Below are 57,671 nucleotides of genomic sequence, written 5' to 3'. Positions count from 1 at the left end.
GGCCCTGGCCGCCGAAGTTGTTGGCGCGGCCGACACCGCCGGCATAGTCGAGGGCATCCTGCAGGCGCGTCGCGCCGATGTCCTCGACCACGTCCTTGGAGACAACGCTGATGGATTGCGGGGTTTCATGAATGGAGGTGTCGGTACGCGTCGCACTGGCTGATCGTGTGGCGTGGTAACCCTGCACCGGCCCCTGGGCCGACTCGAGGTCTGCGGTGGCAGTCACGTTGGTGGCCTGCAGCTCGATACTGGCTGTTTCAGCGGGGGCATCCTCTGCCCACGAAAAAGGGGAAAACGCCTGAAGCACGCAGAGGGAAATCAGGGTACGACGCATGGGTGTTGAACCTAGTGAAAGAGCCAGATGGGACGGCAAACCTGCCAAGAATTCGCGAGCATCATAGCCCAGTCGATTCTCATTTGGCATCCATTCTCATTTGTTATTTTTCGCTCAAGCCTTTGGCCTCCGTAGTGCATAAACACCAGGCGAAAAAAAGCCACTCACTTGAGTGGCTCTTGTGTATGCCTGGCCCGCTTCAGCGATAGCGTTCCAACCAATGCGCGTAAGGCGCCGGCAAGGTCCAGGAGGATTTTTCCACGCCCAATTCCTTGGCGGCAAAGTACGCCCAATGCGGATCGGCCAAGTGCGCACGCCCTACCGACACCAGGTCCAGGTGCCCGGCCTGCAACGCGCCTTCGGCCAGTTGCGGGGTACCGAAGCCCCAGGCGGATGTCACCGGGATACCCGCTTCACGACGCACGCGTTCGGCAATCGGCCCCATGAAGGCCGGGCCCCACGGGATGTTGGTGTCGGGAATGGTGAAACCGACGCTGACGCTCAGCAGGTCGAGGCCACGGTCCTTGAAGCGGCGCGCCAGCTCGATGGACTCGGTGAGGGTCTGCTCATCACGGCCGTCGTATTCGATCACGCCGAACCGGGCAGTGAGCGGCAGGTTTTCCGGCCAGACTTCACGCACGGCGGCCAGGGTTTCCAGGAGGAAGCGGCTGCGGTTATCGAAGCTGCCACCGTAGGCATCGGTGCGCTGGTTGGAATGCTCGGAGAAAAAGCTCTGGCCCAGGTAGCCGTGGGCGAAGTGCAGCTCGATCCATTCAAAACCGGCGTCACGGGCGCGGCGGGCGGCGTCGACGAAGTCCTGCTGGACGCGGGCGATATCGTCCAGGGTCATGGCACGCGGTACGTTGGGCAGGTTGGCCCCGAACGCGATGGCCGAGGGGGCGATGGTTTCCCAGCTGCGTGCATCGGAGGCAGGAATGTGGTCATCGCCTTCCCACGGGCGGTTGGCGCTGGCCTTGCGACCGGCGTGGGCGATCTGGATGCCCGGCACCGAACCTGCGGCCTTGATGGCCTTGACCATGGGCACGAACGCCTGGGCATGGGCATCGCTCCAGATACCGGCACAGCCTGGGGTGATACGCCCTTCGGGAGCGACTGCGGTGGCCTCGACCACCAGCAGGCCGGCCCCGCCACGGGCCATGCCGGCCAGGTGTACGTGGTGCCAATCGTTGACCATGCCGTCATCGGCCATGTATTGGCACATCGGCGGGATGGCAATGCGATTGCGCAAGGTAACGTCTTTAAGTTTGAACGGTTCGAACAAGGCGGACATCAGATACTCCGGGGAAGGGTGTGTGATTCGATAGTTCGATGGTAATCGAACTATGGTATTGAACGCTACCCCCCTGTTATGATCCGCTCATGCGAGCCTTCAAACACCCTACACCGCAAGAATTGACCCTAGAGCGCGTGCTTTACGCCTTGAGCGACCCCGTACGCCTGGACATCGTGCGCTGCCTGGCCGGCGTGCCCGAAGCCAGCTGTGGTGAACTGGATGGCGGGAGGCCTAAATCCAGCATGTCCCACCACTTCCGGGTACTGCGCGATGCCGGCCTGGTGCACACCCGCAACGTGGGCACCACCCATATGAATTCATTGCGTCGCGACGAGCTGGAGAGCCGCTTTCCCGGGTTGTTGGCGAGTATTCTGTCGCAGCTGTAGATGACGCCTGCGCGTCAGGATAAAACCGGCTGCAGCAGCGCACCGTCCAGATGCACGCAGTCCTTGCCGTTGCGCTTGGCGCCATACAGGTTCTTGTCCGCCATCTTGAGCACCGTCGACAGGTCGTCGCCCGCCGAAAAGCGCGCCATGCCCGCACTGCACGTGTAGTTATGCGGTGCAGCGACACTGCTGCGGATCGACTGCAACAACGCCAGGGCAAAATCGCAGGCCAGTTCCGGGTCGTCACCCTGCAACAACACACCGAACTCTTCCCCGCCGATCCGTCCAAAGCTGTGACTGCCCTTGGCGTTTTTCAGGCACACGGCCATGGCACGCAGGATCTTGTCGCCCACATCGTGACCATACAGGTCATTTTTTTCCTTGAAACTGTCGATATCCAACATGATGAAGTAGCCGCTCTGGCCACCACTGAGCAACTTTTCGAAACTTTGCATAAAGGCGCGCCGGTTGAGGATCGAGGTCAGATAATCAGTCTCGGCCAATGCGCGAAACTCACTTTCCACCAACAATACCGAGCGCAGGTTCTTCAAGTAGGAGTAACTCAAGATAAAACCAATGGACACCGAAGAAGCACAAAACATCAGCAGATAGACCTCGGTGCCCGCATATATATCGGCCTGCATCGGCGGCCACAGAATAAGCCAGACCAATAGCGCGTCGGCCAGATAATCCTGGACACTGATAAACAAGATGGCGCTGCCCACCACCAGGGTGACGGCCAATGGCAGGCCATAAATGCGCAACTCTTCATTCAAGCGAATGATGTAGGCGAAGCCGACCGACAACAGCACCATATAGGTCACCCCCAGCACCCGCCAAAGCAGAAAGTTGGCGGTCCTGGTATGCACGCGGCAAACCACCAACAGGCCAAGAGTGACGCCCATCGTATAAATATCCAACTGCAGGGCCGGATGAATCAACAACATGCCGACCCAGGCAATAATCCCTATCCATTCGGCTTGCGTCACCGCAGGCGACAGCAAACTGCGCATCCGGGGCCGCAACTTCAAGTTAGCAGGCATCCCCTACGCTCCCATCTCAATAGCATGCAGGCCCACCGCAAATGAAAAGGCCATGAAGCGCTTTACCAGACTGGCGAAAGGTGGCAGGACTTCCAGCCGGGTCTTGGAGTGGGCCTTGAAATAGCCCTTCTCCACACCTTCCTGCACCATGCGGATAATGTGGGTCTTGGACACGGAAAGTTGCTTGGCCAATGCCAGGTAGGACGACGACCTGAAGGTAGTGCGGTCATTGTCCGGCGCAAAGGCATCGTTATAGATAGCCAGCATCAACAGATGCCCGGCATCGCGTTTCACCAGCCAATAACACTCGGGCAGTAACACATCCACCGTCAGTTCAGACGCGAGGATTACGGCAAAACCCTTGAAATAGAGGGCCAGAAACCCGCGATCATCGAGGTCGCGCATCTGCCGGAAAATCTCCCGCTCCGGGTACAGCAGCGCCAACGACTCAGTCAGGGCGGTCAGCATCAAGCGTGCTTCACGGCAAGCTTCATCCGAGGGTGAATACACCCGGAAGCGACTGTCTTCTGGGTGCGGTGCAACCTCCATGAAACCCAGGGCACGAAACAACAGGAAGATTGATTCCAGGCTGTTTTTCGAACAATACCTGCGCGTCACGCACAGGGCCTTAACTTCCGCCAACAATGGCAGCGGGGTGGAAAAGTACTGGCTCAATAACGCAAACGACACCATCAAGCGGCTGTATTTAAGTGCACTCTTATAGAAAAACGGTCGTCTTGAATAGGGCACGAGCAGCACGTGGTAATGCGCTCTCATGCACGCTTCAAAATCCCTATGACGTTCGAGTGCTTGCGCGGTATTACACATAGCTGACTTCAACGAACTGACACGCATGAAAGAGCCCTGATCAACCAATTATTCCACTGATCTCGGCTACGAAATCCCTGCAGCCAGGCCCCAAAACAAATCACGTCAAAAACCCTGCCATTAATGGCTTTTTGCCTCGAACGCAATGTACAGCGATTGCCGCACCAGACGTCATCAGTACCAAAGTTGTTCCACATTCAAATCATCTGTGGCCCGCAGTTGCGCGACACCTCTCGTTACATTCTCCCGGGATAGCGACTTATCAACTAATCGATTCAGCACCCTGCGAACCTTCCCTCTCTGGCGACGTCGTAACAGGGCATTGTTGCCAACCACCCACTGCGAGGTGCTCGTTTGAAAGCTGCTGTCCTGAAGAAATATCGCCTGATCATCAAGACCATGGGCTATGTGGGCTGGGCGCTGTTCTGGCTGTTGCTATGGGATGTGGCCGTGACGGTGGACTTCATGCTGTTTCTCACCGCCAAGATCAACTTGCCGCTGATGCCCCTGACCTTGCTGGGTTCGGCGCTGGTGGTGCTGATCAGCTTTCGCAACAGCAGTGCCTACAACCGCTGGTGGGAAGCACGCACGCTATGGGGAGCGATGGTAAACAACTCGCGCAGCTTTGCCCGGCAAGTATTGACCCTGCTGGATGACGCTCCCGGTGAGGTGAACCCGGTCAAGTCGACGCTGTTGCGCCGGCACGTGGCCTATGTCAATTGCCTGGCCGCGCACCTCAAGGGCCAGCCGTGCCCGGAAGAAGTGCGGGCATTTATCCCCGCCGACGAATTTGCGCGCAACGGCGCCACAAATAATTTTGCCAATGACATCCTCACCGGCTCCGCTACGTTGCTGGCCCGCGAATACCAGGCCGGGCGCCTGGACAGCATTCGCCTGGCACGGCTGGAGTCGACCCTGGTGGACCTGTCCAATGCCCAGGGCGGCATGGAACGTATCGCCAACACGCCACTGCCCTACCCCTACGTGTATTTCCCGCGGCTGTTCATTTCGTTGTTCTGCCTGATCGTGCCGGTGGGCCTGGTGGAATCCCTGGGCTGGTTCACGCCGCTGGCCTCCACGGTGGTGGGCTTCATGCTGTTGGCCATCGAACGCATCGGCACCGACCTGCAAAGCCCGTTCAACTCCAGCGAACACCAGATCCAGATGGAGAGCATCTGCGAAACCATCGAAAAGAACCTGCAGTCGATGCAGCGTGATGCCCTGGGTGCCGAGCACATCGGTTAAACCTTGCCCCTGCCCTCAAGTGCTTGCCCTTGCAGTCGATATACAAGGGTAAGCATGGGCCGCTCAGACTGCAAAACAACACATGCGACGCTCACCGCTACCGTTTTCCCCCTTGCCAAAATTATAAATACCCGCGGGAGAAGTCATGAATATCAAGCAAAAGCTGACCTGGGCGTTTGCCGCCATCGCGTGCCTGCCAGTCATTCTGGTGGCCGTACTGGTGGTGCTGAACCTGCGCGAGGGGGCCCTGGCGAATTTTCTCGATAGCAGTGGCCGCGAAATCCGCCAGATCGACAATGGCATGAAGCAGTTCTTCGACGGCATCAGCCAGAACGTCGAGTACGTGGCCAAGGACCCGCGCGTTGTCGCGGCCAAAGGCCTCAAAAGCTATGCCGGCGCCGACGCTGCACAAATCCCGCTGACACCGACCAATCAAGAACTGCTGGCGATTTTCGACCAGTTCGCCAAGAGCCATCCGAGCACCGCCTACCTGTCCCTGGGCTTGAAGGACGGCGGCTATGCCAGTTGGCCTGACGACACCAAGCTCACTAATTACGATCCGCGCGTACGCCCCTGGTACCAGGCCGCCATCGCCGCACCAGGCACCACCGTGCGCACTGGCGCCTATTACTGGGCGCCGGACGACGTCTCCCTGATCGGCACCGTGCACACCGTCGCCGACGCCAGCGGCAATATCCTCGGCGTGGTCGGCCTGGATGTGTCGCTCAAGCAGCTGACCGAGCTGGTCCGCAACATCAAGCTGGGCGACAGTGGCTACCTGATGCTGGTGGAAGCCAACGGCAACGTGCTGGTCGACCCCAGCGATGCCAAGCACAACTTCAAGCCGCTGGCAGACTTGGGCGCCAACTACGCCGAATTGGCCAAGCGCGGCGACGGCGTGAGCCAGATCGACATCGACGGCGTGCCGTACATGGCCAACGTGGTCAGCTCCCAAGGGCTGGGCTGGCGCTTTATCGGCTTGATCAAGCGCGACGAAGTCATGGCCGGGGCGACTCGCCTGACGTGGTTGATCGCCGGCATCGCGGCGATCCTCGCCCTGGTGTTCGCGATCGTCGGCGCCAGCTTTGCCCGAGTGATCGTGCGACCGATTCGCGGCGTGGCCGACGGCCTGCAAGAGATCGCCGAAGGCGAAGGCGACCTCACCCGCCAACTCAAGGTCCAGGGCAAGGATGAAACCGCCAGCCTGGCGGGTTGGTTCAACCAGTTCCTGGGCGTGATCGCACAACTGGTGCAGCGCATCGGCAATGCCTCCTCCGACCTGCAAACCGCTGCTGCCGACACCAGCGAAGTGGCGCGCAACATGAACCAGGCCGCCGGGCGCCAACGTGAAGCCGTGGAACTGGTCAGCACCGCGTTCAACGAAATGGTGGCCACCGCCAACGAAGTGGCGCGCTCATGCAGCGCGGCAGCGACGAGCGCCGATGAAGGCTACCGCGATGTCCACAACGGCCAGCAACATATCGGCGAAGCCACCACCAGCGTGCACAAACTGAGCGCGGACCTGCAGAAGTCGACCCAGACCATGGAGTTGCTCGAACAGGACAGCAAGAACATCAACACTATTCTCGACACGATCCGTTCCATCGCCGAACAGACCAACCTGCTGGCCCTCAACGCCGCCATCGAAGCTGCGCGGGCCGGCGACCAGGGCCGCGGCTTTGCCGTGGTGGCCGATGAGGTTCGCGCCCTGGCCCGTCGCACTGCCGACTCCACCGGCGAAATCGACAGCCTGCTCGGCAACCTTGCCCGCCGCACCCAGGAAGTCACCCAGCAGATGCAGGGCAGCCTGCTGGTGTCCCACGCCAGCGTCGAGCGCATCCAACAGGCCCGCGACAGCTTCGACAAGATCCGTGGCTCGGTGGACTCCATTCGCGACCAGAACACTCAGATCGCCACCGCCGCCGAGGAGCAGCACCAAGTGGCCGAGGAGATCAACCGCCACATCGCGCAGATCCATGCCGATGCGCAACTGGTCGAAGAGTTTGCCCACTCGGCGCAGACCGGATCTGGCCGATTGACGGATATCTCCGGGCAACTCAAGGGTCTGGTCGGTCGCTTCAAGTTCTGACCCAGGTACTGGCCCACTCAAGCCGCTTGCGCCTTTTGGCGCAAGCGGCTTTTTGCTGTCTGGGATAATCGCAGGATTTGTAAGAGTGCATTACCGAGCCAAATGTACTAACTGGTTACTTATCTTGCTAAAATCAGGCCCCTGCCTTTCCTCACTCGAGTCCTGATCGACATGAAACGAGCATCGCGCGCCGCTGGCGCCTCTAGATTCTTACTGCTGGGCCTGGGCGTCATCATCGCCCTGCTCGGCCTCGCGCTGGCCATCGGCGGCGTCAAACTGGTGAGCCTGGGAGGTTCCTGGTACTTCCTGATCGGCGGCGCGGCCATGGCGATTGCAGGGCTGTTGCTCGCTTGTCGCAAACCGGCCGGCGCCTGGCTGTTCGCGGCCTTCCTGGTCGGTACGGCCATCTGGGCCATAGCGGATGTAGGGCTGGTGTTCTGGCCGCTGTTCTCGCGACTGTTCATGTTCGCGGTCATCGGTATGGTGGTAGCGCTGGTGTACCCGCTGCTCGTCAACCAACGTGCGCGGGGTGCCTATGGCGTCGCCGCCGTGTTGGCCGTGGGCGTAGCGGTAGCGGCAGGCAATATGTTTGTCGCCCACCCGAGCGTGGCGCCCACCGGCGCTGGCCCGGGCATCACCCCGGTAGCTGCGGCCGATGCGCAGAAAGACTGGGCGCACTACGGCAATACCGAAGGTGGCAGCCGTTTCGCCGCGCTGGACCAGATCAATCGCGACAACATCGACAAGCTCAAGGTCGCCTGGACCTATCACACCGGCGACGTGGCCCTCAGCGATGGCAACGGTGCCGAAGACCAGCTGACGCCATTGCAGATCGGCAACAAAGTGTTTATCTGCACCCCGCACAACAACTTGATCGCCCTGGATGCCGACACCGGTAAAGAGCTGTGGAAGAACGAGGTCAACGCTAAATCGGCGGTCTGGCAGCGTTGCCGGGGCATGGCGTATTTCGACGCCACTGCACCCATTGCCCAACCTACCCAACCCAACAGTTCGCCGATCATTGGCGCCAGCGTGCCGGCCGGCGCGCAGTGCCAGCGTCGCTTGCTGACCAACACCATCGATGCACGCCTGATTGCCGTAGATGCCGACACCGGCAAGTTCTGCGAAGACTTTGGCACCCATGGCCAGGTTGACCTGAAAGCCGGCCTGGGCAATGTGCCGGACAGCTACTACCAGCTGTCCTCGGCGCCGCTGATTGCCGGCACCACCGTGGTGGTCGGTGGCCGCGTCGCCGATAACGTCCAGACCGACATGCCCGGCGGCGTGATCCGTGGTTTCGACGTAATCAGCGGCCAGATGCGCTGGGCGTTCGACCCGGGCAACCCTGAGGACAAGCAAGCTCCGACGGGCGACAGCACCTACGTGCGCAGCACCCCGAACAGCTGGGCACCGATGTCCTACGACCCGCAGATGAACACGGTCTTCCTGCCGATAGGCAGCTCGTCCACCGATATATACGGCGTCGAGCGCACCGCTCTCAACCACAAATATGGCGCTTCAGTACTGGCGCTCGACGCCTCCACCGGTGCTGAAAAATGGGTGTACCAGACCGTCCACAATGACCTCTGGGACTTCGACCTGCCGATGCAACCCAGCCTGATCGACTTCACTCCGCCAGGCAGCGACAAGGCAGTACCGGCCGTGGTGATCGGCACCAAGGCCGGGCAGATCTACGTGCTCGACCGTGCCACCGGCAAGCCGTTGACCGACGTACAGGAAGTGCCGGTCAAGGCCGCCAACATTCCCAACGAGCCTTATTCCCCGACCCAGCCCAAATCCGTGGGCATGCCGCAGATCGGCGCGCAGACCCTGACCGAATCGGACATGTGGGGCGCCACCCCGTATGACCAGTTGTTGTGCCGCATCGACTTCAAGGGCATGCGCTACGATGGCCTGTACACAGCACCAGGCACCGATAAATCCCTGAGCTTCCCGGGCTCCCTGGGTGGCATGAACTGGGGCAGCATCTCCACCGACCCGGTGCACGGTTTTATCTTCGTCAATGACATGCGCCTGGGCCTGTGGATCCAGATGGTACCGTCGCAGAACAAGGCGCAGGCCTCCTCCGGTGGCGAAGCACTGAACACCGGCATGGGCGCCGTGCCGCTCAAGGGCACGCCATATGCGGTGAACAAGAACCGCTTCCTGTCGGTGGCCGGCATCCCTTGCCAGGCACCGCCGTTCGGCACCTTGACCGCTATCGACATGAAGACGCAAAAGGTCGCCTGGCAAGTACCGGTGGGCACCGTTGAAGACACAGGGCCCCTGGGCATCCGCATGCACCTGCCGATCAAGGTGGGCCTGCCGACCCTGGGCGGTACGCTGTCGACACAAGGTGGCCTGATCTTCATCGCCGGTACCCAGGATTTCTACCTGCGCGCCTTCAACAGCGGCAACGGCGATGAAATCTGGAAAGCCCGCCTGCCGGTCGGCAGCCAGGGTGGGCCGATGACCTATGTGTCGCCGAAAACCGGCAAGCAGTACATCGTGGTCACCGCCGGTGGCGCACGCCAGTCCACCGACCGTGGCGACTACGTGATCGCCTACGCCCTGCCGTAACCCCTCTGTTCGCGCGGTGCTCCGGCACCGCGCTCTGTGCCTGGAACCCTGCGCATGACCCCTACTTCTCATACCTCCTTTGGCCGCCTGGTGCTGGGCCTGGCCCTGGCTGCCGCCCTGCCCGCTCAAGCCGACGACACTACCCTGACCGGCGACTGGGGCGGCCTGCGTCGCGAACTCGACGCACAAGGTGTGCGATTCACTGGCGACTACAGCGGCGAGACCGCCTACAACGCCCACGGCGGCCAGCATCGCTCGGCGCGCTACTCGCAAAACCTCAAGCTCGGCGTGCAGTTCGACCTGGGCAAGCTCTACGGTTTCAACAATGGCGACCGTATCCGGCTGACCATCAATGACCGCCGCGGCAACAGTGTTTCCGAGGATCTGGTCGGCAACCGCCTGCCGATCCAGGAAAACTACGGCGGCCTCTACACCCGCCTCACCGAGCTGAGCTACGAGCGCACGCTGTTCACCCCCGCGCTGAATGTGAAGCTCGGCTATATGGCCATGGGCAACGACCTGGGCGGCCTGGACAGCGGCATCCTGTGCAACTTCATGAACGCCGGTTTCTGCGGGCATCCGCTGAACATGTCCGGCGGCAGCGGTTGGGCCAACTACCCTAATGCGCACCTGGGCGCGCGGGTGAAATATGATTTTTCGCCCAACTGGCAGCTGCGGGTGGCGGCGTTCAATGTCGACCCGTCCAGTAACGGCAACGCCAGCCGCGCCTGGCATGTGGGGCCCAAGCACACCACCGGTACCGTGGTGCCCATCGAGCTGATCTACAAGCACGCAGGCGCCCTGCCGGGTGAATACAAGCTGGGCTATTACTACGACAGCTCCGATGTGAAGCGCATCGGCAGCGATAAGAAAGTCAGCGGCCGTGGTGGCCACTACCTGCTGATCGATCAGGCCGTGTGGGCTTCCGAGTCATCCGAGGGGCGCAGCCTGCACGCCTTTGGCCAATACTCTGCCGCCAGCGAAGCGGCGTCGCCATTTACCAAGTGGTACGGCGCAGGCGTGGTGTTGTACAAGCCGTTCGAAGGTCGCCCGCGGGATACCGTGGCCCTGGGTTATGGCCGTGCGGTGCCCAACCCCCGCAGCAGCGATGTGCAGGAGCTGGCCGCGTTCAATGCCGGCACGGCCTATCCCGACCTGGACACTGCCGAACAGTTGATCGAACTCAGTTATGGTTACCAGGCCACGCCGTGGCTGACCCTGCGCCCGGATGTGCAATACATCATCGAGCCGGGGGCGTTTTCCGGTGACAACATCGACAATGCGATGGTGCTGGGCTTGCAGGTCAAAGCGGTGTTCTGACCGGCGGCGTCAGCCGGCACCCAAGGATTTGCCACGGCCGCCGTTCTTGAGCATCGACGGGTTGATCCCGAACTGCTTGCGAAACGCCGTGGCGAAATGACTGGCGTTGGCATAGCCCAGGTCCGAGGCGATGCGCATCACCGATTCCTCGCCGCTCATCAAGCGGCTGCGCGCCTGGATCATGCGCATCTGCTGGAACACGCCGTAGACGCTGTTGGAAAACAGTTGGCGAAACCCGCGGGTAAGCTTGGGCTGGCTCAAGCCGGATTCGCGGGCCAACTCCGACAGGCTCGGCGCCTTGCCCAGATCCTCCAACAAACGATCGCGAGCCCGCACCAGGCGCTGGCGGTCGGTGTGGCTGACGCGGCAGGTGCACTCGGCGTCCTGGCGCGCCTGCAGGAACAGGCTCACCAGCGTGACACTTTGCCCGTACAACCACAGGCTGCTGCGTGGCTGGGCCGGTGGCAGGCTGGTGCCTTGATCCATGGCCAGGGCAAGCATGTGCGCAGTGGCGCTCATTTCACCGCTGCGATGGCCGTACAAAAAGCAATGCTCGCAGGCCAGTGCCTTGTTCAGCAGCGGGTCGAGTTTCAGCTCCCACTGGGCCAGCAGCTCGGGGCGAATCATGACGGTGATGTTGTCGATCTCGCCGTGCTGGTGATAAAGGCCATGGCGGCAGCGGCCATAGCTGATGCTGCCCGCGCCCTCGTCAATCGCGTAGCGCCGTTGCCGACGTCCATCGCGAAAGCTGCACGCGGCCTTGCCTTTGAGCAGGTTGGTGAAGCTGAAGTGAATGCACTCGCTGTCGTCCTGCAACGGCAGTTCCACCGGCTGCTCGAAGCGGCTCTGCCAGCGCACGATATCCAGGCCTTCCTGCAGTGTCATGCGGGTGACCCGGCAATGGGCACCTGGCCCAAGATCGCTTCCATAGCCTCCCGTAATGATTCGCGAGACCGGCATCGGCTCCCCTGCGCCTCCTTGAACGGCTGACATCGTAAATCTCCTGGCTGACCGGATACGGCTCGAATCAGATCACATCGGGGTAGATGTGCGCAATTGATAATTATTAGCATTTGGCGCGCCGCAAACGCTGCGCCAAACCGCCGCTGCCCCTGTGCACCGCGCGCCGATCAGAATTCTCAGTCAAGGTCCCATCATGTCTGCACGATGCAACACGACGGCTACCCGCCAATCTTGCTACAAATGTAATACTATAACAATAGCGATTGCACTGACACTCTCTCCATCAGCCTTCGCCGCCGCCAACGAGCCCCTGCAATTGCCCGCCTCGACAGTAACCGCGCGGATGGCCAAGGAAGACCCCAAGGAAGTGCCGATCAGTGTCAGTGTGACCAGCGGCGAAGAGCTGCGCAGCCAACGCCTCGACACCCTGGAAAGCGCCCTGCGCAACACCTCCGGGGTCAGCGTCAATTCCTCAGGCGGACCGAATGATTTCAACGTGCTGATCCGCGGCGTGGGTTCGCTGTACCAGATGTCCATGGATGACAGCTCGGTGGCGTTCAACATCGACGGCGTGCCGGTATCGTCGCGCAGCCTGGGTTTCGGCACCCTCGATGTCGACCGCATCGAAGTGCTCAAGGGTCCCCAGGGCACTATGTCCGGTGCGATTGGCCAGGCCGGCGCGGTGAATATCACCACCCGCCAACCCACCCGTACACTGGAAGGCTATGTACGTGGCGAAGTCGGCCAAAAAGGCCAGTTCCTCACCGAAGGCGCCATCGGCGGCCCGCTCAGTAACAGCTTGAGCGGTCGCCTGGCGGTGCGCCGTGCCGGCTACGACAGTTGGATCGACAACGACCAGACCAACCACCCCATCACCAAACCGCGCAATGAAGCCTATCGCGGCAGCCTGCTGTGGGACCTCAACGATGACACCCACATACTGTTCAGCGCCGAACGCCAGCAGACCGAACGCGCCACCAACTCCCTGGTGCTGCGCCCCTACGGCAGCCACCCGAGCCTGGACCTGACCCCTGGCTTGTTCGACGACAATGACAAGACCACCGAGCGCTACACGATCAAGGTCGATCACGACTTCGCCAACAGCCGCCTGACCTCCACCACCGCCACCGGCACCGCCGACTTCACCGGCTTGATCGCCTACGACAGCAAGTTGATGGGCGCGCTTTATGGCACGCCCGGCGAGTTCTGGGTGGTGGACAAATCCTTCGAGCGCAGCTGGAGCCAGGACCTGCACCTGGGCTCACTGCCCGACGCTGACGTGTTCTGGGTCGCAGGGGTCGCCGCCAGCCGCAACGAGCGCAGCTACGACACCCCGCGCAACACCTACGGTACCTCCGGCGCCAAGTTCCGCGACTTCACGACCACCACCTATGCAGGCTACGGCGAAGTGACATTCCCGCTCACCGAACGCCTGAAACTCACCACCGGCTACCGCCATTCCTGGGACCGCAAGACCTACGACGGCCAATACTTCGCAGGTTCGAGCGCCGTGGATGACTCACGCAAACTTACCGACCATTACGGCACCGGCCGCGCCGCCCTGAGTTACGCGCTCACCGCGCAGACCAACGTCTACGTGCAATTGGCGCGGGGGTATAAATCCGGGGGGTTCAATGACTATGCCTCCCAGGTCAGCGACAGCGCGCCCTACAAGGCCGCCGTCAGCAAGGCCGCAGAACTGGGCTTCAAGAGCGAGACAGAGGACCGTCGCGGCAGCCTCAACGGCGCGCTGTTCTACACCCGTGTGCATGACGATCACTTGCTCGGCTACGACGCCGCGACCTTCGCCACCAACGCCTTCAACGCCGACACCCGCACCCGCGGCGCCGAACTGGAAGGCAGCTGGCGCTTCGACTACGGCCTGACCCTGGCCGCCAGCGCCACTTACCTCGACGCCAAGATCACCAGCGGTGTGCAAGGCATCCAGGCTGGCGACGTCGCCGCCGGCAACCGTACCCCGGATGTGCCACGTTGGAGCGGCAACTTCAACGCCAGCTGGAAACATCCTTTGGGCAGCCTCGCCAGCCTCGGCGAAACCACCCTCAACACCAGCCTCAACTACCATCTGGTGGGCGAACGCGCGGCCGATCCGCAGAATCACTTCAATCTGGATAACTATGAAAAGCTTGACCTGAGGGCGGGGCTGGAGAGCAAGTTTGGCGAGGTGTATGCGTTTGCCGACAACCTGTTGAACCAGACGTATGACACCTATGGTTTCTACAGTGACCCGGTGGCCTATGGCGGGCCATCGCGTCGGCGTACGTTGGGCGTGGGCTATACCTATCAATTCTGAACCGACGCGATTCGGCCGGCTGTCCTGAGTTCAAATGTTGGAGAGGACTTGATTTCGCGGCGGTCTGATTGACTGCACTCGGTAAAAATGTGGGAGGGGGCTTGCTCCCGATGGCGGTGTGTCAGCCTCGGATATGTTCACTGACACTCCCTCATCGGGACATGGGTATCTACACAACTCTTACGTAGCCACCGTCAGTAACCACGATGCGCAGCGAGCCGCTCTTGATCTTGATCTGCTTTTGATCTCAGGCGCCCCGTCAAACCATGCTGGCCGGAATTCGACAGGGATTTGGGGGGTAAACCGGCAGGGATGCCGGTTTAGCCGCCCCGCGCCATGGATGGCGCGTGGCGGCGGCCCCCCAAATCCATGTCGGATTACGGGCACACCGAGCCTAAGCGAGGTGCCGAGTGGTGGGGCAAGAGCGTATGGTTACTTTGCGCTTTTCAAAGTGACCCGCTGTAAAAGCGGAACCAATAGTGGCCATTACCTAAATAATGGATATGTACTCGGTCTGATCCAACATCCTGGTCAACTGTCAGGTAGCCATCGGGAGCAAGCCCCCTCCCACATTTAGATCTTGGGGCATCAGTCAGTTGTCAGGTCGCCAGCCGGAGCAAGCTCCCCCCACATTGCACCCAGTGACCGCCTCAGAACTGATAGCTATACCCCACCCCCGCCGAACGCCCGCGCCCCGGCATCCCGGTCAGCACCGTGTCGGTGGAGTACGCGCCATACAGGTCATACCGCGCATCCAGCAAATTATCGCCCCACAAATAAACCTCCGACCCCCCACTCTCCAGCCCAAGGTGCAAGTCCAACTTGGCGTAACCCTTGAGGTCATAGTGGTTCTGCGGATCAGCCGGGCGGTTTTTCTGCACGCGGTAGTTGAGCAAGGTGTTCAAGCGCGGCGCAGGCAAGCCCAGCAGTTCACCCAGGGGTTTGTTCCAGGCCACACTGAAGTTGCCACTCCACAACGGCACATCCGGCACGCGGCTGCCCTTGGCCACATCACCACCGGAAACACCTGGCGCATCGGAGGTGACCACCGCGTTGGTGTAGCTGATGGCGCTGCCCAGAGTCAGCTCATCGGTGACGTGCCAGGTGCTCGACAACTCGGCGCCTTTGCTGCGGGTGTCGGCATTCACGGCGCTGACGGCCATGCTCTTGAAGTCATACCCCAGCAGGTGGTCATCCTGCACACGAGTGATAAACAACGCGCCTTCCAGGCTCAACGCACCGCCTTGGCTTTCATGCTTGAAGCCGACTTCGGCGGAGTTCACCTTGGCCGCCTTGTAGGGCTCGCTGTCCTTGACCGAGGTGGCGTAATCGTTGAACCCGGCCGATTTGTAGCCCCGCGACAACACCGCATACAGGTTGGTCTGCGGCGTCCACGCATAGCTCAGGGCCACGCGACCGGTGTTGTAGTCGTCCTGCAAGCGACGGCTGTCGCTGACCAGGTTGCCGCCACTGCTGTAGTCGGCGCCGTAGGTCTTGCGATCCCAGGTGTGACGCAGGCCGGTGGTGAGTTTCCAGTCCTCGGCAATCGGGAAGGTTACTTCGCCGTAGGCGGCATAGCTGTTGGTGGTGAAATCGCGCATTTGCCGGGCGCCGTTGGTGAAGTTGGTGGAATCGAAGCTGCGCTCGGAACGGGACAGGTTCACCCCGGTCACCCAGAACACCTCGGCATCCGCCAGCGAGCCCAGGCGCAGGTCCTGGCTCCAGACCCGCTCATGGGCCGCGTCTTCGACCAGGTACTCGAAGGGTTGGCCGTACAACGCCTGGGTGATGTTGCGATCATAGCCCTTGATCGCCTTGAAGTCGGTGCTGGTGTAGGCGCTGATCGAGGTGATCCGGGCCTGGGCCAGGTCGTGGTTGAGCTCGAAGGAATAACGCTCGTTGGTCTTCTTGTTGCTATCGAAGGTGCCGGGGGTGTAGTCGAGGCTGGGACGATTGCCGAATGGCCGCAGGATCTCCGAGCCGGCATAGTGGTCGGCGCGCTGGCGCTCGACGGTCAGCAGGCCGGTAGTGTCTTCGTCGTTGTCCCACAGCAGGCTGCCGCGCAGGGCCAGGTCACGTGGCTTGGTCAGGGGGTCGCCGTCCTGTTGGTCGTCGACCCAGTTATCAAAGCCGCTGCGCCGCACCGCAATACGCCCGGCCAGGGACTCGGTCAGCGGCCCGCCCACTGCGCCTTCGGTCATGAACTGGCCCTGGTTGCCCGCTTCGCCGCGCACATACCCTTCCAGCTCGTGGGTGGGCTTACGGGTGGTGACATTGATCGCCCCCGCTTCGCTGTTACGCCCGAACAGCGTGCCTTGGGGGCCCTTGAGCACTTCCACTTGCTGCACGTCGAGGGTGGCCATGGCCGCGTTGCGCACCGACATCGGCACCCCGTCCACGTTCAGCACCACCGAGCCGTCGTCCATGCTCATCTGGTTCAGCGAGCCGACCCCACGGATACGCACGTTGGCGTCGTTGGCGCCGCCCCAGGAGTTCACATCCACCCCCGGCGTGGTGCGCAGGGCATCTTCCAGGGTGCGCAGGCGGCGGGTCTCCAGGGTTTGCCCATCGAGCACCGAAAGGCCGAACGGAATGTCCTTGGCACTCTCCTGATTCAACCGCGCACTCACCGTCACCGGTGCCAGCTCGATGGTCTCGGCGCTGGCGGCCGGTTGATGGTCAGCGGCATAGGCCGTACACATCTGGCTGGACAAGGTCAGCGCCATGGCTTGGGTCAATACGTTGGCCCGCCAACCGAGAGGACGACGCAGCGGCTGGATAGACAGTTCAGATGACATGGCAAAACTCCAAAAGACAGGGATGATTCAACTTCATTGCGCAGGCCCCCAGCGCTTGAGCGCGGCGGCAATCGCCGGATCGGAGGGCGCGCCCAGCAGGCCCTGGATCGCGGTTGGCCATCCCTGGCCGTGACGGACATCGGCGGTCATCGCCGTGAGATGTTCGGGGGTTTGCGCGGCGACCCAGTCGAGGCTGACCAGCGCGGCATAGCTGGCGGCCCAGCCTTGTTCGCGGGCATCGGCCAGGGTGCCGACGGGCTCGCCGTCGCTGGCCAGGGCGCGGGTCAGGTCGTCGGCCATCAGCTTGACCAGCGTGGCCCGGGCGTCAGCGCCATCGGCATCCTCCACACACAGCAGGCCCAGCGCCCCCGCCACACCCTGGCTCAGCCACAGGTAACCGGGGGCCTGGCGCAGGTCGCTGGCGTCGGTCAACATGCGGCGGGCGAGCAGTTCGGCAATATGGGCGCGGCGTGTCCAGCGTCCGACGCCTGTTGGCCCCACGTCCCAATTGGGCGACTGGCTGAGCAGCAGATGGCCGTGGCTCAAGCGGCTGGCGCCCATGCTTGCAGGCCATTGGCTCAGGTGTTCGACGCTGGAGCGGCCGCCCAGGCGTCGCGCCACACAGGCGCTCATCAGGTCCAGGTCTTCCTGCACTTCACGGGCGGTGTGCTCACGGCTGGCATCCTTGCGAAGCGGCGTGGCGTAGGCGAAGTCCAGTGGGCCCAGGCTGCTGCCGGTCAAGACCTGGCCATCGACCTCAAGCTGCCATTGCCAGTGTCCGGCTGGTGCGACCGCATCCACCGCCACCTCAGCCCCCCTTGGCAACCGGGGCACCGCGACCGGCAAGCCAGCTTCGCTGCGCAGGGCCGGCGCACGCAACAGTCGCTCGCTGTCCAGCCCCAGGCGCGGCACCACGCGGCGCGCTTCCAGCCACACACCCTGCGGCCCAAGCCAGAACGCTTCGCCTTCGGCAGGCCAGCCGTCAGCACTCAGCGTCCAGTTCAACATCACTTGGCAACCACTCGCCGCGCAACCCTGCAAAGGCACACGCAGATGCGCGGTGGCTTGTTCAAACGCGACCGGTCGCCCCATCACGCTGACTGCCGTCAACTGCAGGCCCGGCGGTAACTCAGCGTCCAGGTGGGCAGCGACCACCCCATCCAACGTCCACTGGCCCAAGACCTGCCGCGCCGCCGAATCAACCTGCATCTGCAACTGCCCACCGGCCACCTGCCAGGCGTTCGCCCCGGGCAGCCAGCGCTGTTCCCAGTTGGCACGTTCGGCACGTTGCTCGGCGACGGACTGGTAATCGCCCTGCTCCACCAGATGCCGCTGCAAGAGCACGCCGCTGGCGAGCAAGCCGACGATGCCCAAGGCCAGCAACGCACCGGGCAAACCGAGCAAACCGCGGCGCACATCGCCCAACCGACGACGCTCCGGCCCACGGGGCAAGGCCAGTGCCGCCACCGCAAGCAACACCAGGCAACCGGCGAGTTTCCAGCTGGCCAAGGTGGCCAGAAACCCCAGCCATGGCGCCCATCCTGTCAGCAACGACACCCCCACATGCGCAGGGATCGCCATGGCATAGGGCGGGTAACTCACCAGCCCCAACTCATGGTTGAGCACCAGGAAAAACGTCAGCAGCATCGAAGTGGCGTAAGCCAGCCCGGAGCGGCGAACCAGCGCATGCACCAGCACCGTGAGCATCGCCAGTTCCACCAGCGGCGGCGCGAATACCAGCGCCTGATAGACCAGCACAAAACCCGGCGCCAGGCTGTCGGGCGCGGCGATAGCACTGATCAGCAAGCTGGCCAGGCCCGGCACCAACGCCAGGGCCAGTGTCGCCATCAACACACATGCCACCCGCCCCAACAGGCGCAGCCACACCGGGGCCGGGGTCGCCTGCAACATGGCGCCAAAGCCTTCGACGTCATCGCGCCGGCACACCAGCCCGACCAGCGCCGCGACGATAAAGGCGATCACCAGGAACAACGCGCTCGACAGCAATGGCAGGGTCAGATCCGCCCGAGGCACCATCGGCCCACGGGCATGCCACACCCCGTGGACAAAACCACTGAGCACGCCCATCACCAACAGTAATCCGAGGGCCACCCACCAGATGCGCCGGGCAAACAGCTGGCGTACCTGCCAACGCGCCTCGCACCACAGGGCTCGCGGCCACCGGCTGCGCACCAGCGGGCCAGGCAAGGTCACGCCGCTCGCCAGCAGCATCGGCGGCTCGGCCAACACGGCGCCGCTACGCCTGCCCATCAAACCCTGGCGCGTGGTGCGGGCCAATACGGCGGCCAGCAACAGCAGCGGCACTGCGCACCACAACACACGGTTAAGCCAGAACCCCGGGGTCAGGGTCAGCAGCGATTGGGACTTTTGCGCGGCGCTCCAGGTCTCCACCTGGGCCTGGGCAAAGGTGAACAATGACGGGTCCAGGCTGGCGGCCAGCAGCGGGTTGATATGCCCGCCCTTGAGCACCACTACGGCAAACATCCACAACAGCATCAACACCGTCGCCAACCCGAACGGCGCCGCCAGGCCACGGCTGCGCAGCGCCAGCAGGTAATACAACGCACCGATGCCGGTGCTCACTGGCAACAGCAAGGCGACCCAGGCAAACCCCAGGGCCGACCACATCGGCGCACCGATACTGGCGGCCGGCACCCAGCCGAGCCAGCCCAGTACCGGGCTGACCAGGAAGCCGACGATCAGCGAACTGGCGAGCAAGCCGCCCACCAGCGCCGCGCCGATAAAACGTCCCCACAGCAGCGCGGGCAGCGACAGCGGTAAAGCCAGCAACACCTCTTCCAACTGCGCCTTGCGGTCGCGCAAGGCCGGTTGCGCGAACACCCAGGCCCAGGCGAAAAACAGAAAGAACATGCACCCGCAGGACATCAGATAGATCAGGCTCGGCGCGTTGCGCGCAATGTCGCTGGCGCCCATTTTCTGCACGTAGTCGGCATTCGCCAGGGACATCAGCAAATAACCGGTCAGGCCCAGGAACACCAGTAACGGAATACCGCTACGCAGCCCGGCGCGGACTTCCACCCAGGCCTCGCGCATCAACAGAGCAAAGGTATTCATGCCTCGAGCGCCTCACCGGCCTGGGCCAGCGCCAGGTAATAGATGTCTTCCAGGCGCGGCGCGTGAGGGGTGAAGCGCGGATCGGCCGGGCGTTCGCCGTGCACGATCACGCGGCTACCGGCGGGGCTGGCGGCTACGTGCAAGGCGGCGGGCAGTGGCTCGCCACGGCCGAACGACGCCTCCCACAGGCGACCCTGCTCAGCGCCAAGCAAATCCGCCGGGCGGCCTTCGACAATAATTCGCCCACCGGCCAGCACCGCCAGGCGGCTGCACAGGTTCTCGACGTCTTCGACAATATGGGTCGACAGCAACACGATGGACTCGGCCGCCACATCCGCCAGTACCCGGTGAAAGCGGTTGCGCTCGGCCGGATCAAGGCCCGCGGTGGGCTCATCGACAATCAGCAAACGCGGCGAGCCGATCAGGGCCATGGCGATGCCGAAGCGGCGCAACATGCCCCCCGAATACGTGGCGAGCGCCCGATGCGCGGCGTCTTGCAGGTTGACCTTGGCCAGCAGGCCCTCCACTTCTTCACGACGCTGGCGGGTGTCGGTACGCCCCTTGAGCCAGGCAAACCGATCAAGCAGATCCCGCGCACTCACCCCAGGGTACGCCCCCAGTTGCTGTGGCAGGTAACCCAGGCGACGGCGCAGATGCTCGGCATCGGCCAACACATCCACGCCATCCAGGTGAATGCTGCCGGCGTCCGGTTGCTGCAAGGTCGCCAGGGTGCGCATCAGGCTGCTCTTGCCTGCGCCATTGGGGCCAAGCAAGCCATACATGCCCGGCCCTACGCTCAGGTCCACACCGCGCAGCGCCTCGACACCATTGTTGTAGCGCTTGCACAAGCCGCGCACCTGTAAACCCGAATCGACTGACATCCACAACTCCATCAAGGACGAGCCCTGCAAAAGGGCGGCGAGCGACGGTAGTCAAGGCCGGCAACGCGGTTCTACCCGATTCAAGTCATTTTCCAACCGTATCCCGCTCGGTGACCGGCGTTGTCTCCCACCACCGCCGCAGCCTGATCCGCATCGGGCAAACGGATACGGGGCAAAAACGATTCGATTGGGGTAGTCGCCACAATGAGAATGACTAGCATCTGCTTCCACACAATGACCTGCCCCCAGCGCCTGGGCCAACCCCGGTCCGGGCCCTAGCGATGAGAAGACGTTGAGCCATGGCCACTCCCAGCACCTCAACCGCAACCCTGCTGCGCCGTTCCCTGTCCGAAGCCCTGGGGCAGCCCGCCGAACAGATTCCCCTGGAGGCCAACCTGATTGAATGGGGGCTGGATTCAGTCACCCTGATCCGTCTCGCCGGCCAATGGCGGCGCCAGGGTCTGGCCGCGCGTTTCGCCGAGCTGGTAGCCGACCCACGCCTGTGCACGTGGCTGACGCTGCTTGATACCGCTCCCGTCGCCGCGCCCCCCGCCAACCACAGTGCGGACGACGGCCTGCCCTTCGAACTGGCGCCCATGCAACACGCCTACTGGATCGGGCGCGCCCCTGGCCAAGCCCTGGGCGGTGTGGCAGCACACTTCTATAACGAATTCGACGGCCACGGCGTTGACCCAAGCCGCCTGGAAGCCGCGGTGCAGGCCTTGCTGGCCCGCCATCCGATGTTGCGGGCGCAGTTCCTCGACGATGGCCGCCAACAGATCCTGCCCCAAAGCCCATGGCCGGGCCTGAAAGTGCATGACCTGCGCCAAGCCGATGCCGAACAGCTGCAACAGCAACTGCAGGCCTTGCGTGCCGAGTTGTCCCATCGCCAGTTGGCGGTGGAACACGGTCAGGTGCTGGACATCCAGCTATCGCTGTTGCCCCGGGGCACACGCCTGCACCTGAACCTCGACATGCTCGCCGCCGACGCCCTGAGCCTGCGCACCCTGCTCGGTGATCTGGTGCAGTTGTACCGCCAACAGCCCCTGCCTGCGCTGGGCTACAGCTTCCCGCGCTACCTGGCCGAACTGCGCGAGGAGCAGGCCAGTCCTGAGCACCGTGAGCGCCATCGCCAAGCCCGCGATTACTGGTTGCAGCGCCTGGACGCATTGCCGGGTGCCCCACGCCTGCCGATCAAGCCCCAGGGTGATGAAGGCCAGGTGCGCCGCCGTCACCACTGGCTGTCGCCTTCCCAGCGCCAGGCGTTTGAACGCCATGCCCGCGAGCACGCCCTCACCCCGGCCATGGCCCTGGCGGCGGTGTTTTGCGAGGCCCTTGGCGCCTGGTGCGAGGCGCCCGAACTGCTGCTCAACCTGCCGTTGTTCAACCGCACGCCGTTGCATGCCGATGTCGAGCGCCTGGTCGGCGACTTCACCTCGTCGATCCTGCTGGCCTGGGATGGCCGGGTGGCCGGCAGCTTTGCCGCCCGAGCCACGGCGTTGCAACGTCGCTTCCATGGTGACGCGGCCCACAGCGCGTTTTCCGGGCTCGAGGTGTTGCGCGAACTGTCCCGCCATCGCGGTGAGCAAGTACTGGCGCCGGTGGTGTACACCAGCGCCCTGGGCCTGGGGGAGTTGTTCGCCGAGGGTGTGCAGGAGAGTTTCGGCCAGCCGGCGTGGATCATTTCCCAGGGCCCACAGGTGTGGCTGGACGCCCAGGTCACCGAACTGGACGGCGGCATCCTGGTCAACCTCGATGCCCGTGAAGGGCTGTTTGCCGAGGGTGTACTGGACGGGCTGTTCGACGCCTACACCGGCCTGTTGCAGCGCCTGTGCCATGACACCGCAGCCTGGGATCAGCCGGTACCGGCGCTGATTCCCGCCAGTCAGCTTGGCGTACGCAGCGCCGCCCAGGGCCAGCACGCCGCGTTGCCGGTCGAGCGCCTGCACGAAGGCTTCTTTACCCAAGCGCAATTGGCCCCGACCCTGCCGGCATTGCTGTACGGCAATCAGGCCATCACCTATGGCGAGTTGGCCGAGCGAGCCTTGGGCGTCGCGGCCTATCTCGAAGGCCAAGGCGTGAAGCGCGGTGACGTGGTGGCGCTGCAATTACCCAAAGGCCCCGAGCAGGTGATCGCTGTGCTGGGCATCCTGGCGTGCAGCGCCACCTACCTGCCCATCGGCGTCGACCAGCCTGCCGCACGTTGCCGCAAGATCTGCGAGGGCGCCGGTGCGCGCTTGCTGCTCACCCATTTGCCGGACGTTGCTAGACCATTGCAAGCACCCCGCCGCGGTGCAATCAGCGACCTGGCCTACATCCTTTACACCTCCGGCTCCACCGGTGAGCCCAAGGGCGTGGAAATCAGCCATCTCGCCGCCGCCAACACCCTGGAGGACCTGCAACGACGCTTGCAGCTCAACCGCGATGATCGGGTCTTGGCACTCTCGGCGCTGGAATTCGACCTGTCGGTGTTCGACCTGTTTGCCCCCCTGGCCTGCGGTGCGGCGGTGATCCTGATCGAGCCCGACGCCCAGCGCGACGCGCCACGCTGGCGCGAACTGGCGGTGCAGCACCGCGCCAGCGTGCTCAATTGCGTGCCGGCGCTGCTCGACATGCTGCTCGGCTGCGCCGACGCGCCGCTGCCCTTGCGCGCCGTCTTGCTCGGCGGTGACAAGGTCGCGCCGCAATTGGCGCCGCGCCTGTGGGCCCAAGCCCCCGGTTGCCGCTTCATGGCCCTGGGCGGTGCAACGGAAGCGGCGATTCACTCGACGCTGTTCGAAGTCGTGCCCGGCCAGGCGCTGCACTGGCATTGCCTGCCCTACGGCAAGCCACTGGATAACGTCAGCCTGCGCATCGTCGACCCGCACGGCCATGACTGCCCGGACTGGGTGGCTGGTGAACTGTGGATCGGCGGTACCGGGGTGGCCGAGGGCTACCGGGGCGATGCGCTGCGCAGTGCCGAACGCTTTGTGCACTACCAGGGCCTGCGCTGGTACCGCACCGGCGACAGTGCGCGCTACCACCCCGACGGCACGGTGGAGTTCCTTGGGCGGACCGACTTCCAACTCAAGCTGCACGGCTACCGTATCGAAGCCGGTGAAGTGGAACACGCGCTGCTGGCCTGCCCCGGCGTCGAGCAGGCAGTGGCGCTGCTGGCCGGCCAGCACCTGGGAGCGGTGGTGCGCCTGGCGAATGGCCCAGCGCAGCCCACCCCACTGGCGTTCCCGAGCCTGGCCGAGCATCTGCCGGCCTATATGATTCCCAGCCTGATCCTGGGCTGCGCGCAATGGCCTCTGACGACCAATGGCAAAGTGGATCGCAAGGTCCTCAACGGCTGGCTGGCGGAACACAGCGGCGCCGCCCCGGGCCAGCTGTCACCGCCCTGTGGCCCCATCGAACAACTGGTTGCCCACGCCTGGCAGCAGTTGCTCGGCTGTGGTGAAGTCTGTCGTGAGCACAGCTTCTTTGCCCTGGGCGGCGACTCGCTGAGCGCCACGCGCCTGGTGCGCCTGCTAACCGAGCAAGGCCTGGGCGGCGCACGCATCGCCCGGGTGTTTGCCCAGCCGGTGCTGGCGCAGTTTTGCGAAGGCCTGCATCAACAGGCCCATATCCAGCCACCACGCACCCTGGTGCCGGACCTCACCCAGCGCCATGCGCCCTTCCCCATCACCGAGGTGCAGCAGGCCTACTGGCTTGGCCGCGACCCAAGCCTGGTGCTGGGCGGTGTGAGTTGCCACTTCTACCGCGAATACGACGTCGAGGACCTCGACCTGCCACGCCTGCAACACGCACTCGGGCGCCTGATCGAACGCCACGAAATGCTGCGCGCCGTGTTCGATCAAGCGGGCCAGGCGCGCATCCTCCCCCTGGTGCCGACCTTCGTGATCGGCCAAGGCTACGCCTGCATCGAGGACCTGCGCGAACACTGTGCCCACCGCGTGTTCGATCCTGCCCACTGGCCGCTGTTCGATGTGCAGGCAGTGACCCAGGGCCGGCATACGCGACTGGCGATCAGCCTGGACAACCTGATCCTCGACGCCCTGAGCATCCTGCGCTTCTATGCCGAACTCGACGCGCTGTATCGCGAGCCGATGCTGGCCCTGGCGCCGCTGGAACTGTCGTTTCGCGACTATCAGCTGCAGGCCGGCGTGGAACCTGCCGAACTGCACGCCGCGCAACACTTCTGGCAGGCACGTTTGCCCCAATTGCCGCCGCACCCGCAACTGCCCCTGGCGGCCGATCCTGCCAGCCTGGGCCGGCCACGCTTCGAGCGCCTGCAAGGGCAGGTCAAGGCGGATGCGTGGCAAGCGATCCTGGCCAAGGCCCAACAGCATGGTTTGACCGCCTCGGCAGTGCTGCTCTGTGCGTTTGCCGAAACCCTGGGCCGCTGGAGTGCGCGCCCGGACCTGAGCCTCAACCTCACGCTGTTCGATCGCCGCCCGGTGCATCCGCAGATCGATCAGGTCATGGGCGATTTCACCTCCCTGACCCTGCTCGGTTATGTGCCCGTGGCGGGCGAACGCTGGCTCGACCGTGCACGGCGCACCCAGCAGCATCTGGGTGATGCCCTGGAGCACCGCTGCATTGGTTCGGTCAGCCTGTTGCGCCAATTGGCGAGGGACAGCGGTGAACAACAGGTGAGCATGCCGGTGGTATTCACCAGCGCCCTGGGCGTGCCGGACGGCACCGCCGCGCCGGTGGACGGCCCGTTCGCCAGGCAGGTCTTCGGCCTGACCCAAACCCCGCAAGTGTGGCTCGACCATCAGGTGGTGGAAGCCGACGGCGGCATCGCCCTGAACTGGGACCGGGTGGTCGGCCTGTTCCCCGACGGCCTCGTCGAAGCGATGTTCGATGCCTACCTGGGCAGCCTCCACTGGCTCGCCGAACACCCCTGGGACAGCGCCCCGCCGGACCTGCTGCCGGTGTCCCAGGCCCGACTGCGCGCCCGCTTGAATGCCCCCGGCCCCGGCGTACCGGGTGACCCGACCTTGCACCAGGGCTTCTTCCAACACGCGCAGCAAGCCCCGCAACGCCCGGCGTTGTTGTGGGGTGAGCATGGCCGCCTGAGTTATGGCGAACTCGCCGAGCGTGCGCTGCGCATCGCCCGCAGCCTGATGGACGCGGGCGTGACAACCGGGGATCTGGTGGCAGTGTCCCTGGCCAAGGGACCCCAACAGATCGCCAGTGTGCTGGGGGTGCTGGCAGCGGGCGCGGCCTACCTGCCGGTGGGTGTGGACCAACCACTACAGCGTTGCCAGCGCATCCTGCAACAGGCCGGCGTCAGCCTTATCCTCGCCGAGCACGACCCGCAACTGCCCGGGGTCAAGCACCTCAAGCCGTCCCAGGCGCAAAGCGTCGAACCGCTGCACGCGCCGTTGCCCGTGAGCACCGACCAACTGGCCTATGTGATCTATACCTCGGGCTCCACCGGCCAGCCCAAGGGCGTGGAAATCACCCATCGCGCCGCGATGAACACCGTGGCCGAGATCAACCGCAGCTACGGCGTCGACGCCTCGGACCGTGGCCTGGCGCTGTCGGCGCTGGACTTCGACCTGTCGGTATATGACCTGTTCGGCCTGCTCTCGGTGGGCGGCGCCCTGGTGTTGATTGATGAAGATCAGCGCCGCGACGCCCGCGCCTGGCTCAAGGCCCTGCAACATCACGGCGTAAGCCTGTGGAACAGCGTGCCGGCGTTGCTCGACATGCTGCTCGAAGCCAACGCGGTGGAGCAGCAACCCCTGGCACTGAAGGTGGCGCTGCTGTCAGGCGACTGGATCGGCCTCGACCTGCCGCAACGCCTGCGACAACAGGCCCCGGACTGCCGCTTTATCGCCCTCGGTGGCGCGACCGAAGCGGCGATCTGGTCCAACCATTTCGAGGTACGGCAGCCGCTGCCGGGCTGGCGTTCGATCCCCTATGGCGTGCCACTGGCGAACCAGGCTTACCGCGTGGTGGACGCCCTTGGCCGCGACTGCCCGGACTGGGTCACGGGGGAATTGTGGATCGGCGGTGACGGCGTCGCCCGTGGCTACCGCCATGCGCCGCAATTAAATGCCGAGCGCTTCGTCAACGGCTGGTACCGCACCGGCGACCTGGGCCGCTACCGCCCCGACGGCTTGTTGGAATTCCTCGGCCGCGCTGACACCCAGGTGAAGCTGCGCGGCCATCGCATCGAGCTGGGCGAAGTCGAAGCGGCCCTTGCGCGTCATCCCTGTGTGAACCAGGCCGTGGCGTTGGTCGCAGACCAGCGCTTGCTCGCCGCCGTCGCTGCCAGCACCTGCGCCGAAGTGCTGGCCCTGCACCTGGAGCAGTGCCTGCCCACGTATATGCGCCCCGAACAGATCCTGGTGCTCGATCGCCTGCCCTTGAGCAGCAACGGCAAGGTCGATCGCCGCGCCTTGCTCGCGCCGCTGGCCGCCGCTGCCCATTCACGCCCCACGCTGGATGAAACGCCGTTGAGCACCACTGAACAGCTGGTCGCCGAGCTGTGGCAGCAGTTGCTCAACGTGCCCTGCGTGTCGCGCCACGACAACTTCTTCCGCCTCGGCGGCGACAGCCTGCTGGCCACGCGTTTTCTCGAAATGCTGCGCAGCCGCATCGGCGTGGAACTGCCCATGGGCCAATTGTTCGGCGCCGCCAGCCTGCTCGAAGTGGCGCAAACCCTCGAGCGCCAGCCCGCCCCGCACCCCGTTGAAGAGGGCGTCATCTGATGCCCGCACAACCTCCCCTTATCCCAGGAGCTGTCCCCATGCCCGCCGCCAAACTGTTAAGCGAACTCAAGTCCCTGGGCGTCGAACTCTGGCCCCAGGATGGCCAACTCAAATTCCGTGCCCCCCAAGGCCTGCTGGACGCCGAACGCCTGGCGCAATTGCGCGAGCACAAGCAGCAGATCCTGCACCTGCTGCAAACCCAGGAGCGGCCCGAGGTGGTGGCCGACCCCTTGCAACGTCACGCGCCCTTCCCGCTCACCGATGTGCAGAATGCCTACCTGCTCGGCCGCCAGTCATCATTCGGCTACGGCAATGTGGCGTGCCACGGTTACCTCGAACTGAGCTGGCCGAGCCTCGACCCCCAGCAGGTGGAACAGGCCTGGAACCGCCTGATCGCCCGCCACGACATGTTGCGTGCGGTGATTGCCAGCGAAGGCTCCCAGCGCGTGCTGGCCGAGGTCGCCCATTACCCACTGGCTGTCGCGGACTTGCGTGGCGCCACTGGCGAGCAGCACCAGCATGCCGTACAACAGATTCGCCAGGCCATGGAGCAGAAGCTCTACCCCACCGAGACCTGGCCGCTGTTCGAATTGCGCCTGAGCCGCAGCGACAGCGGCGACACCCTGCACTTTTCCATGGACTCCCTGATTGCCGACTGGGCCAGCGCGCAACTGCTGTTCAATGAGCTGGAGCAGTTGCTGCACGATCCCCAGGCCAGCTTGCCGCACCTGGACATCACCTTCCGCGACTACCTGCTGGCCGAACGCGGCCTGCTTGAAGGCAGCCGCCATCAGCGTGACCGTGACTACTGGCTGGCGCGTCTCGATGAACTGCCCCCGGCTCCGCAACTGCCGGCGCCCCTGAGCGGCGAAGACACCACAGTGCCACGCTTCCAACGCCAATCGGCGCACCTCGATGCGCAGCCATGGGCCGCCCTGAAAAGAGCCGCCAGCGCCCTCGGCCTCACTCCCTCCATCGTGGTGCTCAGCGCCTATGCCGGCACCTTGCAACGCTGGAGCCAGCAACCTTCCTTCAGCCTCAACCTCACGCTGCTCAACCGTTTACCGCTGCACCCACACGTCAACCAGCTGGTGGGGGATTTCACCTCGGTCAGCCTGTTGCAGGTCAATGATCCCCAGGGCCAGGATTTCACTGCCCAGGCACGGCAACTGGGCAACCAATTGTTCGCCGACCTGGAGCACCGGCTGTTTTCCGGCATTCAAGTGATGCGCGAAATCGGCCGCCGTCGCGGCCGTGAGGCAGCCGCCATGCCGGTGGTGTTCACCAGTGCCATTGGCCTGGCGATTGAACCACCGGCCGCCAGCCAGCGCCGGGTCGGCCACGGCATTACCCAAACCCCGCAGGTGACCCTTGACTGCCAGGTGATGGACGACGCGAACGGCTTGCACATCCACTGGGACGTGCGCCAAGGCGTGTTCCCCGAAGGTTTGGTCGAGGACATGCAGCAGGCATTCGTTGCCCAATTGCAGTCATTGGCCCTCGACCCGGCCACCTGGGAACAGCCCATGCAAGTGCCGCTACCGGCCTGGCAACAGCGTGAACGCCTGGCCGCCAACGCCACCGACGCGCCGCTGCCCACCGGGCGCCTGCATGACGGCCTGTTGGCCATGGCCTGGGAACGGCCACAGGCCCTGGCGGTGGTCGACGCCCACGGCAGCCTGACCTACGCCGCCCTGATGGAGCGCGCCCTGGCAGTCGCCGCAGCCCTGGGCGCCGCCGGTTGCCGCGCCCAGGAACCGGTGGCGATCCTGATGCCCAAGGGCCGTGACCAAGTGGTGGCGGCCTACGGCGTGCTGCTGGCGGGCGCCGCCTACCTGCCGCTGGACAGCAACGCCCCCGCCGCCCGCCGCGACCGCGTACTGCGCAGTGCCAAGGTGCGGCATGTGCTCGGTCACTCCCAGGCCGTGCCAGACACGCCATTGCCCGAGGGTGTGCACTGGCATGCGGTGGATCAACTGGCAGCCGCTACGCCGGACTTGCCGGCACAGGACGCCAACCCCGACGACCTCGCCTATGTGATCTACACCTCCGGCTCCACCGGCGAGCCCAAAGGCGTGATGATCAGCCACCGCGCCGCCCTCAATACCGTGCAGGACATCAACCGGCGCTTTGCGATCAACGCTGCGGACCGGGTGCTGGGCCTGGCGCAATTGAGTTTCGACTTGTCGGTGTATGACCTGTTCGGCCCGCTCGCCGTGGGCGGCACCCTGGTGCTGCCCGACCCGGCACGGGGCGCCGACCCGTCGCACTGGGCCGAGCTGATACAGCGCCATCAGGTTACGCTGTGGAACTCGGTGCCGGCGCAGCTGCACATGCTGGCCCACTACCTGCAAGCCGAGCCGCGCCCCCTGGACAGCTTGCGCCTGGCGCTGTTGTCGGGTGACTGGATACCGCTGAACCTGCCACCACAACTGCAAACGCTGTTGCCGGGCCTGGCCCTGGTAGCCCTGGGAGGTGCCACCGAAGCCTCGATCTGGTCGAACCTGCACCCCATCGGCGCGATTGACCCGGCATGGCGCAGTATTCCCTACGGCCTGCCGCTGGCCAACCAGGGGTTCCGCGTGCTGGACAGCCAATGGCGCGATGCGCCGACCTGGGTGTCGGGCGACCTGTACATCACCGGGGTCGGCCTGGCCCAGGGTTACCTCGGCGACCCGGCGTTGAGTGAAGCGCGCTTCTTCGCTCACCCCCTCGACGGCCAGCGCCTGTATCGCACCGGTGACCGTGGGCGCTACCTGCCGGGGGGTGAACTGGAGTTCCTCGGCCGTGACGACGGCCAGGTCAAGATCCGTGGACACCGCGTGGAGCTGGGGGAAATCGACGCCGCACTGCTCGCCACCCCAGGCGTGGACAGCGCCGTCAGCCTGCTCAGCGGCGAGCTGCTGGCCTTCGTCACGGCGGCGCGCGTCGAACCCGAGCCGCTGCCGGGCACACCACTGCTGACGGCAGTGCAACGTTATGCCGACAGCCAGGTCGGCAACTTTGACGCGCAGCAGGTACGCGACTATCAGGCTGACCTCAACGCCGCCGCCTTGAGTTCGATGCTGGATGTCATGCTCAAGGCCCAGTTGTTCAGCGGCGCGCTGGCCGAGCCGGATGCAGCTGCCATCCTCAGTGCCTTGCAGGTGCAACCGCGCCATCACTGGTTGGTGCGGCGTTGGTTGCTGGCCTTGTGTGACGCGGGCCTGTTGCAGCGCGAACAATCCCGTTATCGCCTGCTGCACGGCGCGCCGAACCCGGCGCTGGCCTGGGGCCGGGTGGAACAGGCGGTGGCGTGCGGGCTGTGCAGCCAGGCGCTGCTTGACTACCAGCTCAACCATGTAGCGCAACTGCCGCAACTGCTGCGCGGCGAGGTCAACCCGTTCGATCTGTTGTTCCCCCAGGGCCAGCAAGACCTGGCGTTGCAGCTGTATGGCGGGGATGCGGTGGCCCGCTACAACAACCACAGCATCGCCGCGCTGATCAACCGGTTTGCCACCCACCATGACGGCGATGGCCCGCTACGCATCCTTGAAATCGGTGCGGGCACCGGGGCCACCAGCACGCCGGTGATCAGCCTGCTCGACGGCCTGAACGTGGATTACCTGTTCACTGACATGACCGCGTTTTTCCTGCCGGCGGCCAAGCAGCGCTTTGCCGATCACGCCTGGGTGCGCTACGGCGTGCTGGACATTGACCAGGATATTCGCCCCCAGGGCCTGGCCAGCAACAGCGTGGATATCGTGCTGTGCGCGGGCATGCTCAACAGCGTCAAGGACATCGACAACGCCCTCGGCCAGATCACCGAATTGCTCAGCCCCGGTGGCTGGCTGGTGTTCAGCGAACCGACCGGCGAATGGCCGCCGATCCTGCTGACCCAAGGTTTTATGATGACCCCGGCGGGCGACGACCACGACTTGGGCCGCAGCGGTTTGCGCGCTGCCGATATCTGGCAGGCACGGGTCCAGGCATTCGGCGGCGAATGCCTGCCGGCGCTGCCCCACGCCGACCACCCGCTGGCCGCCCTCGGCATGCGGGTATTCGCCGCACGCTTCAAGGCCGGGCTGCAACGCTTGAGCGTCGACAGCCTGCGCCGCGCCCTGGCGCAACGCCTGCCGGACTACATGCTGCCGGCGCACCTGCAAGTGCTAGACCGCCTGCCCCTGACCGCCAACGGCAAGGTCGACCGCAAGACACTGGCCAACTGGCGCCCCGCCATCGATGCACAGGCCGGCGGCAACGAAGCGGTGCCCAGTGACCCGCTCACCGCCGAGCTGTGCAGGGTGTGGGCCGAAGCCCTGGGCCTGGCGCAGATCGGCGCCGACGACAATTTCTACGAGAAAGGCGCCGATTCGCTGATCCTTGCCCGCGTTGCCGGCCAACTGCGTGAACAACTGCCCCAGGCGCACAGCCTGAGCTACGACACCCTGCTGCGGCAGATGCTCAACGAGCCGACTGTCAGCGCCCTGGCGCGCCTGCTCAACCACGATGAAAGCCCCCCCACCGCCGCGGCGCCTGACCAGTCGCAGCGCGCCGCCCACAGCAACGCCCTGGTGGTGCCGTTCGGCGGTGGCGAGGTCGGCCCGGTACGGGTGATGTTCCATGCCGCCCTGGGCACCCTGGATTATTTCCAGCACCTGGGCCGTGCGCTCGCCACCCAGCAGGCAGGGCCAGTGATTGGCTTTGCGGTGGCCGACACCGCGCAGTACCTGGCCCTGGAACCCAAGCGCCTGATCGAAAGCGTGGCCCAGGACTACGCCGACCGCTTGATCGCCGACGGCCATCAGCGCTTCCAGCTGATCGGCTACTGCCTTGGCGGCCTGCTCGCCACTGAAGTCGCACGGCGCCTGCTGGAGCGCGGCATGGAGGTGGTGGACCTGAGCCTGATCGACAGCATCCCGATGTTTATCGACACCGACGAAGAGCTGGCCTATGAGGCGATCTTCGTGCCCAACCTCAACCTCGACCCAGTCAAGACCGTGTTCGGCGCCCATATCGAAGACTACGACGTGTACCGCGCCATCGACCTGCTGATGGCCCGCGACAACCGGCGCGTGCCCGCCGGGGCGATGGCTGCCCTGGGCGGCGACCCGGGCCTGGAAGCACTGGCGCTGGCGGTCCGGCAACAATCGGCGCGCAGCCAGGAAGAACGCCTGGCCGAGTACGCCCGCCTGGCGTCTGGTCAGGCCGGGGTGCCGATCGGCCCCGAGCTGGTGCCGACGCTGTTCCGCGTTTGTCGCCACAGCATGCGGGCGGCGCGGTTCGACCCACCACCGTTCCTCGGCAACATGACCTACCTGCGCTGTCTGGAGCAGCAATCGTTCGGCATTACCGGCGGTGTCGGCCACCTGGCGGCGCCGTTCTGGGAGGACGCCTGCCTGGGCCAGTTCAACTTGATCGACGTGCCCGGCAACCACTTCAGCGTGATCGAACCACCCCACGTGCACACCGTCACCGCGCACCTGCTTGAGGCCCTTCGGAAAAACTCATGACCACCGCCCTGAATACCCTGAAACGCCCGGTCAACCGCTTGATCCGCCTCGGCGTGGTGTTTGCCGCAGTCGGCGCGCTGGTCAACCTGGTGCCCTTTATCGGCCTCACTGAACTTGGCCGCTTGTTGCTCGCCGGCAACGCCGACAGCGCCACCCTGTGGCAGTGGGCAGCGCTGGTGGTGGTCGCCCTGAGCCTGGGCTGGATGGCCAGCGGCGCCGCGCTGTGGCTGACCCACCTGGCCGACCATCGCCTGCAATCGAGCCTGCGTGAGGCCATGGTGCGCAAGCTCGGGCGCGTGCCCTTGGGCTGGTACACCGACACCACTTCCGGCGCCGTGCGCAAGGTGGTGCAGGACGACCTCGAAGACCTGCACCATCTGGTTGCTCATCACGCCGTCGAAGTGACGGCGGCGATTGTCACCCCGTTGGCGGGATTGATCTGGCTGGCGACGTTGAACTGGCGCCTGGCACTGCTGGCGGTGCTGACCCTGCCGATCTACGCGCTAGCCTACAGCCTGATGATGCGCGGCTTCGGCACCAAGATGCAGTTGCTCGACAAGAGCATGACCCGGGTCAGCGCGGCGATTGTCGAGTTTGTCCACGGCATTGCCGTGGTCAAGGCATTCGGGCAGGTCGGACAGGCCCATCGCAGTTATCAGCAGGCGGTCAACCAGTTCAGCACCCAGTACGCCGGCTGGGTCAAGCCACTGCTGCGCCTGGAAGCCTTCTCGTCGATGGCCTTGAGTGTGCCGGTGATCCTGCTGGTCAGCCTGAGCGTGGGCAGCCTGTTACTGGCCCAGGGCTGGATCACGCCATTGCAGTTGTTCGCCGAAACCCTGGTGGCGGTGGTGATCCCGCAGTCGCTGCTGGTGATCAACCAGAGCCTTACTGCGCAACGCACCGCTCTCGCTGCAGCCGAGCGCATCGAAGCGCTGCTGGGCGTCGAGGAGCTGCCGACGCCCAAGGTCTGCGTACCGCCCCAGGGCAGCGACATCCGCTTTGAACAGGTGCAGTTCGGTTATGACCCCGCGCATATGATCCTCAATGGCGTCGACCTGCACTGCCCGGCCGGCAGCGTCACCGCGCTGGTGGGCGCGTCCGGCGCGGGTAAGTCGACCCTGGCCAAGCTGGTGCCGCGCTTTCACGACGTCAGCGCCGGGCGGGTCTGCGTGGGCGGTGTGGATGTGCGCGAGATTGATCCGCGCCAGCTGTATCAGCACGTGGGCTTTGTGTTGCAGGACGCGCAACTGGTGCACGGCACGGTGGCCGACAATCTGCGCCTGGGCCGCCCCGAGGCCAGCGATGCCGAGGTCGAGGCCGCCGCCCGTTCGGCGCAGATTCACCAACGCATCCAGGCCCTGCCCCGGGGCTATCAATCGGTGGTTGGCGAAGACGCGATTTTCTCCGGCGGTGAAGCCCAGCGCCTGTCCATCGCCCGCACGCTGTTGGCCGATACGCCGGTGCTGATCCTCGATGAAGCCACCTCCCACGCCGACCCCGAGTCCGAAGCCTTGATCCAGGACGCGCTGTCTGCCCTGGCCCGCGGTCGCACGGTGCTGGTGATTGCGCACCGCCTGGCGAGTATCTGCGGCGTCGACCAGATCGTCGTGCTCGACCAGGGCCGCGTCCTCGAAAGCGGCCGCCATGACCAACTGCTGCAGGCCAACGGCGCCTATGCCCGGCTGTGGCGCGCCGGCGCCGAAACCACCGCCCCCGACCTGGAGATGTCCTTGTGATCCGTAGCCTCGTGACTTTATTGGGCCCGGCCCATGCCGCACGCCTGTACCGCTACCTCGCCTGGCTGGTGACCAGTGCCGTACTGCAAGGCGTTGCCGTGGCGTTTTTGGTGCCGATCCTGCACGCGCTGTTTGCCGGCGACCTGCACAGCGCCTTCCATTGGCTGGCGGGCCTGGCGGCGATGGCGGTGCTGACCTGCATTGCCCACTACCAGCAGGCCATGAAGGGGTTTGCCCTGGCCCTGGTGGTGTTGACCACCCTGCATGATCGCCTCGGCCAGCACCTGGTGACCTTGCCTTTGGGTTGGTTCAATTCGGAGAAGGTCGGACGCCTATCGCGCAGTGCCACCAGCGGCACCCTGATGGTCACCGGCTTGTTTGCCCATTACCTGGGGCCGGTGGTGTCCGGCGTGGTGGTGCCGGCCACGGTGGCGCTGAGCCTGTTCGTGTTCGACTGGCGCCTGGGCCTGACGGCCGTGCTGTGTGCGCCGCTGATCTACTTCACCCATCACTGGTCGGCGGCGGCCATCGGCAGCAACGACGCGCGGGTAGAAGCCGCCGCGACCCTGGCCGGTAACCGCGTGGTGGAATTCGCCCGCTACCAGCAAGTGCTGCGCGCCTTTGGTCGCACCCAGGACGGTTACGCGCCATTGCAGGCCGCCAACCTGGCGCAGAAACACGCGGGCGGCTCGATGCTGTCCCAGACCTTTCCGAAATTGCTGGCCGGTGGTTTGACCGTGCAGTTGGCGTTCGCGCTGCTGGTGGGCGTAGGCATTGCCCTGGCCGCCCACGGCGACATCGACGCCATCCAGTTGGTCGCCCTGCTGGCTCTGGCAGCGCGCTTTGTCGGGCCACTGGCCGAAGCGGCGGCGCGCAGCGGCCTGTTACGCATGGCCGGTAATGACCTCGACCAACTGGTGAGCATCCTGCGCGAGCCGTCGTTGCCGGAGCCGGCGGTGAGCCAACCGCTGACGGCGCCCGGCAGCCTGGCCTTTGACCAGGTCAGCTTCGCTTACCCCAGCGGGCCCAAGGTGCTGCACCGCCTGACGTTCAACGCCCCGGCCCATTCCATGACCGCGATTGTCGGCGCCTCAGGCTCGGGCAAGACCACCGTCACGCGCCTGCTGATGCGTTTTTTCGATGCCAGCGAGGGCAGCGTCAAGGTCGGCGGCGTGGACGTGCGCGAGCTGTCCAATGCCGCGCTGATGGCGCAATTGTCCCTGGTGATGCAGGACGTGTACCTGTTCGACGACAGCCTTGAGGCCAACATTCGCGTCGGCAGCTCGGACGCCAGTGCCGAACAAGTCGCCGAAGCCGCACGGCTGGCCGGCGTGGATGAAATCGTCGCACGCCTGCCCCAGGGCTGGAACACGCCAGTGGGCGAAGGCGGCGCGGCGCTGTCCGGGGGCGAACGCCAGCGCGTATCCCTGGCCCGAGCCCTGCTCAAGCGGGCGCCCATCGTATTGCTGGATGAAGCCACGGCGGCGCTGGACCCGCACAACGAAGCCTTCGTACAGGCAGCGATCCGCACCCTGATGCAAAGCTCCACGGTGCTGGTGATTGCCCATCGCCTGCCGACCATCATGGCCGCCGACCAGATCCTGGTGCTGGATGAGGGTTGCCTGGTGGAATCGGGCACCCATGCGCAGTTGCTGGCCCGCAACGGTCGCTACGCCGGGTTCTGGCATGACCGCCAGCGCGCCGGTGGTTGGCGCCTGAACGCCGAGGCCCAGCCATGCTGATCGGGGTGTTGGGCGCCAGCGGCGACGTGGGGCTGGCCAGCGCCCAGGCGTTGTTGACGCTGGGAGTCAATGAGCTGCGCCTGGGCGGGCGCGATGCCGTCAAGGGTGCGCACTGTGTGCAAGTGCTCCAGCAACAATGGCCCCAGGCACGCTTGCAATGGGTCGCGGCGGACTTCACCGACGCCAGGGCCTTAGCCGCGTTCGCCCGTGGTTGCGATGTGCTGCTCAACTGCGCCGGCCCGTCCTGGCGCGTAGAGGCGCGTGCCGCACACGCCGCGTTGCAGGCCGATGCTCATTACGTCGATGCCGCCGGCCACATGCACCTCGACCCGGCCCAATGGCGTGGCCGCTGCGCGGTGCTGGGTGCCGGCCTGCAACCTGGGCTCACTGGCCTGCTGCCGCGCTGGCTGGCCGAGCAGGCATTCACCCAGGTGCGCAGCCTGACCAGCTATTTCGGATTGCGCGATCACTTCACCGCCGTGGCTGCCGACGACTTTTTGCAAGGCGCGGTGGACGGCAGCAGCGAACCGCTGGCGGCCTGGCGCAACGGTCGGTGCAGTCGTGCGCTGCGGCGCCAGCGCGAGGTGTCGGTGCCGTGCTTCCCCGGCCAGGTCCACCTGTTGCCCTACCTGAACCTCGAGGGCGAACGCTTGGCCATGCAGCTGAATCTGGAGGTCGGCCAGTGGTTCAACGTGATCACCGACGGCTACGTGCTCAAGGCCCTCGACCAGGCCCACGGCCTGCCACGGGCCGACGCCGTGCAGCGCTTGTGCCAGGCCAGTCGCCTGGATCTGAGCGGGCAAGCGCCTTTTGTCACGCTGCTGCTGCAACTCGATGGCGTGTACCACGAGCAGGCCCTGACCCGCAGCCTGGTGCTCAGCGGCGCCGGCAATGCGGCGCTGACCGGTGCCATGGCCGCCGCCACGGTGATCAGCGTGGTGGAGGGCGAGATCCGGTCCGGCTGCCATGCAGCCGCCGAGGCCCTGCCCCCCGCCGCCAGCCTTGAACGCCTGCTGCGCACCTCGGCGATCCGCACCCTGAACCTGCTGCACAGCCCGCTCGATCAACTGCATGCCGCCGAAGAAGGTTGCCTATGAACACCGCCCTGAACGAGTTGGAACATGTCAGCCTGGGCGTGATGGCCCAGGTGCTGCTGCACACCCAGGCGTTGCCGTTGCAAGCCTGGCACAGCGCCGAACAGATCAATGCAGCGCTGGGCACGGCTGCGCGGCATGCCTGGGTGGTGCGGCGTTGGCTGGCGGCATTGACCCGTGCGGGCATGCTGCGCGAAGACGGTGAACAGCTGGGTTGGCAAGCAACACCCCTCGATCCGCGGGTAGGTGAACTGCCGCGCCTGTATGCCGAGTTGGGCTTCCCGGCCACTATGGCGCGCCTGCACACCCAAGTCATCGAGTGCCTGCCCGAGCTGCTGCGCGATCAATTCACCCTCACCCACTTGCTGATGCTCGGCAGCGACCCGGTGAAGGCGCTCGGCGCCTACCAGCACAACCCTTTCACTGCGGCGGTCAATCACGCCCTGGCCAAACGGGCGCAGCAAGTCAGCGCCGCTGGTGGAACGTTGCGGGTACTGGAACTGGGCGGCGGCGCCGGCTGCACCACCGACGCGGTGTTGGCGGCGCTGCAAGCGCGTGAAAAGGACTATCGCTTCACTGATATCAGCTCGCTGTTTACCGGCGCGGCGCAGCGTCAGTTTCGCCTCGAACCGGGGATGCAATTCGGCCTGCTCGACCTCGATCGCAGCTTCAGCGTCCAGGGTATTGCGCCCCACAGCCAGGACCTGGTGATCGCCGGCAATGTGCTGCACAACGCCCACGACCTACACGATTGCCTGGGGCAGATCCGCAGCAGCCTGGTCGATGGCGGCACCTTGCTGTTCAGTGAATCCATCGCCGACAACCCGGCGATGCTGACCTTCATGCACCTGTTGTTGTCGCCCCCCGCCGATGCACCGTTGCGCGCCAGCGATGAAGCCTTCATGGCACCCGACGCCTGGCACCTGGCCTTGCAGGCGGCCGGCTTTGAGATGCTCGAGGTATGGCCCGCCGCGGCGGAACCGCTCGCCGTCGCGGGGCAACGCTTGTTCCATGCCAGAGGAGTTTCAACATGAATGTCGACACCTTGCTGATCGACCTACCCGCTGCCTTTCCTTGGCATCTACCGGCCTTTACCGACCTGGGCGTGCATCAACAGGCCCCGGCCCGGTTGCTGGCGGTGCTCGAACGCCAGCGCCCGGCGGTGGTGGTGATGGGCGCCGAACAACTGGAACGCCTGCTGGATTTTCCCGGCCTGGCCTTGAGTGACCTGAGCCACCTGGAACAGGTGCTGTTCGTCAGCCCGCGCCCAAGCGACTGGCAACTGGCAGAACGCGCCGCGGCGCAACTCAATTGCCACGTACAGGGTTTTACCGATGACGGGCGCGAGTTGACCAGTGTCAAGCGTGAGCACCAGCGCTGGTGTGAGCGCGCCTTGGGGCATCCTGAGGTCAGCGCCGTCGCGCTGCATGGCCAGACTCTGTTCGCCGTGCCCCAGCCTTGCGCACCGGCAGCGGTGGACGATCATCTGGACGCGACCGGGGCCGCCGTCGATCAGCAGTTCAGCGCCACGCAACTGCACGACGCCGTGCAGTTGAACCAACGCTTGAGCCACGCCGCGTTGCTGTCGATGCTCAACGGCCTTGAGCAATGCGGCCTGCTGCCGGCGCCCCTTAACGACGTGGCGCAAAGCCTCGCCAACGCCGGCATCGCCCCTGGCCACCGGCCCTTGATCGCACGCTGGCTGGACGTGTTGCAGGCCGAGGATTTGCTGCGCCGCCAAGGCGACCATCTGCATCCCAGCCTCGACCCCAACGCCTGGAGCGACGCCAGCCTGGACGCTATCTGGGCACAACTGAGCCTGGACTGGGAACACAACACCGGCGGCTGCGCCACCCTCGACTATGCGCGGGATAATGCTCGCCAGTTGCCGGCGCTGATGCGCGGTGATTGCGCGGCGGTGCACCTGCTGTTCCCCGAAGGCCGTACCGAACGTGCAGCGGCGTTGTACCGCGAAAGCCTGGCGGCGCAGTACCAGCACCGCGCCGTGGCCCACTGGATCGGCGCCTGGGCGGCACGCCAATCAACTGAACCTTTGCGCGTGCTGGAGGTGGGGGCTGGTACCGGCTCCACCACCCAGGCCGTCTTGCCGGTCCTGGCGAATCTAACGGTGGACTACCTGTGCACCGACGTGTCGCGCTACTTCAGTGAACAGGCCGCCGAGCGTCTGCGCGCCTGGCCATGGGTGCGCCACGGTGTGTTCGATATCGACCGCCCCGCCGTGGCCCAGGGGTATCCCACCCAGAGCTGGGACCTGATCGTCGCCGGTGGCGTGCTCAACGCCGCCCGCGACACCCAGCGTTCGCTGTCCACCCTGCTGGCCTTGCTCAAGCCGGGCGGCTGGCTGGTATTCAGCGAGCCGACCCAGGAAGAATTCTGGGTCATGGCGTCCCAGGCGTTCATGCTCAACCAGGCCAGCGATGAGCGTGCGCTGGGCCGCAGCACCTTCCTCAACCTCGAGCAGTGGCAGACCGCTCTGGCCCGCGCCGGCTTCCAGGGCAATCGCAGCCTGCCCGCTGCCGATCACCCGTTGGCATGCCTGGGCCATCGAGTGTTCGTCGCCCAGGTGCCGAGCCAGCGCCTGAGCCGTGCCGCCTTGGCCGCCCACCTGGAACACCCCGACCTGCAGCTTGAACTGCTCGACCATTTGCCCGACCTGCCTAACGTCAAGGACTTGCCATGACCCCGCTGGCCTACCCCTTCAACGCCTTCACCGACCTGGAGCTGGCTGAACCTTACCGCCACGCCCAGCAGGCGCCAGGCCTGTTGCGCATCCAGATGCCCATCGGCGCGCCCGCCTGGCTCGCCACTCGTTATGACGATGTACGCCTGGTGCTGGGCGACCGGCGTTTCAGCCGCAGCGAAGCGTTCCGCCGCGACGACGCTCCACGGGCGTTCCCGCGGATTGCCGGAGGCATTGTGATGATGGACCCGCCGCAACTCACACGTATCCGCTCCCGCGCCGCCCAGGCGTTTACCCGGCGCCGCGTCGAAGCCTTGCGCCCCCATGCCCGGGCCTACGCCCATGAATTGATCGACCGCATGCTCGCCGCCGGCCCGCCAGCGGACCTGGTCAATGACTATGCCTTGCCGCTGCCCCTGGGGTTGATCTGCGAACTGCTCGGCGTGCCGCTGCAAGACCGCGAACGCTTCAAGCTGTGGAACGACTCGCTGCTGTCAACCCGCCCCGAAGACGCCGCTCTGACCCAGCAACATCTGGGCGAACTCGCGGCCTACATCAAGGGCTTGGTGGCCGAGCGCCGCCGCCAGCCACAGGACGATTTCATGACTGCCCTGGCCCAGGCCGATGACAACGGCGAGCGCCTGAGCGAAGAGCAACTGCTGCTGTTGTGCATCGCCATCCTTGTCGCCGGCTACGAAGGCAGCGCCTCGCAGATCCCCAATTTCATCCAGGTGCTGCTGGACAATCCCGCACAGTGGCAACAGCTCAAGGCCCATCCCGAACAGATCCCCCAGGCGGTGGAAGAGCTGCTGCGCTATATCCCGTTGGCATCGGCGGCAATGTTTGTGCATTACGCCCTTGAAGACATTCAGGTGGGTGAGACTTTGGTACGCCAGGGCGAGGCAGTATTCGCCTCGATTGGCGCAGCCAACCATGACCCGGCGCGCTTTGCCGATCCACAGACCCTCGACCTGCAACGCGATGCCAGCGGCCATTTCGGCTTCGGCCATGGCCTGCATCACTGCATCGGCTCTGCCCTGGCGCGGGTGGAATTGCAGGAGGCCTTGCAGGCGTTGGTGGAACGCCTGCCCAACCTGCAACGCTGCGGTGAGGTGCAGTGGAAAACCGCGACGTTCTTTCGCGGCGCCCATTGCCTGCCGGTGACCTGGTCATGAGTGGCGCACGTAAACGCGTGATCGTCGCCGGCACCGCGTTCGGCCGCATCTACCTGCAAGCCCTGGCCCGTGCCCATGAGCGCTATGAATTGGTGGGCATCCTGTCGCGGGGCAATGCCTACTCCCAAGCCTGCGCCGACTACTACGGCGTACCGCTGTATGAGGCGGTCGAGCAGGTGCCCAATACGGTAGATATCGCCTGCGTGGTGGTGCGTTCCGGCGCCACCGGAGGCGCCGGCAGCGAACTGGCCCAGCAGTTGTTGCGCCGTGGCATCCACGTGTTGCAGGAACACCCGGTGCACCACCGCGAAATCGCCGCGTGCATGCAGGCAGCACGCCAGGGCCAGGCAGCCTACGCGGTGAATACGCTGTACCCGAATATCCTTGCGATCCGCCGCTTTCTGGCGGTGGCCGCGTACCTGCGCGAGCAACAAGGGCTGGCCTATATCGACGCGGCCTGTAACAGCCAGGTGGCCTACCCCTTGCTGGATATTCTCGGGCGCCTGGCCGGTGGTTTACGGCCCTGGGCATTTGCGGCGCCGGCGGCCAGCGTCGGTGCGCAGCCCTTCACACGATTGAACGCCAGCTTCAATGGCGTGCCGATCAGCCTGCGCGTGCAAAACCAGGTGCATCCCCAGGACCCCGACAACCACTCGTTCCTGCTGCATCGCCTTGAAGTCGGCTGTGAAGGCGGCGTGCTGAGCCTGTGCGATACCCACGGCCCGGTGTTATGGAACCCGCGCCTGCATGCGCCACGGGACGACACCGACCGCCTGATCATGGCAGGTGAAGGCAGCGAGCGGCTGGCCGGGCCGAGCATGGTGGTGCTCGACCCGCAGATACCCGCCAGCTATCACCAGGTGTTCAGCGACCTCTGGCCCGACGCGGTCAGCCTCGCCCTCGACGCACTGTGCGACGACATCGACGAGCCGGCGCGGCGCCTGCGCAGCGGCCTGTGGGCCACCGAGGTGTCGATGGCCTGGCGCGAGATGAACAGCCTGATCGGGATGCCCGAATTAATTGAACCGCCGATTCCCCGGGCATTGCCGCTGGCCGAGCTGCACCGCTGCGCCGACGCTGTGCAACCCCCTCGCGCTGACCCTGGCGCGCAACTGTTGGGAGCCCTGCCCTTGTGAACACTACCCAATCCCGCTCGTCCTGCAGCCATGTGCTGCTGTGGGTGCGCGACCTGCACCAGGCCGTGGCGAACTTTCGCGCCGCCGGGTTCGAGGTCACCTACGCCACTGCCGAGGCCCGTGCCCAACACGCGCATATCTGGTTCAGCCATGGGCCGATCATCGAGTTGCTCACTACGCCTCGCCACGCCTGGCTGTTCAAGTGGCCCATCGACTGCCTGGCCGGCCGAGGTGCCGGGCAGCGCATGTTGCGTTGGGCCGCCCACGGCGAAGGCTTCTGCGACCTGGCCTTGCTGTGCGATGAGCAACTGCTGGCGCCGCGCCTCAAGGGTCTCGCGGCCTGCGGCGTGGCCATGGGCCGGGTGGTGAAGTGGCAGCGCACCTGTGCGGACGGCAGCCAGACGCGCTTTCGTTTCGTCTACCCGCGCCATGCGCGCCTGCCGTTCCTGGTCACGCCCTACACGCCTTCCCAACATCCGGAGCGGTTGATCCACCCCAACGGCGCCACCGGGCTGGCGGCGATTCGCCTGGGGGTCAGCCCTGCCGACCGCACCGCCCTCGACCTGCTGGCGGGCGACGACCCGATGTTGCACCTGCATCCGGCTGAGTTTACCGGCGTACAGGCGGTGCAAATCGCCGGCCTGACGCAACCGCTGACCCTGCACGGCGCCCAGTTGCTGGGTTGCCCGACTGCCCAAGGAGATTTCCATGCTTGATGGCTGCACTGACTGGCCCGAAGACTTTATCCGCCGCTACCGCGAGCAAGGCTATTGGCAAGGCGTGCCCCTGGGCCAACTGCTGCGCGAACAAGCCCAGCGCACGCCGCAGCAGGAAGCCTTGGTGGACGGCAATCGACGCTGGAGCTACGCCGAGCTGGACCAACAGGCCGACCGACTGGCCGCCGGCCTCGCCGAACGCGGGCTGGTCGCTGGCCAGCGGGTGCTGGTGCAACTGCCCAATATCGCCGAGTTTTTCAGCCTGACCTTCGCCCTGCTGCGCCTGGGAGCGATCCCGGTGTTTGCGCTGCCGGCCCATCGCGAACATGAACTGGAACACCTGGCGCACCTGAGCCAGGCGGTGGCCTATGTGATTGTCGACCAGCACCTGGGCTTCGATTACCGCCCGCTGGCGCGCACCCTGCGTGAGAAGGTGCCGAGCTTGCAACAGGTGTGGGTGGTGGGCGCGCCCGAGGAGTTCGTGGGCCTGGCCGATTGCGTCGCCGCGCCCCGCCAATTCCCCACGCCGGACGCCCGGGACGTCGCGGTGCTGCTGTTGTCCGGCGGCACTACCGGCCTGCCCAAGCTGATCCCACGCACCCATGACGACTATGCATGCAATGCACGGCTGGCGGCCCAGGCCTGCGGCTTCGACGGCCACACCCGTTACCTGGCAGCGCTGCCGGTGGCGCACAACTTCCCGCTGGCCTCGCCTGGCGCGCTCGGGGTGTTCAGTGTCGGCGCCACCCTGGTGCTGGCGCCGGAGCCGAGCCCGGATACCGCGTTCGAACTGATCGAACGCGAACGCATCACCCACACCGCCTTGATCCCGCCGCTGGTATTGCTGTGGCTGGAAGTCGCGCAATGGTCCGACCACGACCTCAGCAGCTTGCAATGGCTGCAAGTCGGTGGTGCGCGGCTCAAGGCCGAGATCGCCGCCCGCATCCGCCCGGCCCTGGGCTGTGGCCTGCAACAGGTGTACGGCATGGCCGAAGGCTTGCTGTGTTTTACGCCGCTGGACGATCCCGAGGAACGAGTCTTTGACACCCAGGGCCTTCCCCTTACGACGGCGGATGAGATCCGTATCGTCGATGCCGACGATGTACCGGTGGCGCCCGGTGCCGTGGGGGAATTGCTGGTGCGCGGGCCCTACACCATCCGTGGCTATTACAACGCCGCCGAGCACAACCAGCGGGCGTTTACCGCCGACGGGTTTTATCGCAGCGGCGACCTGGTCCGGCGCCTGCCCGAGGGGCATTTGATTGTCGAGGGGCGCAGCAAGGATGTAATCAACCGCGGCGGCGAGAAGATCCCGGTGGAAGAGATCGAGAACCTGCTGCTCGGCCATCCGCTGATCCGCGATGTGGCGCTGGTGGCCCTGGCCGACGAATTGCTGGGGGAACGCAGTTGCGCCTGTGTACTGGCCCACGGTGAACCCTTGGACCTGGCCTCGATCAACGCCTGGCTGCGCGAGCGTGGGCTGGCGGCCTACAAGTTGCCGGACCGCTTGCAGGTGCTGCGCGAGTTCCCGCTGACGCGCCTGGGCAAGGTCAACCGCAAGGCCCTGGCTGAACAGGTATTGGCCTCATGAGCCCGTGGCTGCGCGCATTGCGTGAAAGCGAACAGCCCCGCGCACGCCTGGTGTGCCTGCCCCATGCCGGTGGCAGCGCGAGTTTTTTCCGCCCGTGGCTGGCGCACCTGCCGGGGGATATCGACCTGCTGGCGGTGCAGTATCCCGGCCGTGAAGAGCGCTTCAACGAGGCGCATATCCCGTGCCTGGCGAGCCTCGCCGAACACACCAGCCAGGCGTTGCTGGCCTTGCCTGCGCGGCCCCTGTGGCTGTTCGGCCACAGCATGGGCGCGGCGCTTGCCTATGCCGTGGGCATACAGCTTGAAGCCGCTGGCATGGGGGCTGCCCACGTGTTTGTCTCGGCCCACGCGCCACCGCACCGGCAACCGCCCAGCGACCTGCACCGCCAGGACGACACCACGCTGATCGCCGACATCCTGCGCCAGGACGCCCAGGCCGCCGACCTGTGGGCCGACCCGCAGTTGCGTGCGCTGTTCCTGCCGGTGTTGCGCAGCGACTACCAGGCCATCGAGACCTGGCGCCCCGCCCACCTGCTGCCCTTGGCCGCACCGCTCGATGTGCTGTTGGCGCACGACGACGCCGAGGTCAGCCTGGAACAGGCCCGCGCCTGGGCCGACCTGAGCCGCCACAGCCCGGATATCCGCTGGTTCGACGGCGATCACTTTTACCTAAAGCATCAGCCGCGACCGGTGATCCACCACCTGTTGCAGCGCAGCGCCTACCTTCAGGAAGACTCACAATGAAAACCCCGGAACACTGCACTGGCCTTCACGACATCCGCCACGCCATCGACAGCCTCGACCAGCAGATCATCGACGCCCTCGGCCTGCGCATGCAGTACGTCAAGGCCGCCTCGGCATTCAAGCCGGACCAGGCCAGTATCGCCGCCCCGGAGCGCGTCGCAGCGATGTTGCCCCAACGCCGGCAATGGGCGCAGGACGCCGGGCTGGATGGCGAATTTATCGAAAGCCTGTTCAACCAGATCATCCACTGGTACATCGCCGAGCAAACCGCGTTCTGGCTGCACAAAAAGAGCAAGGCGGTATGAACGCTACCGACTTGCTCAAGGTGTTCCAGGCCGCGCACCAACGGGCGGTGGCGTACCAGCGCCCAGTGATTGCCGTCAGCGCCTACCCCGCGCCGACGCTGGCGCCTTTGGCGCTGTATGCAGCCCATCGACAGGGCTTCTTCTGGTGCGCACACTCGCCAGACCTGAGCCTGTTCGGCCTGGGCTGCGCCTGGCAGATCGAAGCCACCGGGCCCCGGCGCATGGCCGAAGTGGATCGCCAATGGTTTGCATTGTGCGCCGATGCATTGGTGCAGGGACCCTACCCGCCGTTGCTACTGGGTGGCATGCGCTTCGATGAACAGCAACCCTGTGCGCCCCACTGGGCACCGTATGCCGACGCCAGTTTCCACCTCGCCCACTGGTTGCTCAGCGAGGACACCACAGGCCGCTGGCTGCGTTGCCAGCGTGTGGTCGAGCCGGGCAGCGATCCTGCTGCATTGGTGCACGAAAGCCTGGCCGTCTACGAACAGTTGCTCAAGCCCGCCCCCCATGTAACCTCTACACCCGATGTGCTGGAGCGCCGCGCACTGCCCCGGCATCAATGGCAGGCCAAGGTCGACACCGCGCTGCACGCCATCGCCGGGGGTGAGTTGAACAAGGTGGTGCTGGCGCGGCATATCGACCACCATCTGGACGCCACCCTCGATACCGGCGCGGTGATGGGCCGCCTGCACGAGCGCCGCAACGCCTCGCACCTGTTCGCCATCCACCGTGCCGAGCACTGTTTCATGGGCGCCACGCCAGAGCGATTGCTCAGTTGCGACGCGGGCCGCCTCACCACCCACGCCCTGGCGGGCAGCACCCGTCGCGGGCTCTGGCCGGATGAAGATCAAGCCCTGGGTGAGCGCCTATTGGCCGACCCCAAGGAACAGCATGAACATCAGCTGGTGGTGCAGACCATCACCCAGGCCCTGCACGACAAGGTCACCGACCTGCACGCCGCGCCGTGCCCTGGCCTGTTGAAACTGGCCACCGTGCAGCATCTGAGCACGCCCATCACCGCGCAACTGAATGTCGGCAAGCGCCTGCTCGACGGCGTCCAGGCGCTGCACCCCACCCCCGCCGTCGGCGGCTTGCCCAGGGCAACGGCGCTGGGCTTTATCCGTGAACACGAAGGCTTCGACCGTGGCTGGTACGCCGCGCCGGTGGGCTGGCTGGACGCCAATGGCAACGGTGACTTCCTGGTGGCACTGCGCTCGGCCTTGATCACGCCCAGACACTGCTATGCTTTTGCCGGCTGCGGCATTGTCGAAGGCTCGTTGCCGGCCAACGAGTACGAAGAAACCCAGATCAAGCTGGCAAGCATGCAACAGGCGCTGCAACTGGCCTGCCCTGCTGATACTGACGTGGCGTACAGCCAAACTCACGACGAAACACCGTATGCAAGTACTGCGCAGAGGTGAAGCCGCAACTGGCGGCGATGTCGGCGATGGCCAGGTCCTGGTTCTCCAGGCCCTTGGCGGCAGCGGCGAGTTTGAAACCGAGGATTTCATCATGCACGCTGCAGCCGCGCACCTTGCGAAAGTGCGCTTCCAGGGAAGAGCGTGAGACGCCGACATAAGCGGCAACCTGGTCGGTCTTGATCCCCTGGCAAGCGTACTGCCGGATAAACAGCAACGCCTGCATCACATAAGGGTTACCCAGGGGCTGATGCAGGCTGGAGGCCTGCACGTTGATCGCATCCGGCGGCACCAGCACCTGCGTGCCGGTGCAGGGCTTGCCATGCAACATCTGATGCAGCAAGGCCGCGGCGGTACGGCCCATGGTCTCGGTGCCCTGGATCACCGAACTCAGCGGCACCCGCGTAAGGGTGCGGGTCAGTGGGTCGTTGTCGATGCCGATCAACGCCACTTGCTCCGGCACGGCAATCCCGGCGGTCAGGCAGGCTTGCAGCAATTGCCGGGCGCGGGCGTCGGTCACGGCGATAATGCCGATAGGCTTGGGCAGGCTGTGCAGCCAGGCAATCTGCTGCTCCACCGCGCTGTCCCACAACGGCGCGCTGGTGCCCAGGCCGCGATAGATCTCCACCTGCAAGCCATCGCGGTGCATCAAGCGGCGAAAGGCTTTCTCACGCTCCTGGGCCCAACGATTGGCCTGGGCTTCGGGCAGGCTGAAACAGGCAAACCGCGTCAGCCCGGCCTCGATCAAATGCTCGTAGGCCAGCTTCATCAAGGCATGGTTATCGGTGGCGACATAGGGAATGCCCTTGGGGTACGCGCTGACGTCCTCGTAAGATCCCCCCACCGCCACCACCGGTATCCGACTCCCAGCCAGCGCCTCGCCGATCAGCGGGTCATCGAAGTCGGCAATGATCCCGTCGCCCTGCCAACGCTCGATACCGCGCAGACGGCAAAGAAAATCCTCCTCCAGGAACAGGTCCCAGGACGCGCGGGTACTGCTCAGGTAATTGCCGATACCGGTGATGATGCCGCGGTCGTAGATTTTGCTGCCGTTGAAGAGCAAGGCGATGCGGTGCACGGGCGGTAGGGTTTTCATTGTTTTTGTCCTGGGGCCGGTGGGTGCAGATTATGTCTATGTACTACGGACGCCTAGCTACATTCAAATCGATGTCGTATCCCGGAAGCTGTCTGGGCACATCGGGCCTCAGGGAGGCCCGTCCTATCTACCTAAACTTTAAAACTATGAATACAGTTATCAGCCAAACACCCGTGCCAACTATCATTGCTAAATGTAGGTTCAGTAGGCGTTTTAGGTAAGGGGGAAAGTTTTCATAATCGATAGGGCTCAAGTCGCCAATGCGGATATATGTCCTTGGCATCGCTATCATCCCGGTGATTTTTGCCATCTCCAACAACGACCAAATATAGCCGCGCCTCCCCAGGCTCGGCCCCCAAAGATAAATATAGCGACTGTTCTTCAACGCCTCTTTTATCGCATCCAAATGTCGATGACTCAGGAACAAGCTGTACGCAATACTCACGAGTTCGAGCACAAAAGGCCCCCCGGCAAAGATAATTGCAACCCAAGGTGGCCAAGTATCGATGTTAGTCATGGTATAGCCTCGTAGATCTTTTCAACCACGTAATCACCACCTTGACCACCGTAGGTGGTACCTGCCCATGCGCCAGCTTCTACAATGGCTGCGATACAGATAACAGCGCCGCCCATCCACCCAAACCACCGAAGAACGTGGCCCCAGCGAACTTCCCGCTTCCGTAAACTTGATCCTCCTGCAATCCTCCCCAGAGGCTCCTTTACACACCTGCTGGATTGCCAGTAACGAGTACGCGCAGGTTTGCCTGATCAGGACAGCGGGCCTCATATGAGGCCCGCTTTGAGGTCACCTAAATCTAAGCAGTACAACCACGACACCCATCCAAATACAGGCAACTATCATCATTGCCAAATCGATAACTAAAAGTCGCTTCAGGTAGGGAGGAAACTTCTCGATGTCGACTGGATCAACCTCTCCTATAATGATAGAGGCCCTTGGCCAAACCACCATTCCGGCGATTTTCGACATTTCCAAGAGAGACCAAATCAAACCGCGCCTCCCCAAACTTGTCCCCCATATGTACATATAACGACTATTTTTTAGAGCCTCCTTCATGGCTTCCAGATGACAATGAGTAAGGTAAAGGCTAAAAGCAAGGCCAGCAGCTGCAAGCAGAATAGGGCCTCCGGCAAAGATAATCGCAACCCAAGGAGGCCAAGTATCCATGTTAGTCATGGTTGTATAGCCTCGTAGATCTTTTCACCCACGTATTCACCACCTTGACCACCATAGGTGGTACCTGCCCATGCGCCGGCTCCTACTAAAGCCGCGACGCAGACCACTCCCCCTATTCCCGTCGTAACACCCAGTGCCAAGCAGACTGAGCCGCCTGTCGCACCGGCTAACGCTCCTGCTCCTACACCAAAAAATGTAGCGCCTGCGAACTTCCCCCCTTCAGTGAACTTGACCCTCTCACATGCAGCTCCAGAATTCGCATTACACACCTGCTGTATAGCCAACAGCGAAGACACGCCCCCAAGACCAATACCGATATAACCACCTGCCTTCATATACTTCGTGGCACGACTAACAGCCTCCACATGAGCGGCATACCCCGGAATCTGCCCCGGCCCGCCCGCCTTGTCCCAGTGATGCACCAGGCTGCGGCTGGAAATACCCAGGGCCGTTTTCAACTTCGGGTGATCGCCCAAAGTTGTCTGGCCGCGCAGGCGCGTGGAGTTGAGCAAATGGGCGTCCAGCTGGTTCATCAGCCGCTGACGATCAGCAAAGAACTGCGGCGATTTAAGGTGGCCGTGCTGCCGATAGCTTTCCTGATGCAGGCGCTCCATCGCCTGGAGTGTGTCGCGCAGATTACTCAGATGCTTCTCCATCACCACCGCACTCACGCCGAGCCAGGTTGAGGTATGGCCGATGAAACCTGCGATTTCGGCGCCGTGGCGAAACAGGAAGTCGGCCTCGTCTGGCGTCAAGGCATCCAGGGAGGCATCGACCTGCCGAGCGGCCTGCATCAGTTGTGCTTCCTGATAGGTGCAGGAGGTGTTGTTCGGATCGCTGAGCACGATCATCGAGCCGGCTTTGACGTGACTTGTATTGGGGTTCAGTGATTGAAACTTGCGCATCGCCGCCGGATCACGAATTGGAAACAGCGTGGCCTCCAACGCTTCGCGAGTCATGCTTTTGGGCACGATATAAAAACCTGGTTCCTGGCTCGAGAGGTTGTTAAATGCGGGCGGCGCCGAATGGCTTGTCGGGGTGTAAGCGTTTTGAGACGGCGCTGCCCAGTGAGTCGTTGGCCGGACCGGCTCCGCGGCTTGCCTGTTGGCACTCACCACCGAGCCACCTCTGCTGTGATACTTGGCTGAAAACACCGAAGGCACCAGCTCGGCTTTACAGGGACAGTCACTGTAGCTATCCAACGTACCGGCCATAAGCCGGCCATGGCTGTTCATGAATGAAATGCCACCGACGATCCTATAGGTTTGCCCATCCTTGCCACAGGTAACTCGGTCACCTTCGCACGCATGAAGAAGGCCATGTATGTTGATTCTGTTATCTCCGTCCAGCACTTCCCCGCCGCAGGTGGTTTTATCACCCAGGCCAATGAAATAACCTACGCTCATTGTTTTTTCCTTAATCTGTTCCGGACGTACCGGCATATTTCCAACAGGACATTGCGCCCCTGCTATTTCATAGACGGTAGAAAATCTTTTGCCAATGGAACGCCCTGACGTTCAATCAAAATTGACGAGTCTTGAGGCGTATTAATAATCTGGTCGCCATTGCTGAGATAACTGCCTACCAGCGCGAGATGGCCATTATCTTCGCCCGATCCTGTCACGATAGGCGCTTGAGTGCCGTCGGCATATTCCACGTAATCACCCTTGTGTGCCGCACGTACTTGCGAGCCGTCGGCCAATCTAAACTCAAGCCCCGAAGCGGTTTTCTTGATGACACCACCGTTACGGGTCTGACTGCCTTCGGCGGCAATTCGGTAAATAGCAATAGGCGGGTGAGCGTTGCAATAAGCCTGCTGATCCTTAACGAGCTGCAAAGCGCGCTCATTGAAGTTGGATAACTGCTGCTCCGTAAAGGGTGATTTATTTAATTGATTGAGTAAGTCAGGCGTCACTTCATTGGTATATAGCGAAAAGTGCGATGCGTTCATGATGTTTTCCTTATTGGTGGTCTTAGCTGACACCCCTAAACTTTGAAGAGGCATATCCCCACCGTAAAGTCAGACGTTTCCCTAAATCACGTACTCCCTGAGCCGTTCTGAACGCCCCACTCAAAATCGCACTACACCTTGGTGATTTTCATAATCAGCACCCCAGGTGCCGTTGCTAGTATCCAGGCACCGCCAAGAACAATAAGGAAACCGCCATGCCGTACTTTCCCGGTGTCGACAAGGTTCGCTTCGAAGGCCCTGCCAGCGAATCCCCCCTCGCCTTTCGCCATTACGACGCCAACAAACTCATCCTCGGCAAACCCATGCGGGAGCACCTGCGCATGGCCGCCTGTTACTGGCACACCTTTGTGTGGCCAGGGGCGGATATGTTTGGCATGGGCACGTTCAAGCGCCCATGGCAGCGCAGTGGCGATCCGATGGAGCTGGCGATCGGCAAGGCGGAGGCGGCCTTTGAGTTTTTTTCCAAGCTGGGTATCGACTACTACAGTTTCCACGACACCGACGTGGCGCCGGAGGGCAGCTCGCTGAAGGAGTACCGCAACCACTTTGCGCAGATGGTCGATCACCTGGAGCGTCATCAGGAACAGACCGGCATCAAGCTGCTATGGGGCACCGCCAACTGCTTCAGCAACCCGCGTTTTGCCGCCGGGGCCGCGAGTAATCCGGACCCGGAAGTGTTCGCCTTCGCTGCCGCCCAGGTGTTCAGTGCGATGAACGCCACGCTGCGGCTCAAGGGTGCCAACTATGTGCTGTGGGGTGGCCGTGAAGGGTATGAAACCCTGCTCAACACCGACCTCAAGCGCGAGCGTGAACAGCTTGGGCGTTTTATGCGCATGGTGGTGGAGCACAAGCACAAGATCGGCTTTACGGGTGACCTGTTGATCGAGCCTAAACCCCAGGAGCCGACCAAGCACCAGTACGATTACGACAGCGCCACGGTGTTCGGCTTCCTGCATGAGTACGGCCTGGAGAAAGAAATCAAAGTGAACATCGAGGCCAACCACGCGACATTGGCCGGGCACAGTTTTCATCATGAGATCGCCACCGCCGTGTCACTGGGGATCTTCGGCAGCATCGACGCCAACCGCGGTGACCCGCAGAACGGCTGGGACACCGACCAGTTTCCCAACAGCGTCGAGGAAATGACCCTGGCCACCTATGAAATCCTCAAGGCCGGGGGCTTCAAGAACGGCGGCTACAACTTCGACTCCAAGGTCCGGCGCCAGAGCCTGGACGAGGTGGACCTGTTCCACGGGCATGTGGCGGCCATGGATGTGCTGGCCCTGGCCCTGGAGCGTGCGGCAGCGATGGTGCAGGACGACCGCTTGCAGCAGTTCAAGGACCAGCGTTATGCCGGTTGGCAGCAGCCGTTGGGCCAGGCGGTGCTGGCGGGTGAGTTCAGCCTGCAGTCCCTGGCTGAGCACGCGTTTGCCCAGGAGCTGAACCCGCAGGCGGTGAGTGGTCGGCAGGAGATGCTGGAGGGGGTTGTGAATCGGTTTATCTATCGGTGACATTTGCACGACAAATCTATGCACAGAGCGTCAAGGGACGCTCTACAGTTCTACCCGCATCACCTTGTGTCTTTCCAACAACAATAAAGGGACGCACCACCATGAAATCATTCAAACGCACCCTGCTCGCCAGCGCCCTGGCCCTGCTTGCCTTGCCGGTGATGGCCGATTCTGCTCATCCGAAGATCGGTTTCTCCATCGATGACCTGCGCCTGGAGCGCTGGTCCCGCGACCGCGATTACTTTGTTGCGGCAGCGGAAAAACTCGACGCCAAGGTGTTCGTGCAGTCCGCCGATGCCAACGAGCAGAAGCAGATTTCCCAGATCGAAAACCTGATCTCCCGGGGCGTCGATGTGATCGTCATTGTGCCCTTCAATGCCACCGTGTTGACCAATGCCGTGGCCGAAGCCAAGAAGGCCGGGATCAAGGTGGTGTCTTATGACCGCCTGATCCTCAACGCGGATATCGACGCCTACATCTCCTTCGATAACGAAAAAGTCGGCGAGATGCAGGCCAACGGTGTGCTGCAGGCGGCGCCCAAGGGCAATTACTTCCTGCTCGGCGGCGCACCGACGGACAACAACGCCAAGGTGCTGCGCGAAGGCCAGATGAAGGTGCTGCAACCGGCCATCGACAAGGGCGATATCAAGGTTGTCGGCCAGCAGTGGGTCAAGGAGTGGAACCCTACCGAAGCCTTGAGCATTGTCGAAAACGCCCTGACCCGTAATGACAACAAGATCGACGCCATCGTCGCGTCCAACGACGCCACCGCCGGCGGCGCAATCCAGGCCCTGGCTGCGCAGAAGCTGGCGGGCAAGGTGCCGATCTCCGGCCAGGACGCCGACCTCGCCGCCGTCAAGCGCGTGATCGACGGCACCCAGACCATGACCGTCTACAAGCCGCTCAAACTGATCGCCACCGAAGCAGCCAAGCTCTCGGTGCAGCTGGCGCGCAACGAAAAACCCACCTACAGCTCGCAATACGACAATGGCAGCAAGAAGGTCGACACCATCTTGCTCACCCCGACGCCATTGACCAAGGCCAACATCGACCTGTTGGAAAAGGACGGGTTCTATACCAAAGAGCAGATCGGCCTGTAGGAGCTGGCTTGCCTGCGAAAAGCGCCAACGATAACGCAGCGCTGCCAGGCAGGCCCGCGTCGCCTGCGCGATTTTCGCGAGCAAGCTCGCTCCTACAGTGAGCGTGTTTTATCGGCCTTTTGTGTGAGCCATCGCCATGTCGCACTACCTGCTGCAAATGAACGGCATCGTCAAAAGCTTTGGCGGTGTCAAGGCGTTGAATGGCATCGACATCAAGGTACGACCGGGGGAATGCGTCGGCCTGTGCGGCGAGAACGGTGCCGGTAAATCCACCTTGATGAAGGTGCTGTCGGCGGTCTACCCCCATGGCACCTGGGAGGGTGAAATCCTTTGGGATGGGCAGCCGCTCAAAGCCCAGTCCATCAGCGAAACCGAGGCGGCCGGCATCGTTATCATCCACCAGGAACTGACCCTGGTGCCGGACCTGTCGGTGGCCGAAAACATCTTCATGGGCCACGAGCTGACCCTGCCCGGCGGGCGCATGAACTACCCGGCGATGCTGCACCGTGCCGAAGCCTTGATGCGCGAGCTGAAGGTGCCGGACATGAATGTGGCGCTGCCGGTGTCGCAGTACGGCGGCGGCTATCAGCAACTGGTGGAAATCGCCAAGGCCCTCAACAAGCAGGCGCGCCTGTTGATTCTTGATGAGCCTTCTTCGGCATTGACCCGTTCGGAAATCGAGGTGCTGCTGGACATTATCCGAGACCTCAAGGCCAAGGGCGTGGCCTGCGTGTACATCTCCCACAAGCTCGATGAAGTGGCAGCGGTGTGCGACACCATCGCGGTGATTCGCGACGGCAAGCATATCGCGACCACCGCCATGGCTGACATGGACATCCCCCGGATCATCACGCAGATGGTCGGCCGCGAGATGAGCAACCTTTACCCCACCGAGCCCCATGCAGTGGGCGAAGTGATCTTTGAAGCGCGCAACGTCACCTGCTACGACGTCGACAACCCCAAGCGCAAGCGTGTCGACGATATTTCCTTTGTGCTCAAGCGCGGCGAAATCCTCGGCATTGCAGGGCTCGTAGGCGCCGGGCGCACCGAACTGGTGTCGGCACTCTTCGGCGCCTACCCCGGCCGCTACAGCACCGAGGTGTGGCTGGACGGGCAGCTGATCGACACGCGCACGCCGCTCAAGTCGATCCGCGCCGGGCTGTGCATGGTGCCCGAGGACCGCAAGCGCCAGGGCATCATCCCCGACCTGGGTGTGGGCCATAACATCACCCTGGCGGTACTTGATACCTATGCGCACCTGACCCGCATCGACGCCGAGGCCGAACTGGGCAGCATCGACCAGCAAATCGCGCGTATGCACCTCAAGACCGCCAGCCCGTTCCTGCCTATCACCAGCCTCTCCGGCGGCAACCAACAGAAGGCCGTGCTGGCGAAAATGCTGATGGCCAAGCCCAAGGTGCTGATCCTCGATGAACCCACGCGGGGTGTGGATGTGGGCGCCAAGTACGAGATCTACAAGCTGATGGGCGCGCTGGCGGCCGAAGGCGTGTCGATCATCATGGTCTCCTCGGAACTGGCCGAGGTACTAGGGGTATCCAACCGCGTGCTGGTGATGGGCGACGGCCAGCTGCGGGGCGATTTCGTCAATGCCGGCCTGACCCAGGAACAGGTGCTCGCCGCGGCGCTCAGCCAACCTAATAACCATCGGAAGACCCTGTAGATGAATCAGGTCAAACACCTTTTCACCCGCTACAAAATGCTCGCGCTGGTGATCGCCGTGGCGTTTATCTGGCTGTTTTTCAGCTGGCAGACCGAGGGCGGCTTCCTCACCCCGCGCAACCTGTCCAACCTGCTGCGGCAGATGTCGATCACCGGAATATTGGCGTGCGGCATGGTGCTGGTGATCATCAGCGGCGAGATCGATTTGTCGGTGGGCTCGTTGCTCGGGCTGCTGGGCGGGCTGGCGGCGATCCTCGACGTGGTCTATCACGTGCCGCTGCTGGCCAACCTCAGCCTGGTGGCGCTGTGCGGCCTGATGATCGGCCTGGCCAACGGCTATATGACCGCTTACCTGCGCATCCCCTCGTTTATCGTCGGCCTGGGCGGCATGCTGGCATTTCGCGGGATTCTGCTGGGGATTACCGGCGGCACCACCATCGCGCCGGTGTCGCCATCGCTGGTGTATGTGGGCCAGGGCTACTTGCCTCACACGGTGGGCGCAGGGTTGGGTGTATTGCTGTTCGCGCTGACGCTTTTTCTGACCTGGAAACAACGGCGCAACCGCGCACTGCATGGCCTGGCCGCGCACTCGCTGGCGCGTGACGGGCTGCGTGTGGTGCTGATCGGCGCGGTGCTCGCCGGGTTTGTCACCACCCTCAACAGCTACGACGGCATCCCGGTGCCGGTGCTGCTGTTGCTGGTGCTGCTCGGCGTGTTCAGCTACGTCACCAGCCAGACCGTTTTTGGTCGACGGGTGTACGCGGTGGGCAGCAATATGGAAGCCACGCGGCTGTCAGGCATCAATGTACAGGCGGTAAAACTGTGGATCTTCGGCATCATGGGCGTGATGTGCGCCCTCGCCGGCCTGGTCAACACCGCCCGCCTCGCTGCCGGGTCACCGTCGGCGGGCAACATGGGCGAACTCGACGCCATCGCCGCCTGCTTTATTGGCGGCACCTCGATGCGCGGCGGCTCGGGCACGGTATACGGCGCGTTGCTCGGGGCCTTGGTGATTACCAGCCTGGACAACGGCATGTCGATGCTGGACGTGGACAGCTATTGGCAGATGATTGTGAAAGGCAGCATTCTGGTGCTGGCAGTGTGGGTGGATGTGAGTACGCGGGCGGGTCGGCGGTAAGCCCATACTTACCAACACTGGAGAACCCTGTGGGAGGGGGCTTGCTCCCGATGAGGGAGTGTCAGTGAACACATCTGTGACTGACACACCGCCATCGGGAGCAAGCCCCCTCCCACATTTGTCTGCATTTCAAATGAGGGGTTGGTGGCATTTGGTCATGGTTTTTAAAGGGCCAGCAAGGCGTGTCCCTTTAAATTGCAGGACGTTTCCTAGACAATCCCTGCCGCCTTGTGCCTGCTGGAATCG

General features: G+C 63.9%; 37 protein-coding genes and 1 pseudogene (1 of these 38 running past the window's edge). 25 read left to right on the top strand and 13 right to left on the bottom strand.

Features of this window, described 5'->3' with window-relative positions; all coding sequences use genetic code 11:
• Both QZR30_RS26455 and QZR30_RS26450 read right to left on the bottom strand, forming a co-directional pair.
• Nucleotides 1-334, bottom strand: the start of a protein-coding gene (locus QZR30_RS26455) for a TonB-dependent siderophore receptor (protein ID WP_311904615.1). Its footprint begins 1,808 nt before the window's first position; 334 of the gene's 2,142 nt are visible here — the first part of the coding sequence; it begins with the start codon at nt 332-334; its stop codon lies off the left edge, out of view.
• Nucleotides 335-533: 199 nt separating this feature from the next.
• On the bottom strand, nt 534-1,625 hold the full coding sequence (locus QZR30_RS26450) for an NADH:flavin oxidoreductase/NADH oxidase (protein WP_056846001.1): 1,092 nt from the start codon (nt 1,623-1,625) through the stop codon (nt 534-536).
• A gap of 89 nt (nt 1,626-1,714) precedes the next feature.
• On the opposite strand from QZR30_RS26450, the gene QZR30_RS26445 reads away from it, so the two are divergent.
• Nucleotides 1,715-2,014, top strand: a complete 300-nt coding sequence (locus QZR30_RS26445) for an ArsR/SmtB family transcription factor (protein ID WP_043051026.1) — start codon at nt 1,715-1,717, stop codon at nt 2,012-2,014.
• A 14-nt stretch (nt 2,015-2,028) separates the two neighbouring features.
• Here the strand turns inward: QZR30_RS26445 and QZR30_RS26440 are convergent, their stop codons facing one another.
• Nucleotides 2,029-3,057, bottom strand: a complete 1,029-nt coding sequence (locus tag QZR30_RS26440; RefSeq protein ID WP_046072154.1) for a GGDEF domain-containing protein — start codon at nt 3,055-3,057, stop codon at nt 2,029-2,031.
• Between the two features lie 3 nt (nt 3,058-3,060).
• Nucleotides 3,061-3,912: a hypothetical protein gene (locus QZR30_RS26435; RefSeq protein ID WP_173664483.1), complete on the bottom strand. Its 852-nt coding sequence runs from the start codon at nt 3,910-3,912 to the stop codon at nt 3,061-3,063.
• A 327-nt stretch (nt 3,913-4,239) separates the two neighbouring features.
• Between QZR30_RS26435 and QZR30_RS26430 the strand changes: the two genes are divergently transcribed.
• The 5 genes and pseudogenes from QZR30_RS26430 (at nt 4,240) to QZR30_RS26415 (ending at nt 11,119) form a co-directional block, all read left to right on the top strand.
• A complete protein-coding gene (locus tag QZR30_RS26430; protein ID WP_046072153.1) occupies nt 4,240-5,130 on the top strand; it encodes a bestrophin family protein in 891 nt (296 codons plus the stop codon).
• 145 nt (nt 5,131-5,275) lie between these two features.
• Nucleotides 5,276-6,352, top strand: a pseudogene (locus tag QZR30_RS28145) (cache domain-containing protein); the annotation flags it as partial.
• Between the two features lie 99 nt (nt 6,353-6,451).
• Nucleotides 6,452-7,219, top strand: a complete 768-nt coding sequence (locus tag QZR30_RS28140; protein WP_371851117.1) for a methyl-accepting chemotaxis protein — start codon at nt 6,452-6,454, stop codon at nt 7,217-7,219.
• Between the two features lie 171 nt (nt 7,220-7,390).
• Nucleotides 7,391-9,799, top strand: coding sequence for a glucose/quinate/shikimate family membrane-bound PQQ-dependent dehydrogenase (locus QZR30_RS26420; RefSeq protein ID WP_311904612.1), 2,409 nt, complete (start codon nt 7,391-7,393; stop codon nt 9,797-9,799).
• A gap of 54 nt (nt 9,800-9,853) precedes the next feature.
• The gene (locus QZR30_RS26415) at nt 9,854-11,119 is read left to right on the top strand and encodes a carbohydrate porin (RefSeq protein ID WP_311904610.1); all 1,266 of its coding nucleotides are present in this window, start codon (nt 9,854-9,856) and stop codon (nt 11,117-11,119) included.
• 9 nt (nt 11,120-11,128) lie between these two features.
• Here the strand turns inward: QZR30_RS26415 and QZR30_RS26410 are convergent, their stop codons facing one another.
• The gene (locus QZR30_RS26410; protein ID WP_046072149.1) at nt 11,129-12,112 is read right to left on the bottom strand and encodes a helix-turn-helix domain-containing protein; all 984 of its coding nucleotides are present in this window, start codon (nt 12,110-12,112) and stop codon (nt 11,129-11,131) included.
• A 286-nt stretch (nt 12,113-12,398) separates the two neighbouring features.
• On the opposite strand from QZR30_RS26410, the gene QZR30_RS26405 reads away from it, so the two are divergent.
• Nucleotides 12,399-14,396 (top strand): TonB-dependent receptor, encoded by a 1,998-nt coding sequence (locus tag QZR30_RS26405; RefSeq protein ID WP_235577297.1) that lies wholly within the window; start codon nt 12,399-12,401, stop codon nt 14,394-14,396.
• Nucleotides 14,397-15,046: 650 nt separating this feature from the next.
• On the opposite strand, the gene QZR30_RS26400 is transcribed toward QZR30_RS26405, so the two are convergent.
• From QZR30_RS26400 to QZR30_RS26390, 3 genes are read right to left on the bottom strand one after another with little or no spacing between them, the layout of a single operon-like run.
• Nucleotides 15,047-17,194: a TonB-dependent receptor gene (locus QZR30_RS26400; protein ID WP_046072147.1), complete on the bottom strand. Its 2,148-nt coding sequence runs from the start codon at nt 17,192-17,194 to the stop codon at nt 15,047-15,049.
• Nucleotides 17,195-17,227: 33 nt separating this feature from the next.
• Nucleotides 17,228-20,290 carry a hypothetical protein gene (locus QZR30_RS26395; RefSeq protein ID WP_311904606.1) on the bottom strand — a complete coding sequence of 1,021 codons (3,063 nt, stop codon included), beginning with the start codon at nt 20,288-20,290 and terminating at the stop codon, nt 17,228-17,230.
• The gene (locus QZR30_RS26390; protein WP_046072145.1) at nt 20,287-21,171 is read right to left on the bottom strand and encodes an ABC transporter ATP-binding protein; all 885 of its coding nucleotides are present in this window, start codon (nt 21,169-21,171) and stop codon (nt 20,287-20,289) included. Before QZR30_RS26390 ends, QZR30_RS26395 begins: the two co-directional genes overlap by 4 nt.
• A 299-nt stretch (nt 21,172-21,470) precedes the next feature.
• On the opposite strand from QZR30_RS26390, the gene QZR30_RS26385 reads away from it, so the two are divergent.
• From QZR30_RS26385 to QZR30_RS26320, 14 genes are read left to right on the top strand one after another with little or no spacing between them, the layout of a single operon-like run.
• Nucleotides 21,471-27,881 (top strand): non-ribosomal peptide synthetase, encoded by a 6,411-nt coding sequence (locus tag QZR30_RS26385; protein ID WP_311904604.1) that lies wholly within the window; start codon nt 21,471-21,473, stop codon nt 27,879-27,881.
• A gap of 38 nt (nt 27,882-27,919) precedes the next feature.
• A complete protein-coding gene (locus QZR30_RS26380; protein ID WP_311904603.1) occupies nt 27,920-33,373 on the top strand; it encodes a non-ribosomal peptide synthetase in 5,454 nt (1,817 codons plus the stop codon).
• On the top strand, nt 33,370-35,109 hold the full coding sequence (locus tag QZR30_RS26375) for an ABC transporter ATP-binding protein (RefSeq protein ID WP_046072142.1): 1,740 nt from the start codon (nt 33,370-33,372) through the stop codon (nt 35,107-35,109). Before QZR30_RS26380 ends, QZR30_RS26375 begins: the two co-directional genes overlap by 4 nt.
• Complete coding sequence (locus QZR30_RS26370; RefSeq protein ID WP_056846010.1) at nt 35,106-36,851, top strand: ABC transporter ATP-binding protein; 1,746 nt, start codon at nt 35,106-35,108, stop codon at nt 36,849-36,851. Before QZR30_RS26375 ends, QZR30_RS26370 begins: the two co-directional genes overlap by 4 nt.
• Nucleotides 36,845-37,948 (top strand): saccharopine dehydrogenase NADP-binding domain-containing protein, encoded by a 1,104-nt coding sequence (locus QZR30_RS26365; protein ID WP_046072140.1) that lies wholly within the window; start codon nt 36,845-36,847, stop codon nt 37,946-37,948. Before QZR30_RS26370 ends, QZR30_RS26365 begins: the two co-directional genes overlap by 7 nt.
• A complete protein-coding gene (locus tag QZR30_RS26360) occupies nt 37,945-38,979 on the top strand; it encodes a class I SAM-dependent methyltransferase (protein WP_059396810.1) in 1,035 nt (344 codons plus the stop codon). Before QZR30_RS26365 ends, QZR30_RS26360 begins: the two co-directional genes overlap by 4 nt.
• Nucleotides 38,976-40,646 (top strand): class I SAM-dependent methyltransferase, encoded by a 1,671-nt coding sequence (locus QZR30_RS26355; RefSeq protein ID WP_056846013.1) that lies wholly within the window; start codon nt 38,976-38,978, stop codon nt 40,644-40,646. The genes QZR30_RS26360 and QZR30_RS26355 overlap by 4 nt, the downstream gene beginning before the upstream one ends.
• Entirely contained in the window at nt 40,643-41,821 is a 1,179-nt protein-coding gene (locus tag QZR30_RS26350; protein ID WP_046072137.1) for a cytochrome P450, read from the top strand. Before QZR30_RS26355 ends, QZR30_RS26350 begins: the two co-directional genes overlap by 4 nt.
• Nucleotides 41,818-42,957: a Gfo/Idh/MocA family oxidoreductase gene (locus tag QZR30_RS26345; RefSeq protein ID WP_056846014.1), complete on the top strand. Its 1,140-nt coding sequence runs from the start codon at nt 41,818-41,820 to the stop codon at nt 42,955-42,957. The genes QZR30_RS26350 and QZR30_RS26345 overlap by 4 nt, the downstream gene beginning before the upstream one ends.
• Nucleotides 42,954-43,673 carry a VOC family protein gene (locus tag QZR30_RS26340; RefSeq protein WP_124412035.1) on the top strand — a complete coding sequence of 240 codons (720 nt, stop codon included), beginning with the start codon at nt 42,954-42,956 and terminating at the stop codon, nt 43,671-43,673. Before QZR30_RS26345 ends, QZR30_RS26340 begins: the two co-directional genes overlap by 4 nt.
• On the top strand, nt 43,666-45,264 hold the full coding sequence (locus tag QZR30_RS26335) for a (2,3-dihydroxybenzoyl)adenylate synthase (protein WP_311904599.1): 1,599 nt from the start codon (nt 43,666-43,668) through the stop codon (nt 45,262-45,264). The genes QZR30_RS26340 and QZR30_RS26335 overlap by 8 nt, the downstream gene beginning before the upstream one ends.
• Nucleotides 45,261-46,007, top strand: coding sequence for a thioesterase II family protein (locus tag QZR30_RS26330; RefSeq protein WP_311904597.1), 747 nt, complete (start codon nt 45,261-45,263; stop codon nt 46,005-46,007). The genes QZR30_RS26335 and QZR30_RS26330 overlap by 4 nt, the downstream gene beginning before the upstream one ends.
• Nucleotides 46,004-46,312, top strand: coding sequence for an isochorismate lyase (locus tag QZR30_RS26325; protein ID WP_046072133.1), 309 nt, complete (start codon nt 46,004-46,006; stop codon nt 46,310-46,312). The genes QZR30_RS26330 and QZR30_RS26325 overlap by 4 nt, the downstream gene beginning before the upstream one ends.
• On the top strand, nt 46,309-47,736 hold the full coding sequence (locus QZR30_RS26320) for an isochorismate synthase (protein ID WP_311904594.1): 1,428 nt from the start codon (nt 46,309-46,311) through the stop codon (nt 47,734-47,736). Before QZR30_RS26325 ends, QZR30_RS26320 begins: the two co-directional genes overlap by 4 nt.
• Here QZR30_RS26320 and QZR30_RS26315 read toward each other — a convergent pair.
• From QZR30_RS26315 to QZR30_RS26295, 5 genes are all read right to left on the bottom strand, one after another.
• Entirely contained in the window at nt 47,624-48,829 is a 1,206-nt protein-coding gene (locus tag QZR30_RS26315) for a XylR family transcriptional regulator (RefSeq protein ID WP_311904593.1), read from the bottom strand. The genes QZR30_RS26320 and QZR30_RS26315 overlap by 113 nt on opposite strands.
• Before the next feature lie 127 nt (nt 48,830-48,956).
• Nucleotides 48,957-49,346 carry a hypothetical protein gene (locus QZR30_RS26310; RefSeq protein WP_056846017.1) on the bottom strand — a complete coding sequence of 130 codons (390 nt, stop codon included), beginning with the start codon at nt 49,344-49,346 and terminating at the stop codon, nt 48,957-48,959.
• 288 nt (nt 49,347-49,634) lie between these two features.
• Nucleotides 49,635-50,024, bottom strand: a complete 390-nt coding sequence (locus QZR30_RS26305) for a hypothetical protein (protein WP_311904592.1) — start codon at nt 50,022-50,024, stop codon at nt 49,635-49,637.
• The gene (locus QZR30_RS26300; protein ID WP_311904591.1) at nt 50,021-51,430 is read right to left on the bottom strand and encodes a PAAR domain-containing protein; all 1,410 of its coding nucleotides are present in this window, start codon (nt 51,428-51,430) and stop codon (nt 50,021-50,023) included. Before QZR30_RS26300 ends, QZR30_RS26305 begins: the two co-directional genes overlap by 4 nt.
• Nucleotides 51,431-51,492: 62 nt before the next feature.
• Nucleotides 51,493-51,975, bottom strand: coding sequence for a hypothetical protein (locus QZR30_RS26295; RefSeq protein WP_056846021.1), 483 nt, complete (start codon nt 51,973-51,975; stop codon nt 51,493-51,495).
• A gap of 215 nt (nt 51,976-52,190) precedes the next feature.
• Here QZR30_RS26295 and xylA point away from each other — a divergent pair, with 215 nt between their 5' ends.
• The 4 genes from xylA (at nt 52,191) to QZR30_RS26275 (ending at nt 57,425) form a co-directional block, all read left to right on the top strand.
• Entirely contained in the window at nt 52,191-53,507 is a 1,317-nt protein-coding gene (gene xylA / locus QZR30_RS26290; RefSeq protein ID WP_043050246.1) for a xylose isomerase, read from the top strand.
• A 101-nt stretch (nt 53,508-53,608) separates the two neighbouring features.
• Nucleotides 53,609-54,607 (top strand): D-xylose ABC transporter substrate-binding protein, encoded by a 999-nt coding sequence (gene xylF, locus QZR30_RS26285; RefSeq protein ID WP_043050245.1) that lies wholly within the window; start codon nt 53,609-53,611, stop codon nt 54,605-54,607.
• Nucleotides 54,608-54,743: 136 nt separating this feature from the next.
• Nucleotides 54,744-56,288 (top strand): D-xylose ABC transporter ATP-binding protein, encoded by a 1,545-nt coding sequence (gene xylG, locus QZR30_RS26280; protein WP_311904589.1) that lies wholly within the window; start codon nt 54,744-54,746, stop codon nt 56,286-56,288.
• Nucleotides 56,289-57,425: a sugar ABC transporter permease gene (locus QZR30_RS26275; protein ID WP_198721322.1), complete on the top strand. Its 1,137-nt coding sequence runs from the start codon at nt 56,289-56,291 to the stop codon at nt 57,423-57,425.
• The last annotated feature ends 246 nt before the right edge of the window (nt 57,426-57,671 follow it).

Origin of the sequence: Pseudomonas sp. rhizo25 (assembly GCF_031931935.1) — a bacterium.
Classification (GTDB): domain Bacteria; phylum Pseudomonadota; class Gammaproteobacteria; order Pseudomonadales; family Pseudomonadaceae; genus Aquipseudomonas; species Aquipseudomonas synxantha.
Note: the sequence above shows the minus strand (reverse complement) of the source record. Positions and strands in the feature narration are given on the sequence as shown.

Bases quoted from the DNA above. Each gene is read 5' to 3' on its own strand.
- QZR30_RS26295 (WP_056846021.1), bottom strand. From the start codon at position 51,975: ATGAACGCATCGCACTTTTCGCTATATACCAATGAAGTGACGCCTGAC.
- QZR30_RS26355 (WP_056846013.1), top strand. From the start codon at position 38,976: ATGAATGTCGACACCTTGCTGATCGACCTACCCGCTGCCTTTCCTTGG.
- QZR30_RS26365 (WP_046072140.1), top strand. From the start codon at position 36,845: ATGCTGATCGGGGTGTTGGGCGCCAGCGGCGACGTGGGGCTGGCCAGC.
- QZR30_RS26335 (WP_311904599.1), top strand. From the start codon at position 43,666: ATGCTTGATGGCTGCACTGACTGGCCCGAAGACTTTATCCGCCGCTAC.
- QZR30_RS26435 (WP_173664483.1), bottom strand. From the start codon at position 3,912: ATGCGTGTCAGTTCGTTGAAGTCAGCTATGTGTAATACCGCGCAAGCA.
- QZR30_RS26400 (WP_046072147.1), bottom strand. From the start codon at position 17,194: ATGTCATCTGAACTGTCTATCCAGCCGCTGCGTCGTCCTCTCGGTTGG.
- QZR30_RS26420 (WP_311904612.1), top strand. From the start codon at position 7,391: ATGAAACGAGCATCGCGCGCCGCTGGCGCCTCTAGATTCTTACTGCTG.
- QZR30_RS26300 (WP_311904591.1), bottom strand. From the start codon at position 51,430: ATGAGCGTAGGTTATTTCATTGGCCTGGGTGATAAAACCACCTGCGGC.
- QZR30_RS26350 (WP_046072137.1), top strand. From the start codon at position 40,643: ATGACCCCGCTGGCCTACCCCTTCAACGCCTTCACCGACCTGGAGCTG.
- QZR30_RS26375 (WP_046072142.1), top strand. From the start codon at position 33,370: ATGACCACCGCCCTGAATACCCTGAAACGCCCGGTCAACCGCTTGATC.
- QZR30_RS26345 (WP_056846014.1), top strand. From the start codon at position 41,818: ATGAGTGGCGCACGTAAACGCGTGATCGTCGCCGGCACCGCGTTCGGC.
- QZR30_RS26305 (WP_311904592.1), bottom strand. From the start codon at position 50,024: ATGACTAACATGGATACTTGGCCTCCTTGGGTTGCGATTATCTTTGCC.
- QZR30_RS26445 (WP_043051026.1), top strand. From the start codon at position 1,715: ATGCGAGCCTTCAAACACCCTACACCGCAAGAATTGACCCTAGAGCGC.
- xylF (WP_043050245.1), top strand. From the start codon at position 53,609: ATGAAATCATTCAAACGCACCCTGCTCGCCAGCGCCCTGGCCCTGCTT.
- QZR30_RS26380 (WP_311904603.1), top strand. From the start codon at position 27,920: ATGCCCGCCGCCAAACTGTTAAGCGAACTCAAGTCCCTGGGCGTCGAA.
- QZR30_RS26275 (WP_198721322.1), top strand. From the start codon at position 56,289: ATGAATCAGGTCAAACACCTTTTCACCCGCTACAAAATGCTCGCGCTG.
- QZR30_RS26450 (WP_056846001.1), bottom strand. From the start codon at position 1,625: ATGTCCGCCTTGTTCGAACCGTTCAAACTTAAAGACGTTACCTTGCGC.
- QZR30_RS26390 (WP_046072145.1), bottom strand. From the start codon at position 21,171: ATGTCAGTCGATTCGGGTTTACAGGTGCGCGGCTTGTGCAAGCGCTAC.
- xylG (WP_311904589.1), top strand. From the start codon at position 54,744: ATGTCGCACTACCTGCTGCAAATGAACGGCATCGTCAAAAGCTTTGGC.
- QZR30_RS26415 (WP_311904610.1), top strand. From the start codon at position 9,854: ATGACCCCTACTTCTCATACCTCCTTTGGCCGCCTGGTGCTGGGCCTG.
- QZR30_RS26395 (WP_311904606.1), bottom strand. From the start codon at position 20,290: ATGAATACCTTTGCTCTGTTGATGCGCGAGGCCTGGGTGGAAGTCCGC.
- QZR30_RS26325 (WP_046072133.1), top strand. From the start codon at position 46,004: ATGAAAACCCCGGAACACTGCACTGGCCTTCACGACATCCGCCACGCC.
- QZR30_RS26320 (WP_311904594.1), top strand. From the start codon at position 46,309: ATGAACGCTACCGACTTGCTCAAGGTGTTCCAGGCCGCGCACCAACGG.
- xylA (WP_043050246.1), top strand. From the start codon at position 52,191: ATGCCGTACTTTCCCGGTGTCGACAAGGTTCGCTTCGAAGGCCCTGCC.
- QZR30_RS26410 (WP_046072149.1), bottom strand. From the start codon at position 12,112: ATGTCAGCCGTTCAAGGAGGCGCAGGGGAGCCGATGCCGGTCTCGCGA.
- QZR30_RS26310 (WP_056846017.1), bottom strand. From the start codon at position 49,346: ATGACTAACATCGATACTTGGCCACCTTGGGTTGCAATTATCTTTGCC.
- QZR30_RS26330 (WP_311904597.1), top strand. From the start codon at position 45,261: ATGAGCCCGTGGCTGCGCGCATTGCGTGAAAGCGAACAGCCCCGCGCA.
- QZR30_RS26360 (WP_059396810.1), top strand. From the start codon at position 37,945: ATGAACACCGCCCTGAACGAGTTGGAACATGTCAGCCTGGGCGTGATG.
- QZR30_RS28140 (WP_371851117.1), top strand. From the start codon at position 6,452: ATGAACCAGGCCGCCGGGCGCCAACGTGAAGCCGTGGAACTGGTCAGC.
- QZR30_RS26385 (WP_311904604.1), top strand. From the start codon at position 21,471: ATGGCCACTCCCAGCACCTCAACCGCAACCCTGCTGCGCCGTTCCCTG.
- QZR30_RS26440 (WP_046072154.1), bottom strand. From the start codon at position 3,057: ATGCCTGCTAACTTGAAGTTGCGGCCCCGGATGCGCAGTTTGCTGTCG.
- QZR30_RS26315 (WP_311904593.1), bottom strand. From the start codon at position 48,829: ATGAAAACCCTACCGCCCGTGCACCGCATCGCCTTGCTCTTCAACGGC.